This window comes from Cryobacterium sp. MLB-32 (genome assembly GCF_000738085.1).
In the GTDB taxonomy this organism is placed as follows: domain Bacteria; phylum Actinomycetota; class Actinomycetes; order Actinomycetales; family Microbacteriaceae; genus Cryobacterium.
In genome coordinates this window covers 1-41,012 of sequence record NZ_JPRS01000030.1, presented here as the reverse complement: position 1 = coordinate 41,012, position 41,012 = coordinate 1, and the positions used below count along the sequence as shown (strand labels likewise).

General features: G+C 67.5%; 35 protein-coding genes and 3 pseudogenes. 22 read left to right on the top strand and 16 right to left on the bottom strand.

Going from position 1 to position 41,012, the window contains the following annotated elements; all coding sequences use genetic code 11:
- Window positions 1–281 precede the first annotated feature (281 nt).
- Window positions 282–1,547 carry a phosphoribosylamine--glycine ligase gene (gene purD / locus JF66_RS05445; RefSeq protein WP_035876132.1) on the top strand — a complete coding sequence of 422 codons (1,266 nt, stop codon included), beginning with the start codon at window positions 282–284 and terminating at the stop codon, window positions 1,545–1,547.
- A 238-nt stretch (window positions 1,548–1,785) separates the two neighbouring features.
- Here the strand turns inward: purD and JF66_RS05440 are convergent.
- From JF66_RS05440 to JF66_RS05430, 3 genes and pseudogenes are all read right to left on the bottom strand, one after another.
- Window positions 1,786–3,290: pseudogene (locus JF66_RS05440) on the bottom strand (carboxyl transferase domain-containing protein).
- The gene (locus JF66_RS05435) at window positions 3,287–4,507 is read right to left on the bottom strand and encodes a CaiB/BaiF CoA-transferase family protein (RefSeq protein ID WP_035876129.1); all 1,221 of its coding nucleotides are present in this window, start codon (window positions 4,505–4,507) and stop codon (window positions 3,287–3,289) included. Before JF66_RS05435 ends, JF66_RS05440 begins: the two are co-directional and overlap by 4 nt.
- Before the next feature lie 38 nt (window positions 4,508–4,545).
- Window positions 4,546–5,913 (bottom strand): SLC13 family permease, encoded by a 1,368-nt coding sequence (locus JF66_RS05430; protein ID WP_035876126.1) that lies wholly within the window; start codon window positions 5,911–5,913, stop codon window positions 4,546–4,548.
- Between the two features lie 122 nt (window positions 5,914–6,035).
- Here JF66_RS05430 and JF66_RS05425 point away from each other — a divergent pair, with 122 nt between their 5' ends.
- From JF66_RS05425 to JF66_RS05415, 3 genes are read left to right on the top strand one after another with little or no spacing between them, the layout of a single operon-like run.
- Window positions 6,036–6,737, top strand: a complete 702-nt coding sequence (locus tag JF66_RS05425; RefSeq protein ID WP_035876122.1) for a FadR/GntR family transcriptional regulator — start codon at window positions 6,036–6,038, stop codon at window positions 6,735–6,737.
- A gap of 14 nt (window positions 6,738–6,751) precedes the next feature.
- Window positions 6,752–7,696, top strand: coding sequence for a phosphoribosylaminoimidazolesuccinocarboxamide synthase (locus JF66_RS05420; RefSeq protein ID WP_035876119.1), 945 nt, complete (start codon window positions 6,752–6,754; stop codon window positions 7,694–7,696).
- Between the two features lie 42 nt (window positions 7,697–7,738).
- Window positions 7,739–8,116, top strand: a complete 378-nt coding sequence (locus tag JF66_RS05415; RefSeq protein ID WP_035876116.1) for a VOC family protein — start codon at window positions 7,739–7,741, stop codon at window positions 8,114–8,116.
- 329 nt (window positions 8,117–8,445) lie between these two features.
- Here JF66_RS05415 and JF66_RS05410 read toward each other — a convergent pair whose 3' ends face one another.
- Window positions 8,446–9,150 carry a TetR/AcrR family transcriptional regulator gene (locus JF66_RS05410; RefSeq protein WP_051973155.1) on the bottom strand — a complete coding sequence of 235 codons (705 nt, stop codon included), beginning with the start codon at window positions 9,148–9,150 and terminating at the stop codon, window positions 8,446–8,448.
- A gap of 166 nt (window positions 9,151–9,316) precedes the next feature.
- Between JF66_RS05410 and kynA the strand changes: the two genes are divergently transcribed.
- The 6 genes and pseudogenes from kynA (at window position 9,317) to panD (ending at window position 14,204) form a co-directional block, all read left to right on the top strand.
- Window positions 9,317–10,171 (top strand): tryptophan 2,3-dioxygenase, encoded by an 855-nt coding sequence (gene kynA, locus JF66_RS05405; protein ID WP_035876113.1) that lies wholly within the window; start codon window positions 9,317–9,319, stop codon window positions 10,169–10,171.
- Between the two features lie 231 nt (window positions 10,172–10,402).
- Window positions 10,403–11,266 carry an amidohydrolase family protein gene (locus tag JF66_RS05400; protein ID WP_051973154.1) on the top strand — a complete coding sequence of 288 codons (864 nt, stop codon included), beginning with the start codon at window positions 10,403–10,405 and terminating at the stop codon, window positions 11,264–11,266.
- A pseudogene (locus JF66_RS05395) lies at window positions 11,263–12,548 on the top strand (kynureninase). Before JF66_RS05400 ends, JF66_RS05395 begins: the two are co-directional and overlap by 4 nt.
- Before the next feature lie 55 nt (window positions 12,549–12,603).
- Window positions 12,604–12,861: a phosphoribosylformylglycinamidine synthase subunit PurS gene (purS, locus tag JF66_RS05390; RefSeq protein WP_035837695.1), complete on the top strand. Its 258-nt coding sequence runs from the start codon at window positions 12,604–12,606 to the stop codon at window positions 12,859–12,861.
- On the top strand, window positions 12,861–13,556 hold the full coding sequence (purQ, locus tag JF66_RS05385; protein ID WP_035876111.1) for a phosphoribosylformylglycinamidine synthase subunit PurQ: 696 nt from the start codon (window positions 12,861–12,863) through the stop codon (window positions 13,554–13,556). Before purS ends, purQ begins: the two co-directional genes overlap by 1 nt.
- Before the next feature lie 234 nt (window positions 13,557–13,790).
- A complete protein-coding gene (panD, locus tag JF66_RS05380) occupies window positions 13,791–14,204 on the top strand; it encodes an aspartate 1-decarboxylase (protein ID WP_081882169.1) in 414 nt (137 codons plus the stop codon).
- A gap of 170 nt (window positions 14,205–14,374) precedes the next feature.
- Here panD and JF66_RS05375 read toward each other — a convergent pair whose 3' ends face one another.
- Entirely contained in the window at window positions 14,375–15,865 is a 1,491-nt protein-coding gene (locus tag JF66_RS05375; protein WP_231556301.1) for a S8 family serine peptidase, read from the bottom strand.
- A gap of 299 nt (window positions 15,866–16,164) precedes the next feature.
- Between JF66_RS05375 and JF66_RS05370 the strand changes: the two genes are divergently transcribed.
- On the top strand, window positions 16,165–17,289 hold the full coding sequence (locus tag JF66_RS05370; protein ID WP_035876103.1) for a hypothetical protein: 1,125 nt from the start codon (window positions 16,165–16,167) through the stop codon (window positions 17,287–17,289).
- A gap of 41 nt (window positions 17,290–17,330) precedes the next feature.
- On the opposite strand, the gene JF66_RS05365 is transcribed toward JF66_RS05370, so the two are convergent.
- The 4 genes from JF66_RS05365 to JF66_RS05355 all read right to left on the bottom strand — a co-directional run bounded on the left by JF66_RS05365 (window position 17,331) and on the right by JF66_RS05355 (window position 20,641).
- Window positions 17,331–18,197 carry a DMT family transporter gene (locus JF66_RS05365; RefSeq protein ID WP_081882168.1) on the bottom strand — a complete coding sequence of 289 codons (867 nt, stop codon included), beginning with the start codon at window positions 18,195–18,197 and terminating at the stop codon, window positions 17,331–17,333.
- Between the two features lie 124 nt (window positions 18,198–18,321).
- Window positions 18,322–19,071 (bottom strand): MFS transporter, encoded by a 750-nt coding sequence (locus JF66_RS25230; RefSeq protein ID WP_369797954.1) that lies wholly within the window; start codon window positions 19,069–19,071, stop codon window positions 18,322–18,324.
- Window positions 19,068–19,991 (bottom strand): MFS transporter, encoded by a 924-nt coding sequence (locus tag JF66_RS25225; RefSeq protein WP_369797953.1) that lies wholly within the window; start codon window positions 19,989–19,991, stop codon window positions 19,068–19,070. The genes JF66_RS25230 and JF66_RS25225 overlap by 4 nt, the downstream gene beginning before the upstream one ends.
- Complete coding sequence (locus tag JF66_RS05355; protein WP_051973153.1) at window positions 19,988–20,641, bottom strand: TetR/AcrR family transcriptional regulator; 654 nt, start codon at window positions 20,639–20,641, stop codon at window positions 19,988–19,990. The genes JF66_RS25225 and JF66_RS05355 overlap by 4 nt, the downstream gene beginning before the upstream one ends.
- 106 nt (window positions 20,642–20,747) lie before the next feature.
- On the opposite strand from JF66_RS05355, the gene JF66_RS05350 reads away from it, so the two are divergent.
- A complete protein-coding gene (locus JF66_RS05350; protein WP_231556300.1) occupies window positions 20,748–21,278 on the top strand; it encodes a DUF3817 domain-containing protein in 531 nt (176 codons plus the stop codon).
- A gap of 44 nt (window positions 21,279–21,322) precedes the next feature.
- Here JF66_RS05350 and JF66_RS05345 read toward each other — a convergent pair whose 3' ends face one another.
- The 5 genes from JF66_RS05345 to JF66_RS05325 all read right to left on the bottom strand — a co-directional run bounded on the left by JF66_RS05345 (window position 21,323) and on the right by JF66_RS05325 (window position 26,948).
- Entirely contained in the window at window positions 21,323–22,201 is an 879-nt protein-coding gene (locus JF66_RS05345) for a phosphonatase-like hydrolase (RefSeq protein ID WP_035876099.1), read from the bottom strand.
- Complete coding sequence (locus JF66_RS05340) at window positions 22,198–23,376, bottom strand: TIGR03364 family FAD-dependent oxidoreductase (protein WP_035876145.1); 1,179 nt, start codon at window positions 23,374–23,376, stop codon at window positions 22,198–22,200. The genes JF66_RS05345 and JF66_RS05340 overlap by 4 nt, the downstream gene beginning before the upstream one ends.
- Window positions 23,373–24,785: a phosphonate ABC transporter, permease protein PhnE gene (gene phnE / locus JF66_RS05335; protein ID WP_231556299.1), complete on the bottom strand. Its 1,413-nt coding sequence runs from the start codon at window positions 24,783–24,785 to the stop codon at window positions 23,373–23,375. Before phnE ends, JF66_RS05340 begins: the two co-directional genes overlap by 4 nt.
- A gap of 274 nt (window positions 24,786–25,059) precedes the next feature.
- Window positions 25,060–25,950 carry a phosphonate ABC transporter ATP-binding protein gene (gene phnC, locus JF66_RS05330; protein ID WP_369797956.1) on the bottom strand — a complete coding sequence of 297 codons (891 nt, stop codon included), beginning with the start codon at window positions 25,948–25,950 and terminating at the stop codon, window positions 25,060–25,062.
- Between the two features lie 35 nt (window positions 25,951–25,985).
- Window positions 25,986–26,948, bottom strand: coding sequence for a phosphate/phosphite/phosphonate ABC transporter substrate-binding protein (locus JF66_RS05325; protein ID WP_231556298.1), 963 nt, complete (start codon window positions 26,946–26,948; stop codon window positions 25,986–25,988).
- A gap of 132 nt (window positions 26,949–27,080) precedes the next feature.
- On the opposite strand from JF66_RS05325, the gene JF66_RS05320 reads away from it, so the two are divergent.
- A complete protein-coding gene (locus JF66_RS05320; RefSeq protein ID WP_231556297.1) occupies window positions 27,081–27,935 on the top strand; it encodes a thioesterase family protein in 855 nt (284 codons plus the stop codon).
- A gap of 27 nt (window positions 27,936–27,962) precedes the next feature.
- Here JF66_RS05320 and JF66_RS05315 read toward each other — a convergent pair whose 3' ends face one another.
- Window positions 27,963–28,706, bottom strand: a complete 744-nt coding sequence (locus tag JF66_RS05315) for a phosphonatase-like hydrolase (RefSeq protein ID WP_081882165.1) — start codon at window positions 28,704–28,706, stop codon at window positions 27,963–27,965.
- A gap of 158 nt (window positions 28,707–28,864) precedes the next feature.
- On the opposite strand from JF66_RS05315, the gene JF66_RS05310 reads away from it, so the two are divergent.
- The 3 genes from JF66_RS05310 to purL all read left to right on the top strand — a co-directional run bounded on the left by JF66_RS05310 (window position 28,865) and on the right by purL (window position 33,707).
- Entirely contained in the window at window positions 28,865–30,454 is a 1,590-nt protein-coding gene (locus JF66_RS05310; protein WP_035876096.1) for an AMP-binding protein, read from the top strand.
- A 58-nt stretch (window positions 30,455–30,512) separates the two neighbouring features.
- Window positions 30,513–31,199 (top strand): hypothetical protein, encoded by a 687-nt coding sequence (locus JF66_RS05305; protein WP_156109664.1) that lies wholly within the window; start codon window positions 30,513–30,515, stop codon window positions 31,197–31,199.
- 201 nt (window positions 31,200–31,400) lie between these two features.
- A complete protein-coding gene (gene purL, locus JF66_RS05300) occupies window positions 31,401–33,707 on the top strand; it encodes a phosphoribosylformylglycinamidine synthase subunit PurL (RefSeq protein ID WP_035876091.1) in 2,307 nt (768 codons plus the stop codon).
- Between the two features lie 109 nt (window positions 33,708–33,816).
- Here purL and JF66_RS05295 read toward each other — a convergent pair whose 3' ends face one another.
- Window positions 33,817–34,443 (bottom strand): TetR/AcrR family transcriptional regulator, encoded by a 627-nt coding sequence (locus JF66_RS05295; protein ID WP_035876090.1) that lies wholly within the window; start codon window positions 34,441–34,443, stop codon window positions 33,817–33,819.
- Window positions 34,444–34,693: 250 nt separating this feature from the next.
- On the opposite strand from JF66_RS05295, the pseudogene JF66_RS23495 reads away from it, so the two are divergent.
- The 6 genes and pseudogenes from JF66_RS23495 to JF66_RS05270 all read left to right on the top strand — a co-directional run.
- Window positions 34,694–35,775, top strand: a pseudogene (locus JF66_RS23495) (class I adenylate-forming enzyme family protein); the annotation flags it as partial.
- Window positions 35,776–35,862: 87 nt separating this feature from the next.
- A complete protein-coding gene (locus JF66_RS25220) occupies window positions 35,863–36,249 on the top strand; it encodes a hypothetical protein (protein WP_369797955.1) in 387 nt (128 codons plus the stop codon).
- Window positions 36,246–37,022, top strand: a complete 777-nt coding sequence (locus tag JF66_RS05285) for an SDR family oxidoreductase (RefSeq protein WP_035876088.1) — start codon at window positions 36,246–36,248, stop codon at window positions 37,020–37,022. The genes JF66_RS25220 and JF66_RS05285 overlap by 4 nt, the downstream gene beginning before the upstream one ends.
- A 31-nt stretch (window positions 37,023–37,053) precedes the next feature.
- A complete protein-coding gene (locus JF66_RS05280; protein ID WP_035876086.1) occupies window positions 37,054–38,289 on the top strand; it encodes an acyl-CoA dehydrogenase family protein in 1,236 nt (411 codons plus the stop codon).
- Window positions 38,289–39,389 carry a phosphotransferase family protein gene (locus tag JF66_RS05275; RefSeq protein ID WP_035876084.1) on the top strand — a complete coding sequence of 367 codons (1,101 nt, stop codon included), beginning with the start codon at window positions 38,289–38,291 and terminating at the stop codon, window positions 39,387–39,389. The genes JF66_RS05280 and JF66_RS05275 overlap by 1 nt, the downstream gene beginning before the upstream one ends.
- Window positions 39,390–39,512: 123 nt before the next feature.
- Complete coding sequence (locus JF66_RS05270) at window positions 39,513–40,868, top strand: MFS transporter (protein ID WP_081882163.1); 1,356 nt, start codon at window positions 39,513–39,515, stop codon at window positions 40,866–40,868.
- Window positions 40,869–41,012: the final 144 nt, after the last annotated feature.

The window sequence follows — 41,012 nt, the reverse complement described above, 5'->3', positions numbered from 1 at the left end:
GGTCCATCCCCACCAACGGTTGCGGCACCGCTTCCAGGAGACTCTCATACTCACGTGTCTTCGAAGCCATCTGATCCTCGATTCGCATCGGGCAGGGTCACATCCGCGCTGAGTGGTGGAGGTGCCCATCACCGTGCGGGTCAGTTGATTCAAGTATAGTTTTCTCTGGTTTCCAGGACGAGACCCCGCGTCGACCAATGTGACGGGTAGTCGACCGGTTCCGCTCATGCCTCACGACGAGCGCGACAGTCCGCGACCGCCACATCGGATAACCTGAAACCGTGAAAATCTTGGTCCTCGGTTCCGGTGCCCGCGAGCACGCCATCATCACCGCTTTGCTCCGCGAGGAGCCCCGGCACACGATCACGGCCGCGCCCGGCAACGCCGGCATCGCCGCCGACGTGCCCGTCGTGGTGCTCGACGCGACGGATGCCGAGGCGGTCACCAACTACGCCATCCGCGAGAACGTGGAACTTGTGGTAATCGGACCGGAGGCCCCGCTCGTGGCCGGCGTCGCCGATGCCCTGCGCACACGCGGCATCGCCGTGTTCGGACCGGACAAGGCCGCCGCCGCCCTGGAAGGCAGCAAAACCTTCGCCAAGCGCATCATGGACGACGCCGGAGTCCCCACCGGTCGTGCGGTGCGCGCGGGCACACTCGCCGAGGTGGAGGTTGCCCTCGCCGAATTCGGTGCCCCCTACGTGGTGAAGGCCGACGGGCTCGCCGCCGGTAAGGGCGTGCTCGTGACCTCCGATCTCTCGGCCGCCCGCGAGCATGCCACGTACTGGCTCGAGCACGGCAGCATTCTGGTGGAGGAGTTCCTCGACGGCCAGGAGATCTCGCTCTTCCTGCTCAGCGACGGCCACACCGTGCTGCCCCTCTCCCCCGCCCAGGACTACAAGCGCCTGGGCAACAACGACGCCGGACCGAATACCGGCGGCATGGGCGCGTACTCGCCGCTGCCCTGGCTCGACGCCGATTTCGGCAGCGAGAAGGAGTTCGTGCAGCAGATCATCGACACCGTCGCGCTGCCCACCGTGCGCCAGCTCGCCGCCGAAAACACCCCGTTCGTCGGGCTGCTCTACTGCGGCCTGATCGTCACGTCAGCGGGTATTCGGGTGATCGAATTCAACGCGCGCTTCGGTGACCCGGAGACGCAGGTCGTGCTTCCGCGCCTCGTGACGCCGCTGTCCGAGCTTCTGTTCGACGCCTCGACCGGCGCCCTCAACGGCCGCGAGTGGCCCGAATTCTCGACCGATGTTGCCGTGACCGTGGTGCTCGCGAGCGAGAAGTACCCGGAAACACCGCTCACCGGCCGCGAGATCACCGGGCTCGACGCCGCTCTGCAGGTGCCCGGCGTCACGGTCGCCCACGCCGCCACCGCCAGGCGGGGAGATGCCCTGGTGTCGACCGGCGGTCGCGTGTTGAGCGTCGTCGCCGTCGGCGCCTCGTTCCGCGAAGCTCGTGCCCGCGCCTACGAGGCACTCGGCCACGTGCAGCTCGAGGGTGCGCAGTTCCGCACGGACATCGCGGCCCGGGTCGGGTAACACCCCGCTGCGTCTCGACCCAGTCGATGGCGAAAGAGACGCGCAGCACCCGAACCGCCGGTCGAGGCGCGAGGCACGAGCGCTTGGATCGAGCTTGTCGAGATCGAGACCTGGTGAGACGCTGCTCAGACCCGAGTTCAGTCCAAGGATCGGCTCGCGGGGTCTCGATCGCTCCTTCGTCGCGCCTCGACCAACGGGCGGGGTCAATCCTTCGTCGCGCCTCGACCAGCGGACGGGGTCAGCGGCCGAGCGAGTGGTAACGGGCCACGCGGCGCGGCAGCAGTTCGTCGACCGGCACCGCGGCGAGCGCCGACAGCTCGTACTCGATCGCCCCGGCCATCCGCTGACAGAAGGCCCGGCCCTCCTCGGCGGCGTCGGGACGCTCGTCCACGATGTGGTCGACGATCCCGTTGGCGAAGAGCGACGCCACATTGACCCCCTGCGCCTCCGACATCGCCGGCGCGAACTCGGTGCTGCGGTGCACGATGGCGCTCGCCCCCTCCGGCGGCAACGGCGACAGCAGGAATGTTGCGCGGCGATCGTGCGGTCGGCCGGCAGCAGCGCGAGCGCTCCACCGCCGGCGCCCTGGCCGAGCAACACCGACACGGTAGCCGACCGCAGGCCGATCAGCTCGTGCAACGACCGGGCGATCTCCCCGGCCATGCCGCCCTCTTCCGCCTCCTTCGACAGGGCAGCACCGGCGGTGTCGATCACCGTGAGCAACGGGATGCCGAGCTCTTCCGCCAGGCGCATTCCACGGCGGGCTTCCCGGAGCGACCCCGGCCCCATCTTCGTGTCCTGTGAGGGTCGCGGCCGAATGTGCCCGAGCACGATGCAGCTCTGCTGCCCGAACCGCGCCATGGCGAGCATGAGCCCCGGGTCTTTCTCGCCCTCGCCCGTGCCGTTGAGCGGCAGCACGTCGTGCGCGCCGTAGGCGAGCAGCTGGCGCAGGTCCGGTCGGCGGGGGTTGCGGGAAATCTGAATGGATGCCCACGCGCCTCCCGTTGCCGGCCGCACGTGCATGGTCTCCGGCGCCGCCACCGGTGCGGACGACCTGTCGGTGAGAATCGTCAGCGCCCGGTGCACGATCTCCGGCAGCTGCTCCGGCGGAACCACGGCGTCGATCAGTCCCTGGTTGAACAGGTTCTCTGAGACCTGTACGTTCTCCGGAAATTTCTTGCCGTACAGCGCCTCGTAGACCCGCGGGCCGAGAAACCCGAGCAGCGCGCCCGGCTCGGCCACGGTCACGTGCCCCAGCGAGCCCCACGAGGCCATCACTCCGCCCGTTGTCGGGTGCCGGAGGTACACCAGGTACGGATGCCCCGCCTCGCGGTGCGCGCGCACCGCGGCCGTGATCTTCACCATCGACAGAAAGGCGAGCGTGCCCTCCTGCATGCGGGTGCCGCCCGATGCCGGTCCGGCCAAAACCGGCAACCCCTCGCGGGTGGCGCGCTCGATCGCGTCCACGATGCGGTCGGCGGCGGAGAGACCGATCGATCCGGCGAGGAAGTTGAACTCGCTCACCACGATCGCCACTCGACGGTGACGGATCAGCCCCTCACCGGTGAGCACGGCCTCGTCGGTGCCGCTCTTCGCGCGCGCCTTCACGAGGTCGGCCCGGTAGGCCTCGTTCGGGTTCGGGTCGACCACGGGCCGGTCCCAACTCGTGAACGAGCCCGAGTCGACCACCACGTCGATGAGTTCGGCGGCGGTGAGGTGTCGCACCTTTTCTTCGGTCGTCATCGTGGGATACCTTCCAGTGAGCGGTTGAGCCAGGTTCGAATGTCGCTGCCGTGTTGGTCGAGCCGGGGCGGCGCGGAGTGCGTCGTGTTCGTTGTCTCGACCCTATCCGCGGGGCCGAAGAACCGGAGCGGCGGTCCGGGGAGACTGATCCGGCCGAGCACCTCATGCTCCACGTCGATCAGCAACCCCTGCGAGAGCACCTGATCCCATTTATAGACCTCATCGAGAGAACGCACCTTCCCGGCCGGGATCCCGGCGTCTCCCAGCTTCTGCAGCAGGGTTGCGGCGTCGAAGTCGGCGAAGACATCCGCTATCGACGCTTTCAGGCTCGCCCGGTTGCGCACGCGCTGGGCATTGGTGGCCCACTCGGTGCGGGTCGCCTCGAGGCCGAACTCGGCGGCAAAGGTGGCCCAGAGCTTCTCGCTGCCGATGCTGATCTGCACGCTGCCGCCGCGGCAGGGGAACAGACCGTAGGGAGCGATCGAGGGATGGTGGTTGCCCTGCGCCTCCGGCACCTCGCCGGCCACGGTGGTGCGGGTGCCCTGGAACGCGTGCACGCCCACCAACGCCGCGAGCAGGGAGGTGCGCACGACCTGTCCCCGGCCGGTGCGCTCGCGCTCGAGAAGGGCCGCGAGCAGGCCGAACGCTCCGTACATGCCCGAGAGCAGGTCCGCGATCGGCACGCCCACCCGCTGCGGGTCGTCGGGGCCGGCGCCGGTGAGCGACATCAGGCCGGCCTCGCCCTGCACAATCTGGTCGTAGCCGCTGCGGCTCGATTCCGGGCCGTCGTGGCCGAACCCGGTGATGGAGAGGATCACCAGGGCCGGATTGAGCGCGTGCATCGTCTCGGGCGAGAACCCGAGGCGATCGAGCACTCCGGGACGGAAGTTCTCCACCACCACGTCGGCCCGCAACAGCAGCTCGCTCAGCACCTCTCGCCCGTCGTCGCTCTTCAAATCCAGCGCGATCGACTCCTTGTTGCGGTTGCAGGAGAGAAAGTACGTGGACTGCGGATCGTCCGCGGGGCCCACGAAGGGCGGTCCCCAGCCACGCGTGTCGTCTCCCGTGCCGGGATTTTCGACCTTGATCACGCGCGCGCCCAGGTCGGCGAGCATCATGCTCGCGTGCGGACCGGCGAGTGCGCGGCTGAGATCCACGACGAGGTAACCCGCGAGCGGACCCGGCGTGCGTGCCTGCGTGTCGGTGGTGGTGCTCATGTTCGGTCCTCTCTCAATGACTGGCGTATGGTCGCGGGTTACAGCCAGCCGGGCAGCACGAGTACCGCCCAGGCGATGGCGGGCCCGGCCACGACGACGATTCCGCTGTAGGCCAGGATCTGCTTGTAGAAGCGGTCCTTGTCCACGTCGTCGGGGGCATTGGCGAGCACGAGCGCGCCGTTGGTGGAGAAGGGCGACACATCGACGATTGTCGATGCCACGGCGAGCGCGCAGATCACGCCGATGGCGCCGATCTCCCCGGTGGCCAGGAACGGCACGGCCAGCGGAATCAACGCGGCCAGAATCGCGGTCGACGAAGCGAAGGCGGAGACGACGGCACCGATGTAGCAAATCAGCAGGGCGGCGAGCAGGGGCATGCCGAGCGTGGCAACCGCGGCGGACACGTATTCGATCGTTCCGGCCTCTTCGAGAACACCGACGAAGGTGAGCATGCCGCAGATGAGCAGCACCGTGGACCAGCTGATCTTGTTGACGGCGCCCTTCTGGGCGGTCGGCGAGACCAGCGCGAGGATGACAGCGATCGTGATGGCGACAAAGCCCACGTCCACCTTGAACCCGAGGGCGATCACGGCGAGGGCGATGAGGCCGGCGACGGTCACGAACTGCGGGATGCGCTCCCCGCGGGTTGTCGTGGCCTCCACGCCGTCTCCGGCGGGGTCTCGAGGGCCGTAGATGCCGGACCCGAAGCCCTTGTACTCCACGTCGCCGCCGGAGCGTGCCCCGACGCTGACCGCCATACGAGCTTCGGCGGCCTGCTCCACGAAGTGACCGACCCGGCTCGACATCAGCTGTCGGCCGCCGAGAACCATGAACAGCACGACGGCGATCAGCAGGTTGAAGATGAGGCTGGAGAGGAACACCGCGGTCGGGCTCGCGTCGAGTCCGGTGGTTGAGATGAGGCTGTTCACGATCACGCCGTAGACGGCGATCGGCGAGAAGCCGCCGCCCTGCGCGCCGTGGATCACCATCATGCCCATCAGGAGTGGGCTGATCTTGTACTTGCGGGCGAAGCCGAGGGCGATCGGTGCCACGATCGCCACGGCGGCCGGGGAGAGCGCGCCGACGGCGGTGATCAGGGCGGTGATCACGAACATCACCCAGGGAATGAGGGCCACCCGTCCGCCGACGAGCCGCACGGCGCCCCGCACCAGGAGGTCGATGGTGCCATTGCCCTGGGCGATGGCGAACAGGTATGTGACGCCCACGAGGGTGAGGAACAGCCCGCCCGGGAAGTTGGCGAGAATATCGCTGGTCTCCATGCCGAGGAAGACGGCACCGAGCAGAAATGCACCCACGAAGGCCAGCGCGCCCATGTTGACGGGCAGGAGCGTGGCGACGAGAAACATCACCGCCAGGATGATGATCGAGATAACGGGAGCGGACATCGTTGTTCCTCCATTGGTTCACACGGATGCGAGCAATTGGCTCACTGGCCTAGCCTCCTAGACAGTAGGTGAGTTTGTCAAGAGCCGTGTACTCTGGGTTCCACAAGCGAGGGAGAGGCACCATGGGCAGGGACACCACACCAGAGCCGTTGACCAGAGTCTCGAAACCGCGACTCTACGAACAGCTTGTGGCCCAGCTGCTCGCCTACATCGAGTCGGCCCGCCTCGGCCCGGGCGACCTCCTGCCCGCCGAACGCGACCTCGCCGAACGTCTCGGTGTCTCCCGCGCCACGCTCGCCCAGGCCCTCGTGGCGCTGGAGGTGCTCGGGGTCATCGATGTGCAGCACGGCACCGGCGCCGTGCTCGTGTACCGGCCGAGCATCGCCACGGTCATCAAAGGACTGCAGGAACATCGCAACCGGCTTCCCGAGATCGTCGAGGCCCGCAGCACCCTCGAGGTGAAGCTCGCCGAGCTGGCCGCCGAACGCCGAACGGATGACGATCTGGCCGCGATCGACGACGCCCTGCGCGTGATGCAGGAGGAAATCGTCGGCGGCGACCGCGGGGCCCACGGCGACGAACTCTTCCATCAGGCGGTCACCGCCGCCGCCCACTCCCCCGTGCTCGGCCAGCTCATGACCTTCATCGCCGAGATGATCCTCGAAACGCGGCTCGAATCCCTGGCCCAGCCGGGGCGGCCCGAGCAGTCCCTCGCGTCGCATCGCATCATCACCGAGGCGATCCGGGCCCAGGATGCGACCGCGGCGACCGCGGCGATGCTCGCGCACATCGAGCTCGTCTCCGACGTGGCGCTGCTCAAGTAGGACAGAATAGGCGGGTGACCGAATCCGCGCAGCCCACAGCATCCGTCGCTCTCGACCTGCCGGGATGGCGCCACGCCTACTCGGGCAAGGTGCGCGACCTCTACATTCCTGACGCCCCGGATGCCCCCACCGACCTGTCCGGCGCCGCACGTGTGCTCGTGGTGGCGAGCGACCGGGTGAGCGCGTTCGACCAGGTACTCGAGCCGGGGATTCCGGGCAAGGGTGAGCTGCTCACCACCCTGAGCCTGTGGTGGTTCGACCGACTCACCCAGGTGCCCAACCACCTCGTGTCCGACCATGAGCTGGTGGGCGATACCGTGCGCGAGCTGATTCCCGGCGCGGTCGCCGGCCGGGCGATGCTCTGCAGAACCCTCGACATGTTCCCGGTGGAGTGCGTCGTGCGCGGCTACCTCACCGGCTCGGGCTGGAAGGAATACCAGGTCAGCCAGTCGGTGTGCGGCATCCCCCTGCCCGCCGGGCTCACAAACGGTGACCGCCTTCCCGAACCCATTTACACGCCGGCGTGGAAGGCACCGATGGGCGAGCACGACGAAAACATCTCGTTCGAGCGCACCGTCGAGCTCGTGGGCGCCACCGTGGCCGACGAGCTCCGCACCCTCTCGCTCGCCCTCTTCGCCACCGCGTCGACCATCGCGGAGAACGCCGGCGTGATTCTCGCCGACACCAAGTTCGAATTCGGCGCCGACCGCGCAACCGGAGTGACGACCCTCGCCGACGAGGTGCTCACGAGCGACTCAAGCCGCTACTGGGATGCCGCGGCCTGGCAGTCGGGCACCACCCCCGACGAGCGCATGGCGAGCTTCGACAAGCAGATCGTGCGGGACTGGCTCGCAGCGCACTGGGACGGCACGGGCACCCCGCCGCTGCTCCCCGGGGACATCGTGGAGCAGACCGCCGACCGCTACCGCGAGCTGCTGCAGCGCCTGACCGCGGCGTAACGTACCGCCGCGGCGTCGGCGGCCTTCTGTAGTGTTCACGGTATGAGAATCAAAATGTGCAGCGTGCACGTCACCGACCCGTCCTCGGCGTTCGTGTTCTACACGAAGATCCTCGGTTTCGAAGAACTCGTGAAGATGCCCGAGCATGAGCTCTACATCGTGCGCTCCCCGGAAGACCCGGCCGGGGTCGGGCTGCTGCTCGAACCCACCGACACCAAGGTGGGCAAGAACTACCAGGAAGGGCTCTACCGCCTCGGTATCCCGGCGATCGTCTTCGGCGTTCCCGATGTGCAGGCCGAGTACGAGCGCCTTCTGGCCCTTAAGGTGCGCTTCGTGGAAAAGCCGAACACGGACGCCTCCGGCACCTCGGCGGAGTTCGACGACACCTGCGGCAACCTCATTCAGCTGCATCAGGACTAGGCCATCCAGCTGGTCGTGATCGCGACGATGCGAGCCGCGTCTGAGGGGCGGCTCACGTGGTCTCGAGCTGTTCTGGCCCTTCGCCCCATCGAAGGATGGGGAAATGCGCCGCGGTTTCCCCATTCCGCTGGTCGAGGAACGCCGTCTACGGCGTGTCTCGAGACCCCGCGAGCCGAGTCTCGAGAGTCAGGTCGCGCGGTCTCGATCGCTCCTTCGTCGCGCCTCGACCAGCGAGATGGGGAGAGGCGCCGCATTTCCCTAGTAGACGCGCGCCAGCGCGCACTCCTCGACCAGCGGAATGGAGGAGGCGGAGCGGGAGGGGCGCGGGGCTAGGAAGCGGGGCCGTGGCCGGTGCGGCCGGCGCGCTTCGCACGACGAGTGAGACCGTGCAGCGTGGCATGGAACTCCTTCGCGTTGAGCGGGCGACCGGCGAGCTTGGGACGGGAGTACCCCGCCGGCCGCAGGCCGTCGAGCACGATCGAGAGCTGGCGGCGCCATTGGCCGGCGAATCCCTCGCCGAGGCTGCCGAGCGAACCGACCATGGTCACGAGAACGGCGATATCGACGGCGTCCACGTCGGGGCGCAGGTCGCCGTCTTTCTTCGCCTGGGCGACCAGGGCGGCGATGAAGGTGTCGAACTGGGCCGCCGGGCGATTGGCGGGATCAATCTGCGCCATCCGCTTGAGAATGGCCGGCAGGGACGGGTCGGCCACGAGCCACTCGGCCACACGTTCGGTGTAGATGACGACGCCGGCCCAGGCGGTGGCCGCGGCCTCCATCTCGCCGCGCACCGAGGCGAGCTCGGCGAGAGCAAGTTCGTACAGGGCACGAACGAGGTCGTCACGGGTGGGGAAGTTTCGGTACAGGGTGGCCACGCCCACGTCAGCGCGGCGCGCGATCTCCTCGAGGGAGGCATCCACACCGTCGGTCGCGAACAGGGCACGAGCCTCGGTCACGAGACGCTCACGGTTCTGACGCGCGTCACGGCGCCGCGGTTGAGAACCGTCCTGAGGCGCGCGGGGGGTCGAAGTCATGCATTTGAGTCTAGGACCATCACCTGCGTGTTCTCGGAGGGAATCCTCCGTGATTCCCACGTGAGGTGGCTCCGCCTTGCATCGTGGCCCCCGAGCACGCAGAATTCAGGGAAAGGAACCGGCATCGTCGCCGCTCGCGCAGCCGGCTCAGAAACGGAAACAAGGAATGCCCGTCGAGAACAACACCCGCGACTTCGACCCCGAGATCGTCACCGATTTTCGCGAGCGAATGAGCTACGGCTCCTACCTAGACCTGCCCACGCTGCTCACCGCGCAAAAGCCCGTGAGTTCACCCGAGCACCACGATGAGCTGCTCTTCATCATCCAGCACCAGACCACCGAGCTCTGGCTCAAGCTCGTGCTGCACGAACTGCGCGCGGCCACCGAGTCGCTGCGGGTCGACGATCTCGCGCCGGCGCTCAAGCGCATCGCCAGGGTCAAGCACATTCAGCGCACCCTCACCGAGCAGTGGTCCGTGCTCGCGACGCTCACCCCCACCGAATACGCCGAATTCCGCGGGTTCCTCGGCAACTCCTCGGGCTTCCAGTCGTACCAATACCGCGCAGTCGAATTCGCCCTCGGCAACAAGAACCGACGGATGCTCAGCGTTTTCGAGAGCGATCCCGCGGCCCACGCTCTGCTCACCGAGGTGCTCGAGGCGCCGAGCATCTACGACGAGTTCCTGCGCTACCTTGCCCGGGCCGGGTTCGACATTCCGGCCGCGGTGCTCGAGCGCGACGTCACGGAGGCGTGGGTGCTGCACCCCGAAATCGTGGCCGTGTTCCGTACCATCTACGAGAATGCGAGCGAGCACTGGAGCGCCTACGAGGCCTGTGAAGAACTCGTCGACCTCGAAGACAACTTTCAGCTGTGGCGTTTTCGGCACCTCAAGACAGTGCAGCGCATCATCGGCATGAAGCCCGGCACCGGCGGGTCGAGCGGAGCGGCATTTCTGCAGAAGGCGCTCGAGCTCACGTTCTTCCCGGAGCTGTTCGCGGTGCGCACGGAAATCGGCCAGTGACGGTACTGCCCGCGTTCCTCGGCGCGCGTGCGCGCGGCGAAGCCTCGCCACAGGCGCCAGCCCACAAATCGGCAACCTCGACAACACACACGCTTCACGCAACCATCGGCTCGATCGCATGACGGTACTGCCCGCGTTCCTCGACGCGCGAGCGCGCAGCGAAGCCTCGCCACAGGCGCCAGCCCACAACTCGACAACACACACCCCTCACGCAACCATCGGCTCGATCGCATGACGGTACTGCCCGCGTTCCTCGACGCCCATGTCCACCTCACGCTGATCGACCCGGCCACCCTCCTCTCCGGAGGAATCGGGCGCGTGCTCGACCTCGGCGGCCTGCCCGCGGCATCCGCGATCGACCTGCCCGAAGCGGCATACGCTCACCAGTTCCTCACCGCGCCGGGCGGGTACCCCACGCAGCAGTCCTGGACCCCGCCGGGCAGCGTGTGCCCGGTGGCGACACGAGCGGATGCCGCGGCTGCGGTCGACCGGCAGGCCGACGCCGGCGCATCCGTTGTGAAGGTCACGCTCAACTCCGTCGCCGGCCCCGTGCTGGCCGACGACGTTCTCGTTGCCATCCTGACCCGGGCCCGGGAACGGCGGCTGCCGGTCGTGGTGCATGCCGAGGGTGCAGGTCAAGCTGAACGCGCGTTCACCGCCGGCGCCGACATGTTCGCCCACACGCCCTTCAGCGAGCGACTTGACGACGGTCTGATCGTCGCCATGGCGGGCAGGATGACGTGGATCAGCACCCTCGACATTCACGGCTGGGGCGCGCGGAACGACGATTTCGCGCGGGCCTGCGATAATCTCCGTCGATTCCACGCGGCCGGCGGACGCGTTCTCTACGGGACGGACCTCGGCAACGGCCCGCTGCCCGTCGGCCTGAACCGGCGCGAGATCGAGGGGCTACTCCACGCCGGCCTCTCGCCCGACGCCGTGATCACCTCCCTTATCGGGACCGCAGGGCTCGCATGGACGCAAGACCGCGTTACCGTTATCCCAGGAGCCCGCCCGACCGACCCGGCCGGTTTCGTCGATTGGCTGTGCACGGCGCGCGCCGTTGCCGCAACAGATGTGAAGGAAGACGCATGACTCCCCAGGACCCGACCGGCCTCGACGCGCACCTCACGTTCGCCCGGCGCATGGACCGCATCGACGGCCTCGCCCACTACCGGCCGCGCTTCATCGGGACGGACGCCCTTCCTGACGATGCCAACCCGCTCGCCTACCTCGACGGCAACTCCCTCGGCCGACCGACGAAGGCCAGCGCCGAGCGCATCGCCGATTTCATCACCCACGCCTGGGGCGAGCGCCTCATTCGCGGCTGGGACGAATCATGGATGGAACTGCCGCTGCGCATCGGCGACGACCTCGGCCGCTCGGTGATCGGCGCGGCACCCGGCCAGACGTTCGTGGGCGATTCCACCACCGTGCTGCTCTACAAGCTCGCGCGCGCCGCCGTGGATTCCCGCCCCGGACGCACCGAGATCGTGCTCGACTCCGACAACTTCCCCACGGACCGCTACATCCTCGAGGGCATCGCCGCCGAGCGCGGGCTGAGCCTGCGCTGGATCATGTCCTCGACCGAGAGCGGCGTCACGCCCGAGCAGGTGCGCGAGGCCGTGGGCCCGCGCACGGCCCTCGTGGTGCTGAGCACGTGGCCTACCGCTCCGGCTACATCGCAGACATGCGGTCGATCACACAGATCGCGCACGAGCACGACGCACTCGTGCTGTGGGACCTCTCGCACTCCACCGGTTCCGTTCCGGTGCAACTCGACCTCTGCGACGTCGACCTCGCCGTGGGCTGTTCGTACAAGTACCTCAACGGCGGCCCAGGATCCCCCGCCTTCGGGTACGTGCGCGCCGACCTGCAGGAGGTGCTCGCCCAGCCGATTCAGGGCTGGATGGGCACGCAAGACGTCTTTGCCATGGGTCCGGAGTATGTGCCGGCCACGGGCATCCGTCGTTTCATGAGCGGCACGCCCGCCATCGTGGCGATGCTCGCCATGCAGGACACGATCGGCATGATCGAGGAGGCCGGTATCGAGCAGGTACGGGCCAAGTCGGTGGCGCTGACCGAATTCACGATCACCCTCGTCGACGAGTGGCTCGCCCCGATGGGCGTCACCGTGGCCTCGCCGCGCGAAAGCTCGCACCGCGGCGGCCACGTCACCATCAACCATCCAGCGATGGGTCAGGTGACCACGACTCTGTGGGCGCACGACGTGATCCCCGATTTCCGTAGCCCGAACGGTCTGCGCATCGGCCTCTCACCCCTCAGCACCAGCTTCGTCGAAACCTACGACGGCCTCGCTGCCATTCGCGATGTGCTGCGCGGCGTGCTGCTCGGCCAGAGCGGGCTGACCGGGTAGGCGCGTCGGCCTGTAGAATCGACCCATCCACCCTCGAATCAAAGCGGAGTGCGCTGTGCCAACAATCGTTGTAGAAGTTATGCCCAAGGCCGAGCTGCTTGACCCCCAGGGCAAGGCTGTAGCCGGCGCCCTCGGTCGCCTCGGTCAGACCCAGTTTTCCGGCGTGCGCGTCGGCAAGCGTTTCGAGATCACCATCGACGGGCCCGCGGATGCCGCGGCCCTCGCCGCCGTCGCCGAGCTCGCCGACACGGTGCTCTCCAACTCCGTGATCGAGGATGTCGTCGGCATCCACGTCGTCGAACCGGCCAACTAGTGCGCATCGGCGTCGTCACCTTCCCCGGTTCGCTTGACGATCGCGACGCCCAGCGCGCGATCCGCCTCGCCGGCGCGGAGCCCGTTGCCCTGTGGCACGGCGACCACGACCTGCACGGCGTCGACGCGCTGGTACTCCCGGGCGGCTTCAGCTACGGCGACTACCTGCGCTGCGGCGCGATCGCGAGCCTCTCGCCGATCATGACCGAGGTCATCGACGCGGCCAACAAGGGCATGCCCGTGCTCGGAATCTGCAACGGCTTCCAGATGCTCGCCGAGGCACATCTGCTCGACGGCGGACTGATCCGCAACGAGGCTGGCCGGTTCATCTGCCGCGACCAGCAGCTGCGCGTCGAGAACACGTCGACCGACTGGACCGGCGGATTCACCACCGGCCAGGAGATCACCATCCCGCTCAAGAACGGCGAGGGCGCGTTCATTGCGTCCGCCGCCACGCTCGAGCGCCTTGAGGGCGAGGGCCAGGTGGCGTTCCGCTACCTCGGTGTGAACCCGAACGGCTCGCTCAACGACATCGCCGGCGTCACGAACGTGCGCGGCAACGTCGTGGGACTCATGCCGCACCCCGAGCACGCCGTCGAGGCCGGTTTCGGCCCCGACACCGCCGAGGCCATGCGCAGCGGCATCGACGGGCTCACCTTCTTCACCTCCGTGATCGAGCGGGCGCTCGTCCACTAGCTCGTCGGTCGAGCCTCGCTCGCCCCCACCCGCTGGTCGAGGCGCGCTCGCCTCACCCGCTGGTCGAGGCGCGACGAAGGAGCGATCGAGACCCCGCACGCCGAACCTCAGACTTCGGATGCGCTGTCAGGAATACCTCACCTGGTCTCGATCTCGACAGGCTTGATCCAGGCGCTCGTGCCTCGCGGCGCCTCGACCAGCGGGGGGGGCTCGACAAGGGAAAGGACTACTTCCGTGTTACGAACAATGTTTACCGCCAAGATTCACCGCGCCACCGTGACGCACGCGGACCTGAATTACGTGGGCTCGGTGACGATTGACCGTGACCTGCTCTCGGCTTCCGACATCCTGCCGGGTGAGAAGGTGGCCATCGTCGACGTCACGAACGGTGCCCGCCTCGAAACCTACGTGATCGAGGGTGAGGCCGGCAGCGGCGTGCTCGGCATCAACGGCGCCGCGGCGCACCTCATCCGGCCGGGCGACGTCGTGATCGTGATCGCCTACGGCCTGATGAGCACCGAGGAAGCCCGCGAGTACGTGCCCCGGGTCGTGCACGTCGATGCCGACAACCGCATCGTGGCCACCGGCATCCGTCCCGCCGAAGCGCTGACCGCCGGGCTCACGTCGCCGCCCTTCGCCATCGTCTGACCCACGGTCGAGCCACTGTCGAGCCTCCTGCTGGAGCCGCATCATGGTGATCCCGGCGGCGATGCTGAACGGGACGGGGCTTGCTGAACGGGACGGGGCTTGCCGAACGGATGCCGACAGGCCGGTGGGGCGGACGGCCGTAGCCGTCCACCCCACCAGGCTCGTGATTACTACTGCACGGCCGAGAGGGCGCTCACCATGCCCTCGCCGAAGAAACCGTTGTCGGCGGTGCTGCCGACGCACTGGATGGAGCCGACCGGGCACGGCACATCCGTGGCCTGCCCGGAGAGCAGACCGGCGAGGGCCTGACCCGACACCTGCGGGTGCGTGGACTTGATCAGCGCGGCCACACCTGCGGCATGCGGGGACGCCATCGACGTGCCCGAGTAGAGGGCGTAGCCGCCACCGGTGACCGTCGACAGGATCGACGAACCGGGTGCCGCGACATCAATCACGTCGAGCCCGTAGTTGGAGAAGCTCGACTTCTCGCTCGTCTTCGTGGCGGAGGAGACCGTCACGACCCCGTCAAGCTCGGCGGGGATGTCGGCACAGCCCGTTTCGATGGAGCGCAGCGCCGGGGTGGTGTCATTCGGGCTGGAGGCATCGGTCGTCTTGTTGGCGAGATCGATGTTCGAGTTGCCCGCAGCGGCCACGTTCACCACACCCTTGTTCTGCGAGTACTGCACGGCGCGGTCGACGGCCGTCTTGACGGCGGCCTGGTCGGCGTCGTTGTCACACCAGAACATCCACGGGTCGATGTAGTAGCTGTTGTTGGTCACGTCGGCACCGGTCGAGGTGGCGTACATGAAGCCGCAAATCGCTGCCTCGGGGTAGATGAATCCGTCATCGTTGACGACCTTCACCGACGAGAGCCGCACGTTCGGGGCGACGCCCACGATGCCCACGCCGTTGCGCGCGGCGGCGATGGTGCCGGCTACGTGCGTGCCGTGCGAGCTCGTGGTGGGCTGCCAGGCCTCCGGCGCCGTGTTCGGTACGCCGCTGATGCAGCCGGCGGAGACCGTCGCGTCGATGTTGGCGGCAAGGTCGGGGTGCGTGGCCTCGATGCCCGAGTCCAGAACGGCGACAAGCACGTTGCGGTCGCCGTCGGTGATCTGGTGCGCCGCGTCGGCGCCGATCAGCGACATGTCCCACTGCTCCGCCTCGCGGGGATCCGCGACAACGTCACCGGCCGATTCGACGCCCATGTCCTTGGTGACCGCGGCGCTCCGACGCTGGGGAGCATCGCTCACCGCGTCGCCCAGATAGGTCGCATCCGCAGCACCGACGGGAGCGGTGCGGGTGGCTCCGACGGACTCCACCGCCTTGTCGAGGCGGAGAGTGTCGGCGAAGACGGTGTTGTCGGACTGCGCGATGACCACGCCGATCTCGGAGTACGAGGCGATGACCTCGCCGCCCGCCTTCTCGACGGCCCGCTCGGCCTTCATCGTCTGGCCGTGGTTCGCCTTCGTCACGTTGATGGCGAAGTTCATCACGGCTCCGTGGATGATCTCCGTCTTCGGCGGCTGGGCCGTGGGCGCCGCCGTGGCCATTCCGGGCGCCAGGAACGCGGCGCTCAGCGCCGCCGTCAGGGCGATGCCCGCGGCCACGCCGCGCCGGCGGCCGGCGGTCTTCGTCATGCTGCTGGTAGGGGGACTGAACATCCTGCTCCTCATCCGTGACGGCTTCGAATAAGCCGTCATCCGGCCCCGCGCCCACGGCTGCAGATCGGCCGAAACGGCCGACACTGGCAGACAATACAGGCGACGCGGTGATCGATATGCGGGGGAAAGACCCATTGAACCTGCGGTCGCTAGCCCCCCCGCGATCATGGCCAACTCTTTAGCAACGCTAACTTTTCTCACTGCCTATGTATAGTCCGCACAAAGGTGGACACCCCGCACAGTGCGCAGGTCACCGACCGTTCCCGGAATTCACTAGGGTGGTGTCGACGAGGGAGCGCGTGGACACAGACGAGGCAGCGGCACTGTGGGCCGAGGCACACAGCCCTGTCGACGACGCCGACCTGGCAGCGCACATCGCTCGGCTGGAAGCAATCGTGTATTCCAAAAGTGGCAGCGCGGAAGCCGCCGTCGACTTCCTTGATCCGGTCACCGGCCAATCGATTCGAACCACCCCGTCCCAGCTTCGGCTGCGGGTACTGCGTTCGTGGGCCGGCGCCGGCGTGATCCGGCCCGAAAATGTCGAGCCCATCGCCCCCCTCCCGAAAACTGACGGTCCGCGCCCGGACGATCCGTCACCCCAGACCTCGGAATCATCGGCACGGAACGCGCGGCTCCGCCGTCGTTTCGTGCTTCCGCTCGTCGCCGTGGCTGCCTTCGCGTTAGGCGTTGTCACCACCCTTGTGGTGGGTTCGATCGCGGGTCCCGCATCCGCTGCCCTTGAGGCCTTCGAATCCCCCTCGCCCTACCCCGACACGGTCATTCCCTATCTGGGCCGCCAATTTCAGGAAGGGTCGATTCGAGACATTTCGGGCCTGTCGCCGGTGGAACAGGGCGTGGGAGTATACCTCGGCCGCACGGCGTCCAGCGGGCTGTATTGCCTGATCGCGCGGACGGATCCGGGACTCACGCTCTCTAGCTGTTCCACGGCCGACGAGGTCGCCCGGCGCGGACTGGTTCTCGAAGCGCCCGTGACGATCCCTTCGACGGTCACGCGGAATGCCGACGTCAGGGAGATCGAGAAGACCTTCACCTTCACCCCCCAAGGCCTCTTCGTGGCCGCGTTCACGGATGCCGAGGAGCGCGCAGTCGCACCGCCGGCAACCCAGGGGGTGCAACTGAGCCAGTGGGCGAGCCTGCCGAGTGACGTTGGGTTCGGCGGTGAGATCGACGCCAACGGGGAGGGCCTGATCGTCGCGCTCAACTGCGCGGGTCAGGGCACGGTCACAGTGGACGTGGGCGGATATCTGTCTGTTTTCTCATGCGTCCCCGGCGAGATACAGGGTTACACGAACTACGACTACACCGCCCACGGTACCGCCGCCGTGGTGATCACCCCGGCGGGAAACGTGAGCTGGGGACTCACCGTGTCGAGCATCTCCCTCGACACTCCCGCTCCGGGCTAGCAGCATCCCGCAGGCCCGGGCGGTTGGGACGGCCACACAATCTACCCGTTCAGGGCGATGGCCACGATCGCTGCGAGTGCGAGGCCCATACCCCATACCTGCACCTTCCCCACCCGCTCCTTGAGCACGAGAACGGCAAGCACCACGGTCACCGCCGGGTACAGCGCGATGAGCACCGACGCGAGCGACAGCAATCCCGCCTGCAGGGCGTAGAGCGTGGTCACGGTACCGATCACATCCAGCACCGCCACGAGCACGGCGAACCCGACGATGTCCCGCGGCGGCGTGACCAGCTGCCCGGTTCCGGCCGCCACGGCCAGCACGAGAACGGTTGCGACGGTGCGCGCCACCACCAGTGGCCACAGCCCGGTTCCGACCTCGATTTCATGCGTGAACACGAAACTCAGCGCAAAACAGACCCCGGCCCCCACCGTGAACCACCCCACCCGGCGGGTGAACCGCGGCGCCCGCGCCCCGGAGACGGTGTGGTCGACAACCCCCGGCGGCTCCCGGCTCACCAAAATGACCGCCACGAGGGCGAGCGCGATACCCCCATAGGAGATCGCTGACGGGCGCTCACCACTGACAACGCCGACGATCACGGGAATGCCGGCCACGATCACCGCGGTCAACGGAGAGACGACGCTCATCGGCCCCTCGGCGAGCGCGATGTAGAACCACCACATCGCGAGCGCCATCACGATACCCGATGCGGCCCCGAACAGCATGGACCGCCAGGAAAACTCGCCGCCCACGAAGGCGGCCGCTCCGGCGATGATCACGGCCGAGATCGGATACGACACGATCACAACGCGCAGGGCCGCAACTCGGCGCGATGCGATCCCGCCGAGAAAGTCGCTCATGCCGTACGCCGCCGCAGAGACGAGGGCCAGGACGACGCCGATCACGTGTCGTGGCGAGGCGGAAGCGTGCGCATGGCCTCACGCTAGCAGCGCGCCAACCACGCCGTACGAGCAGGGCTGCGGCCCCACGGCTCGTGCCGTGGGGCCGTAGGTCTGCTCGGCGCCCGGGTCAGCTCCTCGGCGCGAAGGGGCGAGCGGATGCGGCGGGCGCTGACGCACCGTCGTCGGTTGCGGCCCGGGCATCAGCCGTCTGAGCCTGAAGGTGGATCAGGCCATCCGTTTCAAGCGTATCGGGCACGTTGTCGTGCTCAATCGTGGTGGCCAGCGGCTTCTCCTTCACGAGGCACAGCAGTACGACGGCCACGAGGATCAGTGGCACGAGGTAGAGGAAAACCGGGGTGAGAGCGTCGTTGTAGGCGCCGACGATAATGCTGCGCGCAGCCTCGGGCAGGTCGCGAACGACCCCGGGGGTGAACGAGTTCGATGCTCCGCCCGCTCCGGCGACAGCCGGCATCCGCTCGGCGAGCAGGTCTCCGAGTCGGGAGACGAACAGGCTGCCCACCACCGCGGCGCCGAGTGAGGCACCGATCTGGCGGAAGTAGTTGTTCGAGGCGGTGGCGGTCCCGACCTGGGAATTCGGGAAGGAGTTCTGCACGATCAGGATGAGGATCTGCATGCTCAGGCCGAGGCCGAGGCCCATTACGGCGAGGTAGCTGCAGAGCACCCAGATGGGCAGAGTGGGGGTCATGGTGGACAGGAGCACGAGCGCGACGGCCACCAGGATGGTGCCCGCAATGGGGAACAACTTGTAGCGGCCGGTTTTGGTCACCAACTGTCCGGACACGATGGAGCTTACGAGCAGGGCAGCCATCATGGGGATCATCAGGAACCCGGCCTCGGTGGCGTTCGCGCCCGTCACCATCTGAAGGTACGTGGCAGGTAGGCCAGGGCACCGAACATCGCGATGCCGATGATGAGGCCGGCGCCGGTCGTGAGGTTGAAGTTGCGGTCTCTGAACAGGTGCAGCGGCATGATCGGCTCCGCGGCGCGGCGTTCCACCATCACGAATGACACGCCGGCGACGAGCGTGGCGATGATCAGGCCGATGATGATGAGCGAGTCCCACGCGTAGGTTGTTCCACCCCAGGTACTGACGAGAACGAGCCCGGTGGAGGCGATGGCCAGCAGCCCCATTCCGGCCACGTCGAGCTTCGGGCGAGCGTGCTCCACCTTCGGCAGGCGCAGAAACATGACCGCCGAGATGATGGCGAGGATTCCCAGGGGGATGTTCATCCAGAACGCCCAGCGCCAGCCGATGCCCTCCGTGAACCAGCCACCGAGAAGCGGCCCGGCCACCGACGAGAGGGCGAAGACGCCGCCCATGATGCCCATGTACTTGCCACGCTCGCGAGCCGGCACGACGTCGGCGATGATGGCCTGCGAGAGGATCATCAGCCCGCCGCCACCGAGACCCTGCACGGCGCGGCCGATGATGAGCCAGGTCATGTCGGGGGCGAGGCCGCCCACGATGGAACCGAAAATGAAGACGCTGATGGCGCCGACGAACAGGCCCTTGCGCCCGATGAGGTCACCGAGCTTGCCGTAGACCGGCAGCATGATCGTAGAGGCGAGAATGTACGCCGTCGTCACCCACAGCATGTGGTCGACGCCGTTGAGCTCGCCCACGATGGTGGGCAGCGCGGTGCTGAAGATGGTCTGGTCAAGGGAGGCGAGGAGCATCGTCACCATGAGGCCGGCGAAGACCAGCAGGATGTGACGTTTGCCGGGGGCCGCGACTGCCGCCGGTTTGGCAGGTGGCGCGGTGAGTGTTGCGGTCATCGGAGTCTTTCTAGTAGGTCTGTCGCGAGCGCGTTCGCCCGGCGTTCAAGCTGGTGGGTGCTGTTGTCGTTCAGTTTTTCGGGGGCCAGGGCCCATTCCTTCACGGCCGTGCGCACCGCGCCGCCGCAGAGGGCGAGCACGAGGTCAGCGGATGCCGCGCGGTCGGCCGCTCTCTCGGTGTCAAACCGCGGGTCTCGGGTGAGAAGCGTTTGTACCGCGTCGGTGAGTTCGGCCGTCAGGCGCGTGAACTGCGCTAACTGAGCCGCCATCAGGTGCGGGTGCCGACGCAGGATCTCGAGGCGGTCCTCACGCATTGTCGCCCGGGTAGACGGCGGACCCATCACGGCGATCAGCAGGTGCACGACGCTCGCGATGGTGCCGTACTCGTCGACGCGATCGCAGTGGGCAGCGAGGTCCTCGGGTGCGACCTCCACGTGCCGGAGGCCGATGATGGCGGCATCCTTGCTCTCGAAGTAGTTGAAGAAGGTTCGCGGCGACACGTCGGCGAGCTCGCTGATGGCATCCACCGTGGTGTGCTCGAGGCCGTCACGCAGCACGAGCGTGACCGCAGCGTCTTCCAGTCGCGCCCGGGTCTCGAGGCGCTTGCGGTCGCGGAGCCCCAGGTTCGGTGCGTTCGATTCGGTAGCCATGACGTTAATTCTTGCGCGCTCTGCTTTTTTGCGCAACTGCAAACTTACATAACTGCACCTTTCACGGCTGGCGCTCAGCCTGCGGAGCCCAGGGGCGGCCGGGCAGATGTGGAGACAAGTCTGCGACGATGATGTGTACCACCCCACCGTTCCTGACCTCTGGAGTGTCATCCACGTGTCCCCCCGCTTGTTGTTTCGCTCGGTCGCCATCGCCGAGGCCGTCACCTGGTCCCTGCTGATCGCCGGAATGTTGATGAAGTACGTGCTGCGGGTCGGCGAGGTCGGTGTTCAGGTGGGCGGCTTCCTGCACGGGGTCGTCTTCATCGCCTTCGGCATGACGGCGGTGCTCATGGCCGTGAACCAGCACTGGGGACCGCGGCTCACGGTTGTCGCCGTCGCCACCGCGATCGTTCCGTTCGGCACGATCCCCCTCGACCGCTGGCTCGAGAAGCGCGGTCTGCTGGACGGCAGCTGGCGCCGCACTCGCACCGACGATCCCCGCGATCAGACTCGCGTGAGCGCGATGCTGCGCTGGATGCTCGTGCGCCCGGTGCTGTTCACGACCGTTCTCCTGCTCGGCCTGGTCGCCATCCTCACGACCTTGCTCTCCGTGGGCCCGCCCGGCGGCACCAGCTAGCCCGACCAGGCGCGTGGCTCGATCGGGCTAGCGGATCGATCGGGCTAGCCGATCGACTCCGCCCGCAGGCCGAGCAGTTCGGCGAGGTGGGCCACACTGTCGATCACGACGTCAGCGCCGGCCGCCTCAAGGGTTTCGGTGTCGTGGGTCCCGGTGCGCACGCCGACGACCAGGCCGGCGCCGGCGCTCGTGCCGGAGAGCATGTCGCTCGCGGTGTCCCCCACCACGACCATGGCGGCGACCCCCGATGCCCCGGTGCGCAGCAGTGCCGTGAGCGGCAGGTCGGGGTGCGGGCGTCCACGCCCGGCCTCCGCCGGCGAGAGGCTCAGGTCGATCAGGTTGGCCCAGCCGAGGGAATCGATCAGGGCATCCTGCGTGGTGCGAGAAAAACCCGTGGTCAGCGCGATCTTCACGCCGGCATCGCGCAGTTCCTGGAACAGATCTTCCGCACCGTCGATGCTCGTGACACCCACGCGGGCGATGAGTTCGCCGTAGGCCAGCTCGAACGCTTCGTTGGCGGCGAGCGCCTCAGACTCGGTGTCGGTCAGTTCGCGGAACACGTCGATCTTCGACTGCCCCATCGTCTCCCGCACGTAGTCGAGCGCCTCCTCGAGGGCGGCTTCCGTGGGGGCGATCCCGCTGCGCTGCGCGGCGAGCACGAAGGCCCGCTCGACGAGGCCGTCATCGCGAACCGTCGTTCCGGCCATGTCGAAGACGACGAGCTCGACGTCGAGGTCATCGAAATCGTCGAAATCGTTCAGCGCCTGCTGCACCGCATCGCGGGTCGCGAGGGCGTCGGCCGCGTCGAGCGCGGCGACCAGGTCGTCACCGAGGCGATCCACCTCGTCGACGTCGATCTGCGCGGGGTGCACGGGGGTTTCGCCGCGAGCCCGGATCGGTGACAGGTCTGGTGTCTGTGTCATGAGGAACCTTTCAGTGAGGTGGACAAGGCGACGCCGTAGACGCCGCCGATGACGCGTTCGGCGAGGCCGAGCCCGGTGGTCATGCCGATGCCGGTGGTCGCGGCGAGAAGGTGCACGCCCGGTTCCGGCCGATCGATCAGGAAGTCGTTTATTCCGGAGGCGTAGACGCCCTGCCAGCGCTCGAGCACGCGCGGGCGCGGCACGCCGAACAGCTCCCCCGTGAGGCGCAACAGCGCGTCGAAGGACGCTTCATTCTGGAACGGGACGACGGATTCCCCGCGATAGTGGGTATCCCCCACAATCAGCGAGCCGTCCGGCAGCTGGGTGTACATCTGGTTGAGGTCAAGTGCGGCCAACTCCGGAAAATCACGGCGCAGCCGCTCGCGGAGCGCCGCGGCCGCGGGCAGCGACGCGAACGCGCCGTAGCGCAGCAGCGACCACCCGGTGAGCAACGGAGCCGGAAGTGGCGCGCGCAGCCCGGCATCCACGCGCAGCATGTCGAGCCCGCAGCGACGGATGCCCGCCCGCTCGGCCACATCGGGGTAGAGCTGGTCAATGTCGTGGTTCACGGCCACGATCACCGTGCCAGCCGACACCGCTCCCCGGGTTGTGCTGACCAGGCCACCGCGCACGCCGGTGACGGCCGTGCGCAGGCGAAATTCCACTCCCCGGCGGGCGAGATAGGCGGCGAGCGCCCCCGCCGCCTGACGCGGGTTGACCTGCAGGTCCCAGGGCAGGAACGCGCCGCCCGCACTCCGGGCGGCCACGGGCACGAGCGCATCGACCTGGGCGGCCCCCAGCAATTCCACCTCCGGGCGCGCCGGGCCCGGCTCGTGTGCGAACGCCGGAGAGGTGCCGCAGGCGCGCGCGAATTCCGTGAGAACCGCGAGTTCGTCCGGGTGCCGGGCGAGCACCACCGTGCCCGATTCGCGCAGCCAGACACCCGCATCCGCTGCCAGCCGCAGCCAGATCTCACGCGAGGCGAGGGCGAATTCCCGGGCCAGGCCGTCTTGCGGGGTGAAGCACAGGTGCCCGAAATTTCGCACGGATGCGCCGCTCGGCTCGCTCGCGCGGTCGATCACCACCACGCTCAGGCCTCGATCAACCGCCGCCAGGGCAGCTCCGAGTCCCACGATGCCCGACCCGACGACGGCCACATCGAATCCCGCCATCATCGGAACACCCGCCGCATCCACATGGCGAGTCCCTCGACGACGAGCACGGTGACCAGGATCATCAGCACGATGGTCGTGACGAGGTCGTAGCGCGATCCCTGGCCGGCGTTGAGCAGGTAATAGCCCACCCCGCCGCCGCCGACGAGACCGAGGATGGTCGCGGCGCGAATGTTGGTATCGAGCATGTAGAAGCTATGCCCGATCAGGGCCTTCATCCCCTGCGGCACCGTCGCGGACGCATACACCTGGGTGCGCGAGGCCCCGGTGGCCCTGAGCGCCTGCTCCGGGCCGGGCCGCACCTCTTCGAGCGAGTCGGCAAGCAGCTTGCCGAGCAGGCCCACGCCGCCGATCGCAAGGGCGATCGTGCCGGCCTGCGCGCCGAGGCCGGTGACGACGATGAGCACGATCGCGAGGATGATCTCGGGGATACCTCGGATAGACACCAGCACGAGCCGCATGCCGGCCCGAACACGCGGGCTCGGCGCCACATTCCGGGCCGCGAGCGAACCGATCACGACGGAGGCGACAATGGTGAGCATCGTGGCGGCGAGCGCGATCGCGATGGTCTCGCTCATCGCCTCGACCATCACGGCCGCGTTATAGGCGCCGAAACTCGGCGGCCAAAATTTGGCGGCCGTCTCGGGAATGTATCCCCAGACGGTGAGAAAATCGCCCCAGCGAATGTCGCAGATCCACACGCTTCCGACAACGACGGCCACGGCCGTCCACCCCCACACGGTGTTGCGCGTGCGCACGGAGGTCCAGGGGCGGCGAACGTCATCAACGGCGCGGGCGCGGCGTGGCAGCCGGCGCAGCAGGCGATCGCCCAGTCCGCGTCCGGTGGGTGCCAGGCCGAGCATCGCGGTGCGCACGACACTCGAGACGATCTCCATCACCACGCACAGCGCGAAGATCACCAGGGCGATCCCCAGACCAAGCGAGTAGTTGAGCGACTTGAACGCGTACGACATCTCGAGACCCAGACCGGCGACGCCCACGTAGCCGAGAATCACCGAGCCGCGCAGGTTGATGTCGTTGCGGTGCAACACCGTGGCCACCCACGACGGCAGCACCTGCGGCAACACGCCCGCCGTGAACTGCTGCAGCCGGGAGCCGCCGGTCGCGCGAATGGCGAGCCTCGGCCCTTCGTCGATCTGCTCAATGGCATCGGCGAACATCTTGGAGATCATGCCGATCGAGTGGATGCCGATCGCCAGGATTCCGGGAAGCGACCCGAGGGAGAACATCAGCACAAAGACCATGGCGAGCACCACGTCGGGGACGGCCCGGGTGGCCACGCCGAGAAAACGCGCGGCGGCCATCCAGCCGCGACCGGGGGTGGTATTGGCCGCGGCCAGATACGCGAGGGGCACCGAGAAGACCGCGGCGAACAGCGTGCCGCAGAGCACCAGCCCACGGTGAGCGCCGTCAGGTACAGCAACTCGCCCGGCGCGGGAAAGCTGATCACACCCACCCGGTCGAAGAAGCGCTGGGCGTTCGACCAGCTTTCGAGCATCTGCGGTAGTGAAATGTCGATGCTCACGAGCGACACGACGGAGGCCACGACGAGCGCGACGAGCGTCAGGAGCGCCGCGATCTTCTCCGGTGCGGCCCGGCGGCGTGGCGTCCGCTCAGGAGCGGGGCCCGGGTCGGGCGCCGCAGCGGGCCGTTCCAGCGTGAGTGTCACCGGCGGTTGTCCCTGGCCGATGCAGACGTGCGCGGGTCGAGGGCAGCGTCACGGGACTCTGTCCAGGATGAAGCCGCGGGTGCCGGAACAGGTTCGGGCGACACCGGAGCGGTGAGCTCTGTCGCGATCGCGCCCAGCTCCGCGGTCGTGGTCGCTACGCGGCCGTAGATCTCCATCACCTGCGCCTTGCTGATTCCCGCTGTCGGGGTGTCAAGCACGACTTCCCCGTGCCGCAGCCCCACGATGCGGTCTGCCCAGCCGAGCGCAAGATCCACCTGGTGCAGGCTGCACACGACGGTGAGACCGCTATCCCGCGCGATGTCCTTGATCAGGGCCATGATCTGGCTGCTCGACTCCGGGTCGAGGGAGGCCACGGGCTCGTCGGCGAGCAGAATGCTCGGGTTCTGCATCAGCGCGCGGGCGATGGCGACCCGCTGCTGCTGACCGCCGGAGAGCGTGTCGGCGCGCTGGTAGGCCTGGGCGAGCAGGCCCACGCGGTCGAGGTGGGCGAGGGCGGTAAGCTTGTGCCCCCCGCTGTAGCTCCACAGGCCCAGACGCGGCCCACGGATGCGAAACAGCGCGCCGGTCAGCACGTTTTCCAGCACGGTGAGCGGCCCCACGAGCTCGAACTGCTGAAAGACGAAGCCCACCCGGCCGCGCAGTGCGCGCAGAGCGCGACCGCGGAGCGCCGGGACCTCGTGCCCGAGAACGCGCACCGCGCCATCCGTGGGCAGCTCGAGGCCGTCCAGATGGCGCAGCAGCGTGGACTTGCCGGAGCCGGAGAGGCCGAGCAAAACGATGATCTCGCCGGCCTGCACCGTGAGGGATGCCTCGTGCAGCGCCGTCGTGTCGCCGAAGCGCTTGGTCAGGTTGCGCACCTCGATCACGGCCTCGCCGCCGGGCGACGTCGTGGACGAAGCGGCTAGCCCTGGCACTGCGAGGCCTGCGTCTTCACGCAGATGTCGCGGATGGTGTCGTAATACGCGTCGTTGACCGGCTCGGTGGAATAGAACGTGGCACGGAAGGCCTCCGTGTCGGCGGACGTGATGCCCGAGGCGATGATGTCATCGATACTCACCTGGGAGAGCAGGTCAGTGAGTTGCGTCTTCATCTCGGCGGGAAGCGTGTCGGAGACGACGATCGGAGCGCCGGGCACCATGGTCTCGCCGATGACCTTGACCTTGTCGCTCTTGGCGACCTCGCTGTCTTCGGCGAAGCCCACCTCGCACTCCTTGCCCTCGCCCACTTTGGTCACGCTCACGTCGTGCTTGCCGGCGAACACGGGCGTCACGTCGGCCACCGGATCGACGCCGGCCTCGAGCAGGTTGTAGGAGGGGAACAGGTAGCCGCTCGTCGATGACGGGTCGACGAAGCACACCTTCTTGCCGGCGAATTCCTCGAGGGACGTGATCGGGCTGTCGACCGGAACGATCGCCTGTGAGAAGTAACCGGGCTCCTGACCCTGCTCGGTGACGATCGAGGAGATCGGCGTGATCGCCGCTCCGTTGGTCGTGGCTGTGAGGTACGTGAACCCGGAGAACGACGCCACGTCGATCTTGCCGGCGATGGCCGCCTCGATCAGGGCCGCGTAATCGGTGGACTCGTGGTACTCCACGGTCTTGCCCGTCTCGGCCTCGATGTAGTCCATCAGCGGCTGGTAATTCGTCTGCGTGTCGACCGAGTCGGGCACAACGCCGAAGACGAGGGTGTTCTCGTCGGCCGCGTAGCTCACCGCGGAGTCGCCCGACCCGGCGGCGTCGGCGGTGGCCGCGGAGCAGGAGGCGAGGCTCAGGGTGAGGAGCGCGGCGGCTCCGGCGGCGATCGCGGCCCTGGTAGCGATGCTACGGGCGTGGGCGCTGGGCGAGAGGGAGCTGGTGATAGCCACGTGAAACCTTCCAAAAGTCGAGGGTGATACGTTCAGCTACGTTAGACAGACCACGCCAACAGCCATGGGGGCTGGGGTAACCGGCAGGTGAACAGACCACAAACTGGGTCTGACCCACTCAGGGTGATTCACGTGATCAACGAGAAGCGGAAGACACATGATGAGCAGAACCACGAGATTGCGGTCCGGAGCATGCCGCTGATGAAGGCCTACTTCGAGCCGATCGCCCCCGGCCGCTACCGGCCGACCGAGCATGCCGGTGGCGCGTGGAATGCCGACGAGATCCACTTCAGCCCGCTGGGCGGCCTGATCGTGCACGCCATCGACCTGCACCGAGCCGCCAAAGAAGGCGGGGTCAACAGCATGGAGCTCGGGCGCATCAGCTTCGACATTCTCGGCTTCCTCGCCGCCGAGGAGTGCGAGATCCAGGTCGAGACCATCCGCCCCGGACGCACCATCGAACTCGTGGAAGCGACCGTGATCATCGCCGGCCGGCCCGCCGTGCTCGCCCGCGCGTGGTTCATCGCGACCGCCGACACCACCGCCGTCGCCGGTGGTGAATTCGTACCGATGCCCTCGTCCGATGCTGCCGCTCCGTGGTCGATGTCCGACACCTGGCCCGGTGGTTACGTCGCCTCGCTTGAGCTGAAGACCATCGCGCCTCCGCTGCCCGGACGAACAAGCGCCTGGCTCCGATCAGACATCGCCCTCGTCGCCGGGGAGCCGACCAGCCCGCACGCGGCCTTCATCGCCCTCGTGGACACGGCCAATGGAGTTGCCGTTCGCGAGTCACCGACCGAGTGGATGTACCCCAACCTCGACCTCACCATCCACCTTCACCGCCAGCCGACCGGTCAGTGGGTGGGGCTCGACACCACGGTCACATTCGGGCCGGCCGGCCACGGCCTCACGAGCAGCGTGCTGCACGACGAAGCCGGCCCCATCGGCCGCGCCGAGCAAATCCTCACCGTGCGCCCGATGAGCTGACCGACGGGCTGGCCGACTGACGGGCGGCTAGAACGTGTCGTCGTTGAGGCCGAGAAGTTCGGCGAGTTCGGCGATGGTGTCGATCACGGCATCCGCTCCCGCCTCCTGGAGGATCTCGGTGTCGTGGGCGCCGCTCAGCACGCCCACCACGAGGCCGGCACCGGCGTTGACGCCGGAGATCATGTCGCTCGCGGTGTCGCCCACCACCACCATCGCGGCCACGTTCGTGGCTCCGGCGCGCAACAGCGCCATGAGGGGCAGATCGGGATACGGGCGGCCGCGGGCGGTGTCCGACGGCGAGAGCGCCACATCGATGAGCTCGTTCCAGCCCAGCTCATCGATGATGGCCTGCTGAGTCCTGTCCGAAAAACCCGTGATCAGGGCCACCTTCACCCCGGCCTCACGCAGGTCGCGGAACAGATCTTCCGCGCCCTCGATGCCGGTGACGCCACCTTCCTGCAACAGTTCAAGGTAGATGCCCTCGAACACCGCGTTGGCGTGCTGGGCGGCGTCGTCATCCTCGGTGAGGGCATGGAACACCTCGATTTTCGACCGGCCCATGGTCTCGCGCACGAAGTCGAGCGCCTCCTCGAGCTCCTCATCGGTGGTGGCCAGCCCCACGGACCTCACGGCGAGCGCGAATGCACGTTCCACCAGACCGTCGTCCCGCACGGTTGTTCCGGCCATGTCGAACACGACAATCTCTACATCAAGGGGTTCGAGGTCATCCGGTTCGAAGTCGGTCGTGACACTTTCGGTGACGGAAATCATGTTTCGCCTTTCGATAAGGGTCGGCAGCAGAACGATAGCGTGGTCACCCGAGCACAAGATTCCCCCCAATCGGGCGGGATGACTGCCAGCCCACCCCCACGATCGCCTTGGTAATCTGAACGGGAAGTGCCCGTACCGAAGATCAAAGGAGATTATTCGTGTTCACCAGCCCCTACGCCCCCGTCGAGATTCCCGACCTCAGCATCTACGACTACCTGTTCGGCGACATCGACGAGGCCGACCTCGAGCGCCCCGCCGTCGTTGACGGGAAAACCGGCGAGAGCACGAGCTACCGACAACTGATCTCGCAGATCAACGCCGTCGCCGGCGCGCTGGCCGCCCGTCGCGTCGCCGCCGGAACCGTCATCGGCCTGTTGAGCCCCAACAGCCCGGCCTTCACGAGCGTGTTCCACGGCATCCTGCGCGCGGGCGCCACTGTCACCACCCTCAACTCCCTCTACACGGCCGAGGAGATCGAACATCAGCTCTTCGATGCCGGCGCGACCTGGCTCGTCACGGTGACCGCACTGCTGCCCGCCGCTGCCACGGCGGCCCGGGCGCTGGGCATCGACGACGCGCACCTCATCGTGCTCGACGGCGCGGCGGGGCATCCATCCTTCGCAGACTTGCTGGCAGAGGACGCCCCGGCGCCCGTGGTGCACATCCGGCCGGCCACGCACGTGGCCGTGCTGCCCTTCTCGTCGGGCACCACCGCACGGCCCAAGGGCGTGATGCTCAGCCACACAAACCTCGTGGCCAATGTGCAGCAGGCCCGCGACCTGATCGGCGTCGTGCCGGAAGACCGGGTGCTCGCTCTGCTGCCGTTTTACCACATCTACGGAATGACGGTTCTGCTGAACCTCGCGTTCAAGCAGCGGGCGGCCCTGGTGACGATGGCGAAGTTCGACTTCGTGGAGTTCCTGCGCCTGATTCAGGACGAGCGCTGCACCTACGTGTTCATCGCGCCGCCGATTGCGGTGGCCGTGGCGAAGCATCCGCTCATCGATTCGTACGATCTGTCGACCGTGCACACGATTCTGTCGGGGGCTGCGCCGCTCGACGGAGCGCTGGCCGCGGCTGTGGCCAGTCGCCTGGATTGCCGGGTGCTGCAGGGGTATGGCATGACCGAGGCGAGCCCGGTGACGCACCTCATTCCTATCGATGCACCGCACCTGTCGCGCGCGTCGGTGGGCGTGACCGTACCCAATATGGAGTGCCGGCTCATCTCCGCCGAGACCGGCGAGGAGATCGACCTGCCGATCGAGGGGGTGAGTGAGCGCGGCGAGCTGCTCGTGCGCGGGCCGAATGTGATGCTGGGCTACCTCGGCAACGAGGAGGCCACGCGTCACGCGATCGACGAGGACGGGTTTTTGCACACCGGCGACATCGCCACGGTGAACGCGCTCGGCGAGGTGACCATCGTCGACCGCAGCAAGGAACTGATCAAGTACAAGGGCTACCAGATCGCTCCGGCCGAGCTGGAGGCGTTGCTGCTGACGCACCCGCACGTGAACGACGCCGCCGTGATCGGCGTGAACGACGACGACGGTCAGGAGATCCCGAAGGCCTACGTCGTGATCGTGGCCGAGGTGACCGTCACGGCCGAGGACATCATGGCGTTCGTGGCCGAGCGGGTGGCACCGCACAAGAAGGTGCGTCGCGTGGAGTTCATCGAGGTGATTCCGAAGACCGCATCGGGCAAGATCCTGCGCAAAGATCTGCGGGCCCGCGAAGTCGTCGCCCCTTGACCATCGGCCGGTTGAGAACGTCGTAGGCGCGCGCGGTGCGGCGCGCTACTCTTCGGGGGTGACCCCTCCGCCGCACGGCCCCGCTCGCCCGCCGAAACGGGAGTGGCTACCCGCCGACACCGCGCTGTGGACCACGTGCCATATTGTGTCGGACACGGTGCAGGGCCGGGTTCCGGAGCACCGAATCGACACGCTCTTCCCCCTGCCCGACGGTGCGGTCGCCCTCGCCGTCGGCGACCTGTGGGTGGATTCCTTCCATGCCGCCGGCGACGGCTCCTACGACCGGGCCTCGACGTTCGTCTGGGGCACGGGAGTCTTCGGGCTCGCGCTGGCGGCCGGAACGCTCGCGGCGAGCGCCGCCGGCAACGCGTCGCGGCGCAACCAGGCTTCCGCCGATGCTCAGCACGCGTGGCGGCCGCTCTTCGGCGGCGCACTGTTCGTCACCAACGATGGAATTTACATCCAGACCATGCAGGGCCTTTCCCCGTGGACCTGGGGATCGATCGACCTCATGCAGGTCGTGGGCTTCAACGTGGTCATCATGCAGGCCCAGTCGTCGAGTGGACCGATCACCTGGCGGATCACCTCGGAATGGACCGAACTCATGTTCGCGCTCTGGGCGCTGCGCCGCCACCCCGCACACCCCCAGCTGCGCGATGGCAGCTGGCTGCCGGCGAACTGGCTGCCGTGGGCCACTGCACAGGGGTACCGCGCGCATCTGGACCGCCCGCAGCTCGGCACCTGATCCACTCCCACTTCGGCCTACGGCGCATAACTCCTGCACATCGAGATGACTCAGCGGGATTCCCGCGTGATTGCGCGGCACCATGACGGCCAGCGCGGAATCTGCAGGAGTTATGCGCTGGGGACGAGCGTCATCGGCCGGGCGGAAGACGACAGGTAGACTGATCCGGTCAAGCATCCGCTATATCTGGGAGAACGCCACGTGACCGCTGTTTCCAACACACCTTCCCGCGCCGTCGCCGACACCGTTGCGAACGCCGCTGCGACACCCGAGAAGGAGCAGCCCTACGGCGCCCTCGGCCTGAAGGCCAACGAGTACGCGAAGATCCGCGAGATCCTGGGCCGCCGCCCGACCTCGGGCGAGCTCGCCATGTACTCCGTGATGTGGAGCGAGCACTGCTCGTACAAGAGCTCGAAGATGTACCTGCGCCAGTTCGGCGACAAGGTGTCCCCCGCCATGAAGAAGAACCTCATGGTGGGCATGGGCGAGAACGCCGGCGTGCTCGATGTGGGCGAGGGCTGGGCCGTCACCTTCAAGATCGAGTCCCACAACCACCCCTCGTACATCGAGCCGTTCCAGGGTGCCGCAACCGGCGTCGGCGGCATCGTGCGCGACATCATCTCGATGGGCGCCCGTCCGGTGGCCGTGATGGACGCACTGCGCTTCGGCGACATCAACGACCCCGACACCGCGCGGGTCGTGCACGGCGTGGTCTCGGGCATCTCCTTCTACGGCAACTGCCTCGGCCTGCCCAACATCGGCGGCGAGACCTACTTCGACTCCGTGTACCAGGGCAACCCGCTGGTCAACGCCCTGTCCGTCGGCGTGCTGCGCCACGAAGACCTGCACCTCGCGAATGCCCGCGGCGCCGGCAACAAGGTGATCCTGTTCGGTGCCCGCACCGGCGGCGACGGCATCGGCGGCGCATCCATTCTCGCCTCCGACACGTTCAGCGCCGGCGGCCCCACCAAGCGTCCCGCCGTGCAGGTGGGCGACCCCTTCGCCGAGAAGGTACTCATCGAGTGCTGCCTCGAGCTGTTCCAGGGCAAGCTCGTTGAGGGCATCCAGGACCTCGGTGCCGCCGGAATCTCCTGCGCCACGAGCGAGCTCGCCTCCAACGGCGACGGTGGCATGTTCATCGAGCTCGACAAGGTGCTGCTGCGTGACCCCACGCTCACCGCCGAGGAGATCCTCATGTCGGAGAGCCAGGAGCGAATGATGGCCGTCGTCACGCCGGAGAAGCTCGAGGGCTTCCTCGCCGTCACGAAGAAGTGGGACGTGGAGACCAGCGTTCTGGGCGAGGTCACCGACACCGGCCGCCTCATCATCAACTGGCACGGCGAGGAGATCGTCAACGTTCTCCCCCGCACCGTGGCCGTCGACGGCCCGGTGTACGAGCGCCCGCTCGCGTACCCCACCTGGATCGACGCGCTGCAGGCCGACACGGCATCCGTTCTGCCCCGAGCGCTCGACTCCGAGACGCTGCGCAGCCAGTTCCTCGACCTGCTCGGCTCGCCGAACCTGGCCGACCCGAGCTGGATCACCGACCAGTACGACCACTACGTGGGCGGCAACACCGCGCTCGCGTTCCCCGACGACGGCGGCATGATCCGCGTCGATGAGGAGTCCGGCCTCGGTTTCGCGATCGCCACCGACGCGAACGGCCGCTACTGCCAGCTCGACCCGTACCGCGGCGCGCAGCTCGCTCTCGCCGAGGCGTACCGCAACGTGGCCGCCACCGGCGCGATCCCGGCCGGCGTCAGCGACTGCCTCAACTTCGGCTCGCCCGAAAACCCCGAGGTCATGTGGCAGTTCCGCGAGGCCGTCACCGCCCTCGCCGACGGATGCCTCGAGCTCGGCATTCCGGTGACCGGCGGCAACGTGTCGTTCTACAACCAGACCGGCGACCAGCCGATCCACCCCACCCCCGTGGTGGCCGTGCTCGGCGTGATCGACGACGTCGGGCGCCGCACACCGAGCGGCTGGCAGGACGACGGACACAACATCTACCTGCTCGGCACCACCGCCGAAGAGCTCGACGGCTCGGCCTGGGCCGGTGTCGTGCACAACCACCTCGGCGGTCGCCCGCCGGCCGTGGACCTCAGCCGCGAGGTCGCCCTCGCCGGGCTGCTGCACGCCGCGAGCAAGGAAGCGCTCGTCGACAGCGCTCACGACCTCAGCGAGGGCGGGCTCGCCCAGGCCCTCGCCGAAGCCGTGATGCGTTTCGGCGTTGGCGCCCGGGTATGGCTCGGCGACATCTGCGAACGTGACGGCGTCGACGCATCCGTCGCCCTGTTCTCCGAGTCGGCCGGCCGCGTCATCGTGAGCGTGCCGCGCGAGGACGACGTGAAGTTCCTCGGCCTGTGCAAGGGCCGCGAGTACCCCGTGCTGCGCATCGGAGTGACGGATGCCCAGCTGCACGCCCTCGAGATCCAGGACCAGTTCTCGGTGAGCCTCGCCGACCTGCAGGCGCGTTACCGCGCCACGCTGCCGGCGGCGTTCGCCTAGAGCCTGCCCCCTCCCCGTCCCTTCTGGCACTCCTTTGGCGTGCGGGCACTCGACCAGACGAGTGCCCATTCGTCAATGAAGTGCCGCGTGGCGGTACGGCACCCCTGGGCTACGCAAGGGCGCGGCGCGCGAGGTGGTCGTAGCGCAGGGCGAGTTCTTCCGGCGTGAGCGCGCCGTCGAGCCGGTACCACTGGGCGACGCCGGTGCACATGGTCACGATGGCGAGGCTGGCCTCGCGCGGATACTCCGTGCCGAAAACGCCCTCCGCGACCCCGGCGTCGATGATCTCGTCGACCATGCGCTGCTGCCGGTCACGGGAAGCAATGTGCTCGCTGCGTGCCTCGCCTTCGAGGCTGCGGATCTCGCTGGCGGCGATGAACGCGAGGTCACTGCGATGCGCGTGGAATAGCACGAGGCACTGGATCAGCAGCCGAAAACGCTCCTCTATCGAGGGACCCGCCTCGGCCAGGGCACTCTCACACCGCTCCAGCAGGTCGCGCATGGCGAACCGCACGATCGACACCAGCAGGGCGTGTTTCGAGGGGTAGTGATGATAGAGCCCGGGCACGGAGAGCCCCACGCGGGCGGCCACCGTGCGAATCTTCGTGCCGTGGTAGCCGTGCTCCACGAAACAGTCCAGCGCGGCCTGCAACATGGGCGGCGGCGAACCTTCACCGTAGTCGCGCCAGGCTCGCCACGTCCCCCCGGCGTCGGCCGACTCGCTCGTCTGCGTCACTGGTACTCGCTCTCTGGGACTCGCTGTTTGGAGAACAGTGATTGTGTGCGAAATCTTGACACACAACATCCGTTCCCCCAATACTAAGGCTACCGAGCGATCGCTCGGTAGCGAACTCTTGAATCGTTTTGCCGGCGATGAGGCCGGGAGAAAGGTGACACTGTTGACATTCGATTCCCTGGTCGAAGCCTGGCAGGCGCGTACAGCGGCCAACCCCCGACAGGTGGCCCTGCGCTACTTCGACGCGGAGATGACCGCCGCTGAGGTCGACCGGGCGTCCGACGCCCTGGCCGTGGCCCTCGACGAGGCCGGCACGGCCCGCGGTGACCGCGTCGGGCTCTACCTTCAGAATGTTCCGCACTACGCTCTCGCACTGCTCGCCCTGTGGAAACTCGGCGCCGTTCCACTGCTCCTGAACCCCATGTACAAACACGCGGAGCTACGGTCGCTGATCGACGATTCCGGCGCGATCGGCATCATCTGCACCGACACGGACGTGGCGGAGACGCGCGACACGGTTGCGAACGGCACGGTGCGGTGGCTGATCAGCACCTCCGCGCGCGACTTCCAGACCGACGACGACCCCCGGGCCTTCCCTCCAGCGGCAGCACCGGTGGATGCGGCGTTCGTTGCGGATACCGGGTCGACTGCACGCGCGGATGCCGGGGCATCCACCGTCTCTGACATGGCCGCCCTGATCCGACTGCACGCGGGGCGAAAGCCCGCTGCGATCTGCCTAGGCCGCACCGACCTGGCCCTGCTCAGCTACACCTCCGGAACCACCGGCCCGCCCAAGGGCGCCATGAACACGCACGGCAACGTGCTCGAGGTGGCCACGACCTTCAGCGAGTGGGTCGGACTCGCCCCGAACGACGTCGTGCTCGCGGTGGCGCCGTTGTTTCACATCACCGGAGCCGTGATCAACTGCGCGATCTCGCTCATCACCGACACCACGCTGGTCTTCACCGGCCGGTTCCACCCCGAGCTCGTGCTCGAGGCCTTCGCCCGTCATCGCATCACGTACACGATCGGGTCGATCACGGTGTTCAACGCGCTCCTCGAGCTGCCGCAGGCCGCACCCGAGCACTTCGCATCGGTCAAAACCCTGTACTCCGGCGGGCCCCGATCCCTCCGGCCACGGTGGACCGGTTCCGTGACCGATTCGGCGTCTATATCCACAATGCCTACGGCATGACGGAGACCACGTCGGGCGTCATCGCCGTGCCACCCGGCAGTCTCGCCCCAATTCATGCCCCGAGCGGCACGCTCTCGATCGGACGACTCCTGCCGAACATGACAGCGCGCACCCTCGACGCCACCGGAACTCTCCTGCCCGCGGGCGAGCAGGGCGAGCTGGAACTCGCCGGACCGCAGGTCATTCCCGGCTACTGGAACAACACGGCCGCCAGCGCCGAGGCTATGCCCGGCGGCTTGCTGCGTACCGGAGACGTGGCCATCATCGACGAACACGGCTGGGTGTATCTGGTCGACCGGCTCAAGGACCAGATCAACGTTTCCGGATTCAAGGTGTGGCCGCGGGAGGTGGAGGACGCGCTGTACGCGCATCCATCCGTTCACGAAGCCGCCGTGATCGGCGAAGCGGATGCCTACCGCGGCGAAACCGTGGTGGCTTTCGTCTCGCTGAAAGCAGGCACGCACGCCACGGAGAACGAGCTGGTCGAGTTCACCCGGGAGCGGCTGGCCGCCTACAAATACCCCCGTTCCATCCGCATCATCCACGATCTGCCCAAGACACCGACCGGAAAGATTCGCCGCGCGGCGCTGCGCGGGAAAGGAAACTCATGACAGCCCCCTCGTGCCACCGTCTGGAGGGCCGAACCGCCCTGGTCACCGGAGCCAGCCGCGGGATCGGCCTCGCCATCGCGCATCGGCTTGTAGCGGAAGGCGCTCGGGTGTGCATCACGGCGCGCAACGCCGAGCCGCTGAACGAGTGCCTCGCCGAGTTCCCCGCCGGGAGCGTGATCGCCGTAGCCGGCAAGTCCCACGACCCCGAGCACCGTCTGGAGGTGCTCGACACCGTGGCGCGCGAATTCGGCGCCCTCGACATCCTCGTGAACAATGTGGGCATCAACCCGGTCTACGGTCCCCTCGTCGACCTCGATCTCGAGGCCGCCCGCAAGATCACCGAGGTGAACCTGTTCGGCACGCTCGCCTGGATCCAGGACGTGGTGCACCACCCCGAGCTAGATTTCGGGGCCAGGGGCGGCTCGGTGATCAACATGTCGTCGGTCTCGGGCGAGACCGCCTCTCCCGGCATCGGCTTTTACGGCGTGACGAAGGCCGCGATCGCGCACCTGACCCGCACGCTCGCGGCCGAGATGGGACCCACCGTGCGCGTCAACGCGGTGGCGCCGGCCGTAGTGAAGACCCAATTCGCCAAGGCGCTCTACGCGGGCAGGGAAGCCGAGGTCGCCGCGCAGTACCCCCTTGGCCGGCTCGGCGTACCCGACGACGTGGCCGCCGCCGTGGCCTTCCTCGCCTCCGATGATGCCGCCTGGATCTCCGGTCAGGTACTGAACCTCGACGGCGGCCTGCTCGCCGCCGGCGGCGTCGCTTGAACCTCCCCCTTCGCTCGAAAGGACCACGCGCATGACCGATTCACCCCAAGACATCTCGCCCGAACACCTCGAAGACCTGCGGCTGCGCACCCGCAACTTCGTCCGCACCACCGTCATCCCCGCCGAGCCACGGCCGGGCGAAGCGCTCGACGCGGCCACGCGCATCCGTTTGCAGACGGCCGCGAAGGAGGCGGGGATTTTCGCCCCGCACGTGTCGCCGGAGTTCGGCGGCCAGGGGCTGCCGATCGAGCACTGGTCGGCGATCTTCCAGGAGGCCGGCTACTCGCTGATCGGCCCGAGCGCGCTCAATTGCATGGCTCCCGACGAGGGGAACATGCACATGCTCGCCCTCATCGGCACCGAGGAGCAGAAGCAGCGCTACCTCGTGCCGCTTGCGCAGGGCGATACTCGGTCGTGTTTCGGTATGACGGAACCGCACCCCGGGGCAGGCTCCGACCCGGCCGCCCTGCGCACGACAGCCACCAAGATCAACGGAGGCTGGTCGATCACGGGCCACAAACGATTCACGAGCGGTGCCCTCCTCGCCGATTTCTGCATTGTGATGACCCGCACCGAGGCGACGGATGACTCCCCCGCCGGCGCAACCATGCTGCTCGTGGACCTCTCCAATCCGGGCGTGCGGGTGGGCAGGCTCATTCACACCATGGACCGGGCCATCGACGGCGGGCACCCGCACGTGTCCTTCGATGAGTGCGTCGTGCCGGACTCGGCGGTACTCGGCGAGGTCGGCAAGGGCTTCACCTACGCCCAGGTGCGCCTCGGACCCGCACGGCTCACGCACTGCATGCGCTGGCTGGGCCTCGCCCGTCGCTCGCTCGACATCGCGCTCGATCGGATCGAGCGCCGGGAGATCTTCGGCTCGCCCATGAAGAACCTCGGGCTCGCCCAGGAGCTCATCGCCCAGAGTGTGATCGACATCGAAACCTCTGATGCCATCATCACCAAGACCGCCCTGCTGCTGGCAGCAGATCCGAAGGCGGGCTCGGCCCTGTCGTCGGTTGCCAAGGTGTACGTGTCGGAGGCGGTCTACCGGGTGATCGATCGCTGCGTGCAACTCTGCGGCGGCGACGGTGTCTCCGACGATCTGCCCCTCGCCTCCTACCTCAACGAGGTGCGCCCCTTCCGCATCTATGACGGCTCGAATGAGACGCACAAGTGGGCGATCTCGCGCCGGGCATCCGCTCGCCGGGCGGCAGCCGTGGCGGCCGGCGAACCGTACCTGGCCGATGTCGGCGAGGAGTTCTGATGCTGAACGTTCCCGACGGCGTCGAGGTCGTGCGCAGCAGAGCGGATGCCGCGCGCCTCGCCTCCCCTCCCCTCCTGATCGTCGACGCCGTCGAGGAGTTCCTCGATGCGCGCGGCCTCGGCGCAGGGCCCCTGCGCTGGGCACGAATCGGCGATGGGCAGTCGAACGTCACGTACCGGATCGAGCGCGGCGTCGAGGTCTTCGTGCTGCGGCGCGGGCCACGTCCCCCGTTGCCCCGGTCAACCCACGACATGGTTCGGGAGGCCCGCATCCAACAGCTGGTCTCGGCGGAGGGGGTTCCGGTGCCGCGCATCCTCGCGGTGTGCGCCGACGAATCAGTGCTCGGGGTTCCTTTCTACGTGATGAGTTTTCTGAGCGGAATAACGATCGCCGCTGACGTCCCGGCTCTGCTCGGCGCCCCGGAGCAGCGCGCGGCCACGAGCGCGGCCGTGGTCGACGCCCTCGTGCAGTTGCACCGGGTGCCCGTGACCGAGGGCGGGCTCGCCTCCTTCGGCCGGCCAGACGGTTACCTACGCCGCCAGGTCGAACGCTTCGGCAGCCTGTGGAGCCTGAACACCACCCGTGATCTTCCCGACGTGGCCCGGATCGGCGCATGGCTCGGCGAAAACATTCCGCAGACCCAGGCTGCGACGGTGATCCATGGCGACTACCGCACCGGCAATCTGTTGTTCGCCGCCGACGCCCCTGCCCGCGTTCTGGCCATTCTCGATTGGGAGATGGCCACGGTCGGCGATCCGCTCGCGGATCTGGGGTATCTCACCGCCACCTATTCCGAACCCGGCAGTGCCCCCAACCCGCTCGAACTCACCGGCGTAACCCGCCTGGCGGGTTACCTGAACCGCGCTGAGCTCGTCGACCGGTATCGCGAGCAGATGCCGCTCGATCTGAGTGACCTCAACTGGTATCAGGCCCTCGCCCTCTGGAAGGCCTCGATTTTCTGCGAGGCGATCTATACGCGCTGGCTCAACGGCGAGCGCCCGGACGACACCTCGTTCGGCCCGTCTCTGGGCGAGGGGATCCCCCGGCTTCTCGACGGCGCCCGGCAATTCGCCGGCCGCGCGGCCGGCATCGGGTACTGACCCACAGCATCAAGGCCTCAGGGCGGCCGCGATCTCGATCTCGATCTCGATCTCGATCTCGATCAGAGCGTGCGTGCCGCCTCCGTTCCGCACGCGCAAAACCAGGCAAAGGAGCCTCTTTTCATGACGCACGCATCAGCATCCACTCCCCGGTTGTCGACCCCGTTGCTACCTGACCGGGCGAATCCCGGCGAGTCCGCGGCCGGGTCCGGGTCCGGGTCAAAACGAAAATCGTTGTTCTCGAGCGTTCTCGGCAATGTGCTCGAATGGTACGAGTGGAGCGCCTACGCGGTCTTCGCGCCATTCATCGCCGCGGCGATGTTCAACTCCGACGACCCGGTGTCAGCGTTGTTGGCGACCCTCGCCGTCTTCGCCGTCGGCTTTCTGATGCGGCCGCTCGGCGGGGTGGTGTTCGGGCACATGGCCGACCGGCATGGGCGCAAGATCGTGCTCGTCACGACCATGCTGATGATGGCGGGTGGCAGTCTGGCGATCGCCATTATGCCAACGTACGGTGCGATCGGCGCTTGGGCGTCCGTGATCCTCGTGCTCGTGCGCATGCTTCAGGGATTCGCCCACGGCGGCGAATCGGCGACGGTCTACACGTACGTGGCCGAGATCGCTCCCAAGAGCCGACGCGGGCTGTGGGGAAGCGTGGTGTTCGTGGCTATCTTCGGCGGCTCGGTACTCGCCTACGCCGTGGCCGGCGGTGTCACGACCGTGCTCAGCACGAGCAGTGTGGCCGAGTGGGGATGGCGCATCCCGTTCGTGCTCGGCGCCCTTCTTGCCCTCGCAGCACTCTACATGCGGCGCAACATGGAGGAAAGCGAGGTCTTCCACGCCCATAAGTCAGCAGCGCAACCAGCACCGGCAGTGCGGGCGAAACGATCGGGATCGCAGGTGACCCGCGCCATCCTGCTGATGATTGCGATGACATCAGGAATTACGGCGGCGCATTACACATGGACCTCGTACGCCTCGACCTACGCCATCACCGAGAAGGGGATGAACCCCGACACGGCGTTCTGGGTGACCATGGTCGCGCAGATGATTGCGCTCGTCTCACTGCCCCTCTGGGGAATGCTCTCTGACCGGGTGGGGCGCCGACCGATGATGATCTCGTTCTCGATCCTGATGATCGTGGTCTCCATTCCGCTCAACGCCATGATCACAAGCGCGGGATGGACGCTGCTGATCGCATCGGCCGCGGCCCTCGTGATCGTGGCCATTCCCGGAGCCCTGCTCGCCGCGGTGCTCGCCGAGAACTTCCCCACCCGGGTTCGCACCAAGGCCATCGGCTTCGCGTACTCGATCTCCGTCGCGGTATTCGGCGGCACAGCCCCGTACCTCAATGCACTGTTCAATTCGCTCGACGTCGGCTGGCTCTCCGGGGCCTACGTGATGACCCTCTGCGTCTGCACGGCCGTGGCCTGCGTGATGATGAAGGAGACAAAGGGCATCGATTTGAAGGACGCCTAGGACCGGTATCGCCGCCTCGGCGCTGCATGGGAACGATCACCCTCAATAAAGGAAGATATCTTCGATTTCTCTCGTCCTTATCTGAGAATACCTCGCTTATCTGTTCTATTCGTGGGAGAATGGGGTATGTCAACGACGCAGARG

Excerpts from the sequence above, each read along its gene's own strand:
- JF66_RS05410 (WP_051973155.1), bottom strand. The coding sequence starts at position 9,150 with ATGACTTCGACCCCCCGCGCGCCTCAGGACGGTTCTCAACCGCGGCGC.
- JF66_RS05400 (WP_051973154.1), top strand. The coding sequence starts at position 10,403 with ATGACGGTACTGCCCGCGTTCCTCGACGCCCATGTCCACCTCACGCTG.
- JF66_RS25220 (WP_369797955.1), top strand. The coding sequence starts at position 35,863 with ATGCCCGGCGGCTTGCTGCGTACCGGAGACGTGGCCATCATCGACGAA.
- JF66_RS05340 (WP_035876145.1), bottom strand. The coding sequence starts at position 23,376 with ATGATGGCGGGATTCGATGTGGCCGTCGTCGGGTCGGGCATCGTGGGA.
- JF66_RS05280 (WP_035876086.1), top strand. The coding sequence starts at position 37,054 with ATGACCGATTCACCCCAAGACATCTCGCCCGAACACCTCGAAGACCTG.
- JF66_RS05285 (WP_035876088.1), top strand. The coding sequence starts at position 36,246 with ATGACAGCCCCCTCGTGCCACCGTCTGGAGGGCCGAACCGCCCTGGTC.
- JF66_RS05435 (WP_035876129.1), bottom strand. The coding sequence starts at position 4,507 with ATGAGCACCACCACCGACACGCAGGCACGCACGCCGGGTCCGCTCGCG.
- kynA (WP_035876113.1), top strand. The coding sequence starts at position 9,317 with ATGCCCGTCGAGAACAACACCCGCGACTTCGACCCCGAGATCGTCACC.
- JF66_RS05355 (WP_051973153.1), bottom strand. The coding sequence starts at position 20,641 with ATGGCTACCGAATCGAACGCACCGAACCTGGGGCTCCGCGACCGCAAG.
- JF66_RS05315 (WP_081882165.1), bottom strand. The coding sequence starts at position 28,706 with ATGATTTCCGTCACCGAAAGTGTCACGACCGACTTCGAACCGGATGAC.
- JF66_RS05270 (WP_081882163.1), top strand. The coding sequence starts at position 39,513 with ATGACGCACGCATCAGCATCCACTCCCCGGTTGTCGACCCCGTTGCTA.
- JF66_RS05415 (WP_035876116.1), top strand. The coding sequence starts at position 7,739 with ATGAGAATCAAAATGTGCAGCGTGCACGTCACCGACCCGTCCTCGGCG.
- JF66_RS05430 (WP_035876126.1), bottom strand. The coding sequence starts at position 5,913 with ATGTCCGCTCCCGTTATCTCGATCATCATCCTGGCGGTGATGTTTCTC.
- JF66_RS25225 (WP_369797953.1), bottom strand. The coding sequence starts at position 19,991 with ATGACCGCAACACTCACCGCGCCACCTGCCAAACCGGCGGCAGTCGCG.
- JF66_RS05375 (WP_231556301.1), bottom strand. The coding sequence starts at position 15,865 with ATGTTCAGTCCCCCTACCAGCAGCATGACGAAGACCGCCGGCCGCCGG.
- JF66_RS05275 (WP_035876084.1), top strand. The coding sequence starts at position 38,289 with ATGCTGAACGTTCCCGACGGCGTCGAGGTCGTGCGCAGCAGAGCGGAT.
- JF66_RS05350 (WP_231556300.1), top strand. The coding sequence starts at position 20,748 with ATGTGGAGACAAGTCTGCGACGATGATGTGTACCACCCCACCGTTCCT.
- JF66_RS05425 (WP_035876122.1), top strand. The coding sequence starts at position 6,036 with ATGGGCAGGGACACCACACCAGAGCCGTTGACCAGAGTCTCGAAACCG.
- JF66_RS05345 (WP_035876099.1), bottom strand. The coding sequence starts at position 22,201 with ATGACACAGACACCAGACCTGTCACCGATCCGGGCTCGCGGCGAAACC.